58 protein-coding genes (1 of these 58 cut by a window edge) are annotated in these 57,073 nt (G+C 52.3%); 10 read left to right on the top strand and 48 right to left on the bottom strand.

The genetic code is table 11. The features are described 5' to 3' along the window. Both EVJ22_RS07110 and EVJ22_RS07105 read left to right on the top strand, forming a co-directional pair. On the top strand, positions 1 to 120 hold the final stretch of the coding sequence (locus EVJ22_RS07110; protein ID WP_131443666.1) for a glycoside hydrolase family 65 protein. 2,220 nt of this gene lie to the left of the window's left edge; only the last 120 of its 2,340 coding nucleotides appear in the window; the start codon falls outside the window, past its left edge; its stop codon occupies positions 118 to 120. Then, on the top strand, positions 117 to 1,394 hold the full coding sequence (locus EVJ22_RS07105; protein WP_131443568.1) for a glycoside hydrolase family 32 protein: 1,278 nt from the start codon (positions 117 to 119) through the stop codon (positions 1,392 to 1,394). The genes EVJ22_RS07110 and EVJ22_RS07105 overlap by 4 nt, the downstream gene beginning before the upstream one ends. Positions 1,395 to 1,424: 30 nt before the next feature. Here EVJ22_RS07105 and EVJ22_RS07100 read toward each other — a convergent pair whose 3' ends face one another. From EVJ22_RS07100 to EVJ22_RS07070, 7 genes are all read right to left on the bottom strand, one after another. Continuing rightward, positions 1,425 to 2,105 (bottom strand): glycerophosphodiester phosphodiesterase, encoded by a 681-nt coding sequence (locus EVJ22_RS07100; protein WP_131443567.1) that lies wholly within the window; start codon positions 2,103 to 2,105, stop codon positions 1,425 to 1,427. Position 2,106: 1 nt separating this feature from the next. Beyond that, the gene (locus tag EVJ22_RS07095; RefSeq protein ID WP_131439107.1) at positions 2,107 to 3,414 is read right to left on the bottom strand and encodes an ABC transporter substrate-binding protein; all 1,308 of its coding nucleotides are present in this window, start codon (positions 3,412 to 3,414) and stop codon (positions 2,107 to 2,109) included. Positions 3,415 to 3,429: 15 nt separating this feature from the next. Continuing rightward, positions 3,430 to 4,239, bottom strand: coding sequence for a carbohydrate ABC transporter permease (locus tag EVJ22_RS07090; RefSeq protein WP_131443566.1), 810 nt, complete (start codon positions 4,237 to 4,239; stop codon positions 3,430 to 3,432). After that, a complete protein-coding gene (locus tag EVJ22_RS07085; RefSeq protein WP_070328148.1) occupies positions 4,236 to 5,141 on the bottom strand; it encodes a carbohydrate ABC transporter permease in 906 nt (301 codons plus the stop codon). The genes EVJ22_RS07090 and EVJ22_RS07085 overlap by 4 nt, the downstream gene beginning before the upstream one ends. After that, entirely contained in the window at positions 5,138 to 6,229 is a 1,092-nt protein-coding gene (locus EVJ22_RS07080; RefSeq protein WP_131443565.1) for an ABC transporter ATP-binding protein, read from the bottom strand. Before EVJ22_RS07080 ends, EVJ22_RS07085 begins: the two co-directional genes overlap by 4 nt. Continuing rightward, positions 6,226 to 6,822 carry a glycerol-3-phosphate responsive antiterminator gene (locus tag EVJ22_RS07075; RefSeq protein ID WP_131443564.1) on the bottom strand — a complete coding sequence of 199 codons (597 nt, stop codon included), beginning with the start codon at positions 6,820 to 6,822 and terminating at the stop codon, positions 6,226 to 6,228. Before EVJ22_RS07075 ends, EVJ22_RS07080 begins: the two co-directional genes overlap by 4 nt. A gap of 193 nt (positions 6,823 to 7,015) precedes the next feature. Beyond that, on the bottom strand, positions 7,016 to 8,497 hold the full coding sequence (locus tag EVJ22_RS07070) for a cryptochrome/photolyase family protein (protein ID WP_131443563.1): 1,482 nt from the start codon (positions 8,495 to 8,497) through the stop codon (positions 7,016 to 7,018). A 76-nt stretch (positions 8,498 to 8,573) separates the two neighbouring features. Between EVJ22_RS07070 and EVJ22_RS07065 the strand changes: the two genes are divergently transcribed. Continuing rightward, entirely contained in the window at positions 8,574 to 9,203 is a 630-nt protein-coding gene (locus EVJ22_RS07065) for a class I SAM-dependent methyltransferase (RefSeq protein WP_131443562.1), read from the top strand. A gap of 81 nt (positions 9,204 to 9,284) precedes the next feature. Here EVJ22_RS07065 and arcC read toward each other — a convergent pair whose 3' ends face one another. The 13 genes from arcC to EVJ22_RS07000 form a co-directional block, all read right to left on the bottom strand. Beyond that, positions 9,285 to 10,247: a carbamate kinase gene (gene arcC, locus EVJ22_RS07060; RefSeq protein ID WP_071398327.1), complete on the bottom strand. Its 963-nt coding sequence runs from the start codon at positions 10,245 to 10,247 to the stop codon at positions 9,285 to 9,287. Beyond that, positions 10,244 to 11,044: an oxamate carbamoyltransferase subunit AllH family protein gene (locus EVJ22_RS07055; protein WP_131443561.1), complete on the bottom strand. Its 801-nt coding sequence runs from the start codon at positions 11,042 to 11,044 to the stop codon at positions 10,244 to 10,246. Before EVJ22_RS07055 ends, arcC begins: the two co-directional genes overlap by 4 nt. Further along, entirely contained in the window at positions 11,041 to 12,312 is a 1,272-nt protein-coding gene (locus EVJ22_RS07050; protein ID WP_233589639.1) for a YlbE family protein, read from the bottom strand. The genes EVJ22_RS07055 and EVJ22_RS07050 overlap by 4 nt, the downstream gene beginning before the upstream one ends. A gap of 12 nt (positions 12,313 to 12,324) precedes the next feature. After that, on the bottom strand, positions 12,325 to 14,016 hold the full coding sequence (gene fdrA / locus EVJ22_RS07045; protein ID WP_071398330.1) for an acyl-CoA synthetase FdrA: 1,692 nt from the start codon (positions 14,014 to 14,016) through the stop codon (positions 12,325 to 12,327). A 12-nt stretch (positions 14,017 to 14,028) separates the two neighbouring features. Further along, entirely contained in the window at positions 14,029 to 15,270 is a 1,242-nt protein-coding gene (locus EVJ22_RS07040) for an MFS transporter (protein ID WP_131443560.1), read from the bottom strand. Positions 15,271 to 15,395: 125 nt separating this feature from the next. Beyond that, a complete protein-coding gene (locus tag EVJ22_RS07035) occupies positions 15,396 to 16,079 on the bottom strand; it encodes a response regulator transcription factor (protein WP_071398332.1) in 684 nt (227 codons plus the stop codon). 3 nt (positions 16,080 to 16,082) lie between these two features. Further along, positions 16,083 to 18,572, bottom strand: a complete 2,490-nt coding sequence (locus EVJ22_RS07030) for a sensor histidine kinase (protein WP_158625506.1) — start codon at positions 18,570 to 18,572, stop codon at positions 16,083 to 16,085. 180 nt (positions 18,573 to 18,752) lie between these two features. Continuing rightward, positions 18,753 to 19,031: a membrane protein gene (locus tag EVJ22_RS07025; RefSeq protein WP_016507806.1), complete on the bottom strand. Its 279-nt coding sequence runs from the start codon at positions 19,029 to 19,031 to the stop codon at positions 18,753 to 18,755. 57 nt (positions 19,032 to 19,088) lie between these two features. Beyond that, positions 19,089 to 20,138, bottom strand: coding sequence for a C45 family autoproteolytic acyltransferase/hydrolase (locus EVJ22_RS07020; protein ID WP_071398334.1), 1,050 nt, complete (start codon positions 20,136 to 20,138; stop codon positions 19,089 to 19,091). 63 nt (positions 20,139 to 20,201) lie between these two features. Next, positions 20,202 to 21,941, bottom strand: coding sequence for a methyl-accepting chemotaxis protein (locus EVJ22_RS07015; RefSeq protein ID WP_071398335.1), 1,740 nt, complete (start codon positions 21,939 to 21,941; stop codon positions 20,202 to 20,204). Positions 21,942 to 22,035: 94 nt separating this feature from the next. After that, positions 22,036 to 22,488: a hypothetical protein gene (locus EVJ22_RS07010; protein ID WP_071398336.1), complete on the bottom strand. Its 453-nt coding sequence runs from the start codon at positions 22,486 to 22,488 to the stop codon at positions 22,036 to 22,038. An 11-nt stretch (positions 22,489 to 22,499) separates the two neighbouring features. Continuing rightward, entirely contained in the window at positions 22,500 to 22,922 is a 423-nt protein-coding gene (gene fabZ / locus EVJ22_RS07005; RefSeq protein WP_070328162.1) for a 3-hydroxyacyl-ACP dehydratase FabZ, read from the bottom strand. Between the two features lie 13 nt (positions 22,923 to 22,935). Next, complete coding sequence (locus EVJ22_RS07000) at positions 22,936 to 23,187, bottom strand: DNA-directed RNA polymerase subunit beta (RefSeq protein ID WP_070328163.1); 252 nt, start codon at positions 23,185 to 23,187, stop codon at positions 22,936 to 22,938. A 205-nt stretch (positions 23,188 to 23,392) separates the two neighbouring features. Here EVJ22_RS07000 and mscL point away from each other — a divergent pair, with 205 nt between their 5' ends. After that, positions 23,393 to 23,773 (top strand): large-conductance mechanosensitive channel protein MscL, encoded by a 381-nt coding sequence (gene mscL / locus EVJ22_RS06995; protein WP_131443558.1) that lies wholly within the window; start codon positions 23,393 to 23,395, stop codon positions 23,771 to 23,773. Between the two features lie 17 nt (positions 23,774 to 23,790). On the opposite strand, the gene EVJ22_RS06990 is transcribed toward mscL, so the two are convergent. The 3 genes from EVJ22_RS06990 to EVJ22_RS06980 form a co-directional block, all read right to left on the bottom strand. Continuing rightward, positions 23,791 to 24,894, bottom strand: coding sequence for a glycerate kinase family protein (locus EVJ22_RS06990; protein WP_233589638.1), 1,104 nt, complete (start codon positions 24,892 to 24,894; stop codon positions 23,791 to 23,793). A gap of 64 nt (positions 24,895 to 24,958) precedes the next feature. Continuing rightward, entirely contained in the window at positions 24,959 to 25,744 is a 786-nt protein-coding gene (locus EVJ22_RS06985) for a flagellar hook-basal body protein (RefSeq protein ID WP_070328166.1), read from the bottom strand. An 11-nt stretch (positions 25,745 to 25,755) separates the two neighbouring features. Continuing rightward, positions 25,756 to 26,529, bottom strand: coding sequence for a flagellar hook-basal body protein (locus EVJ22_RS06980; protein ID WP_070328167.1), 774 nt, complete (start codon positions 26,527 to 26,529; stop codon positions 25,756 to 25,758). A 189-nt stretch (positions 26,530 to 26,718) separates the two neighbouring features. Between EVJ22_RS06980 and EVJ22_RS06975 the strand changes: the two genes are divergently transcribed. Both EVJ22_RS06975 and EVJ22_RS06970 read left to right on the top strand, forming a co-directional pair. Next, positions 26,719 to 26,979 carry an AbrB/MazE/SpoVT family DNA-binding domain-containing protein gene (locus tag EVJ22_RS06975; protein WP_071398339.1) on the top strand — a complete coding sequence of 87 codons (261 nt, stop codon included), beginning with the start codon at positions 26,719 to 26,721 and terminating at the stop codon, positions 26,977 to 26,979. Between the two features lie 34 nt (positions 26,980 to 27,013). Continuing rightward, a complete protein-coding gene (locus EVJ22_RS06970; protein WP_084812972.1) occupies positions 27,014 to 27,379 on the top strand; it encodes a type II toxin-antitoxin system PemK/MazF family toxin in 366 nt (121 codons plus the stop codon). Positions 27,380 to 27,436: 57 nt separating this feature from the next. Here the strand turns inward: EVJ22_RS06970 and EVJ22_RS06965 are convergent, their stop codons facing one another. After that, a complete protein-coding gene (locus EVJ22_RS06965; protein WP_131443557.1) occupies positions 27,437 to 29,368 on the bottom strand; it encodes a sensor histidine kinase in 1,932 nt (643 codons plus the stop codon). Positions 29,369 to 29,557: 189 nt separating this feature from the next. On the opposite strand from EVJ22_RS06965, the gene EVJ22_RS06960 reads away from it, so the two are divergent. Next, positions 29,558 to 31,366 carry a sensor histidine kinase gene (locus EVJ22_RS06960; RefSeq protein ID WP_131443556.1) on the top strand — a complete coding sequence of 603 codons (1,809 nt, stop codon included), beginning with the start codon at positions 29,558 to 29,560 and terminating at the stop codon, positions 31,364 to 31,366. Continuing rightward, on the top strand, positions 31,347 to 32,111 hold the full coding sequence (locus tag EVJ22_RS06955; protein ID WP_071398342.1) for a response regulator: 765 nt from the start codon (positions 31,347 to 31,349) through the stop codon (positions 32,109 to 32,111). Before EVJ22_RS06960 ends, EVJ22_RS06955 begins: the two co-directional genes overlap by 20 nt. Before the next feature lie 31 nt (positions 32,112 to 32,142). Here EVJ22_RS06955 and EVJ22_RS06950 read toward each other — a convergent pair whose 3' ends face one another. From EVJ22_RS06950 to EVJ22_RS06875, 16 genes are all read right to left on the bottom strand, one after another. Further along, positions 32,143 to 32,904, bottom strand: a complete 762-nt coding sequence (locus EVJ22_RS06950) for an SDR family oxidoreductase (protein WP_131443555.1) — start codon at positions 32,902 to 32,904, stop codon at positions 32,143 to 32,145. Between the two features lie 4 nt (positions 32,905 to 32,908). Beyond that, on the bottom strand, positions 32,909 to 33,340 hold the full coding sequence (locus tag EVJ22_RS06945; protein ID WP_071398346.1) for a DUF4275 family protein: 432 nt from the start codon (positions 33,338 to 33,340) through the stop codon (positions 32,909 to 32,911). Between the two features lie 169 nt (positions 33,341 to 33,509). After that, positions 33,510 to 34,496, bottom strand: a complete 987-nt coding sequence (gene mreB, locus EVJ22_RS06940; RefSeq protein WP_071398347.1) for a rod shape-determining protein MreB — start codon at positions 34,494 to 34,496, stop codon at positions 33,510 to 33,512. A gap of 75 nt (positions 34,497 to 34,571) precedes the next feature. Next, positions 34,572 to 35,873: a UDP-N-acetylglucosamine 1-carboxyvinyltransferase gene (gene murA / locus EVJ22_RS06935; protein WP_071398348.1), complete on the bottom strand. Its 1,302-nt coding sequence runs from the start codon at positions 35,871 to 35,873 to the stop codon at positions 34,572 to 34,574. A gap of 212 nt (positions 35,874 to 36,085) precedes the next feature. Further along, positions 36,086 to 36,331 (bottom strand): DUF1146 family protein, encoded by a 246-nt coding sequence (locus EVJ22_RS06930; protein ID WP_071398349.1) that lies wholly within the window; start codon positions 36,329 to 36,331, stop codon positions 36,086 to 36,088. 205 nt (positions 36,332 to 36,536) lie between these two features. Continuing rightward, positions 36,537 to 37,727: an EAL and HDOD domain-containing protein gene (locus tag EVJ22_RS06925; RefSeq protein ID WP_233589637.1), complete on the bottom strand. Its 1,191-nt coding sequence runs from the start codon at positions 37,725 to 37,727 to the stop codon at positions 36,537 to 36,539. Positions 37,728 to 37,914: 187 nt separating this feature from the next. Then, a complete protein-coding gene (locus EVJ22_RS06920; RefSeq protein ID WP_071398351.1) occupies positions 37,915 to 38,325 on the bottom strand; it encodes a F0F1 ATP synthase subunit epsilon in 411 nt (136 codons plus the stop codon). 28 nt (positions 38,326 to 38,353) lie between these two features. Then, positions 38,354 to 39,772 carry a F0F1 ATP synthase subunit beta gene (gene atpD, locus EVJ22_RS06915; protein WP_071398352.1) on the bottom strand — a complete coding sequence of 473 codons (1,419 nt, stop codon included), beginning with the start codon at positions 39,770 to 39,772 and terminating at the stop codon, positions 38,354 to 38,356. 34 nt (positions 39,773 to 39,806) lie between these two features. Further along, positions 39,807 to 40,664, bottom strand: coding sequence for an ATP synthase F1 subunit gamma (gene atpG, locus EVJ22_RS06910; protein ID WP_071398353.1), 858 nt, complete (start codon positions 40,662 to 40,664; stop codon positions 39,807 to 39,809). A 36-nt stretch (positions 40,665 to 40,700) separates the two neighbouring features. Next, positions 40,701 to 42,209, bottom strand: coding sequence for a F0F1 ATP synthase subunit alpha (gene atpA / locus EVJ22_RS06905; RefSeq protein WP_016510234.1), 1,509 nt, complete (start codon positions 42,207 to 42,209; stop codon positions 40,701 to 40,703). 18 nt (positions 42,210 to 42,227) lie between these two features. Then, complete coding sequence (locus EVJ22_RS06900) at positions 42,228 to 42,761, bottom strand: F0F1 ATP synthase subunit delta (RefSeq protein ID WP_070328178.1); 534 nt, start codon at positions 42,759 to 42,761, stop codon at positions 42,228 to 42,230. Next, on the bottom strand, positions 42,761 to 43,288 hold the full coding sequence (gene atpF / locus EVJ22_RS06895) for a F0F1 ATP synthase subunit B (RefSeq protein WP_016510248.1): 528 nt from the start codon (positions 43,286 to 43,288) through the stop codon (positions 42,761 to 42,763). The genes EVJ22_RS06900 and atpF overlap by 1 nt, the downstream gene beginning before the upstream one ends. Before the next feature lie 71 nt (positions 43,289 to 43,359). Then, a complete protein-coding gene (atpE, locus tag EVJ22_RS06890; RefSeq protein ID WP_035386543.1) occupies positions 43,360 to 43,572 on the bottom strand; it encodes a F0F1 ATP synthase subunit C in 213 nt (70 codons plus the stop codon). 81 nt (positions 43,573 to 43,653) lie between these two features. Next, on the bottom strand, positions 43,654 to 44,391 hold the full coding sequence (atpB, locus tag EVJ22_RS06885; RefSeq protein WP_016510243.1) for a F0F1 ATP synthase subunit A: 738 nt from the start codon (positions 44,389 to 44,391) through the stop codon (positions 43,654 to 43,656). Further along, a complete protein-coding gene (locus tag EVJ22_RS06880; RefSeq protein WP_070328179.1) occupies positions 44,391 to 44,819 on the bottom strand; it encodes an ATP synthase subunit I in 429 nt (142 codons plus the stop codon). Before EVJ22_RS06880 ends, atpB begins: the two co-directional genes overlap by 1 nt. After that, positions 44,816 to 45,043 (bottom strand): hypothetical protein, encoded by a 228-nt coding sequence (locus tag EVJ22_RS06875; protein ID WP_071398354.1) that lies wholly within the window; start codon positions 45,041 to 45,043, stop codon positions 44,816 to 44,818. The genes EVJ22_RS06880 and EVJ22_RS06875 overlap by 4 nt, the downstream gene beginning before the upstream one ends. 755 nt (positions 45,044 to 45,798) lie before the next feature. On the opposite strand from EVJ22_RS06875, the gene EVJ22_RS06870 reads away from it, so the two are divergent. Both EVJ22_RS06870 and EVJ22_RS06865 read left to right on the top strand, forming a co-directional pair. After that, entirely contained in the window at positions 45,799 to 46,923 is a 1,125-nt protein-coding gene (locus EVJ22_RS06870) for an ABC transporter ATP-binding protein (protein WP_070328182.1), read from the top strand. Next, entirely contained in the window at positions 46,920 to 48,506 is a 1,587-nt protein-coding gene (locus EVJ22_RS06865; RefSeq protein WP_071398355.1) for an ABC transporter permease/substrate-binding protein, read from the top strand. The genes EVJ22_RS06870 and EVJ22_RS06865 overlap by 4 nt, the downstream gene beginning before the upstream one ends. Before the next feature lie 92 nt (positions 48,507 to 48,598). On the opposite strand, the gene EVJ22_RS06860 is transcribed toward EVJ22_RS06865, so the two are convergent. From EVJ22_RS06860 to EVJ22_RS06825, 8 genes are all read right to left on the bottom strand, one after another. Beyond that, positions 48,599 to 49,750 (bottom strand): GGDEF domain-containing protein, encoded by a 1,152-nt coding sequence (locus EVJ22_RS06860; RefSeq protein WP_233589636.1) that lies wholly within the window; start codon positions 49,748 to 49,750, stop codon positions 48,599 to 48,601. Positions 49,751 to 49,899: 149 nt separating this feature from the next. Continuing rightward, positions 49,900 to 50,529, bottom strand: a complete 630-nt coding sequence (upp, locus tag EVJ22_RS06855) for a uracil phosphoribosyltransferase (protein ID WP_035386536.1) — start codon at positions 50,527 to 50,529, stop codon at positions 49,900 to 49,902. Positions 50,530 to 50,671: 142 nt separating this feature from the next. Beyond that, entirely contained in the window at positions 50,672 to 52,024 is a 1,353-nt protein-coding gene (locus EVJ22_RS06850) for a glycoside hydrolase family 191 protein (protein WP_158625505.1), read from the bottom strand. A 332-nt stretch (positions 52,025 to 52,356) separates the two neighbouring features. Continuing rightward, positions 52,357 to 53,598, bottom strand: a complete 1,242-nt coding sequence (locus EVJ22_RS06845; RefSeq protein ID WP_071398358.1) for a hypothetical protein — start codon at positions 53,596 to 53,598, stop codon at positions 52,357 to 52,359. A gap of 154 nt (positions 53,599 to 53,752) precedes the next feature. Continuing rightward, complete coding sequence (locus EVJ22_RS06840; protein ID WP_233589635.1) at positions 53,753 to 54,460, bottom strand: hypothetical protein; 708 nt, start codon at positions 54,458 to 54,460, stop codon at positions 53,753 to 53,755. 116 nt (positions 54,461 to 54,576) lie between these two features. After that, positions 54,577 to 55,815: a sensor histidine kinase gene (locus EVJ22_RS06835; RefSeq protein WP_131443552.1), complete on the bottom strand. Its 1,239-nt coding sequence runs from the start codon at positions 55,813 to 55,815 to the stop codon at positions 54,577 to 54,579. 2 nt (positions 55,816 to 55,817) lie between these two features. Next, positions 55,818 to 56,495, bottom strand: a complete 678-nt coding sequence (locus tag EVJ22_RS06830; RefSeq protein ID WP_071398361.1) for a response regulator transcription factor — start codon at positions 56,493 to 56,495, stop codon at positions 55,818 to 55,820. A 72-nt stretch (positions 56,496 to 56,567) separates the two neighbouring features. Continuing rightward, the gene (locus EVJ22_RS06825) at positions 56,568 to 56,837 is read right to left on the bottom strand and encodes a hypothetical protein (protein WP_071398362.1); all 270 of its coding nucleotides are present in this window, start codon (positions 56,835 to 56,837) and stop codon (positions 56,568 to 56,570) included. Positions 56,838 to 57,073 lie beyond the last annotated feature (236 nt).

Raw genomic sequence — 57,073 nt, 5'->3', positions numbered from 1 at the left:
ACGCAAGAAAAAGTGACGATCACTCGACGTCAACCAACAGATGATGCCGTCACAATCGAAGTGTATGGCGAAGAACGTTTAATCGTAGACGCTTTCACGAGCGAAGTGCTGTCGGTATGACGTTTCGTCCCCACTATCACTTCGCCCCGCCGTTCGGTTGGATGAACGACCCGAATGGACTGTGCCAGTATAATGGTGTCTATCATCTGTTCTATCAGTACCATCCGTTCGGGGTAGACTGGGACGATATGCACTGGGGACATGCCACGTCGACCGACCTCATTCGTTGGGAGCACAAACCAATCGCCCTTCGTCCCGGTCTAGACTATGACCAGGACGGGGTCTTCTCAGGGAGCGCCCTCGTGAAAGACGGCGTACTTCACTTGTATTATACCGGCAACGTGTGGCTTGATGAGAAACGCGAGGCGCTCAGGCAAGTTCAATGCCTCGCCACGTCAGCAGATGGCAACACGTTCAAAAAGCATTTAGACAATCCAATCATCTCCGGCGAACCCGCACGGGGTAACGCTCACGTCCGCGACCCGAAAGTATGGGAACAAGACGGGCGCTACTACATGGTACTCGGTACGCGTGACGCGACAGACGGAAAAGTCGTCCTCTATGACTCGGACGATGCCATTCATTGGTCTGAGCGCGGCGTTATCGCTGGGGAGACGGGCGAACACGGTTGGATGTGGGAATGTCCCGACCTGTTTCACCTTGACGGTCACGACGTCTTGCTCCTTTCACCCCAAGGGATGGAGCAAGACGGTGATCGATATCATAACTTGCATCAGTGCGGATACTTCGTCGGTCACCTCGACTTGAACGCCCCGCTCTTCACACATGGCACTTTTACCGAGCTCGATTATGGCCACGATTTCTACGCCGCCCAAACGTTCCTTGACGAACGAGGACGACGTATTTTGATCGCGTGGAATGCCATGTGGGAACGTGATTGGCCGGAACAAGCCGAAGGATGGACGAATCAGATGACAATCCCGCGCGAGTTATCGCTTCGAAATGGACGACTGTACATGACTCCAATCGAAGAAATGGCATCGCTTCGGCAGACGAGCCAGCGCTTAGCTGGACCGAAATTTGAAGGAGACGCGTTCGAACTTTCTTTTGACACAGAAGCCGACTTTCAATTCGCCTGTTTCGGGGAGACCGCTACCTTCTCGAAATCTGGTAATACACTCGAATTGACACGCGGACATGAGGTACGTCGCCTACAAGCGAGCGGTCGTACATTCCGCATCTTCGTCGACGCTTCTTCAATCGAAGTGTTCGTCAATGACGGTGAGTTCGTCTTCTCAAGTCGGGTCTATCCGAGCGAGAAGCGCACGCATCAATTGACGGGAGACGTGACTGCGACGCTCCATCGCTACTAAAACAACCCGAGACTCATGTCTCGGGCTGTTTCAGTTTACATAGAACCTTTCGACCTCGTCCGTCATGATGGCGTCGACACCAGTCATGTCCGGCAGCTCGCTCGGGTCGTTGATCGTGTAGAGCCGAATCAAACGATTCTGTTCCCGAAGCGTCGTCCAGTCTCTCGTCCCGATAAACTCCGGTTGAGCATGGACAGCCTCGGCCCCAATCCGCTCGACGAAATCGACCAGTTTTGGATGTCCCTCCCCGGTCAAAACGGCGATCCTCGCTTCTCGGGCGATATCTCGTAACCGGATGAGCGTATCCGGATTGAATGACGAGAAGACGACACGTTGCTCGAGCTTGAACTCGGTGACAGCGAGCCATGTGAGATATTCAATCCCGTCATAATCGAATCGATCCGTCTTCAGTTCGATATTGAGCGTGACATCGGACGATTCAACCAATAAGAGTACTTCTTCGAGCGTCGGGATTCGTTCCCCGCTCTCGGTGCGGAGTAAACGAAGTTGGCGGAGCGTCATATCTTTGACGTATCCACTCCCGTCCGTCGTCCGGTCGACCGTCTCGTCATGGATGACGACGAGACGACCATCGCTTGTCAATTGGACGTCGAGCTCGATCCCGTCGGCGAAAGGTAACGCCGCTCGAAACGCCGACAACGTATTTTCTGGATACTTGGCGCTATAGCCGCGATGCGCGTAAATCAACATGTCACTGCCCCAAGGTGGAAGTCGTCTCGTCAGCTGCTCGCTTCAACGCCTCCTCGACCGATACGCCTTGGTACAGGCTCTCCATCGCGTTGACGACGCTCTGACGGGATTGCGGGAACGTCGAGATGAGCGCGCCTTGTGTTGCCGGCGAAGCTTTCGTCTCACTCAATTGATCGACCGTCACTTTCAGTTGCGGATACTCGGCCCACATCTCTTTGACGATCGGTTCGTTATACGCTTCTGGGTTGATGGCGAAGTACCCCGTCTCGACGTGCCACTTGGCCTGTGCTTCTTTTGAGGCCGCGTACTTCATGAACTCCCATGCGCCTTGTTTCGTCTCGTCGGCGATGCCGTCACCCATCCAGAGCGAGGCGCCACCGATGATGACACCTTCCCGCTCGGCTTCGTTCGGGACCGGCAAGTATGACGCCCCGACCTCGAAGTCAGCGTTGTCCGCGACGGTGCGAATGCCGGCTGACGAGTCGAGATACATCGCGACTTTCCCTGATTGGAAGGCGGCACGCATATCGTCCCAGTTTTGGCCGACGTTCATGAACGTCTTCTCGTCGTACATGTCTTTGATCAAATTGAAGGCGTTCTGTCCTTCTTCTCCGTCAAATACCGCTTTTGTCGGCGCTCCGCTGCGCCCGTTATCGTTGTCGACATATAACCCGCCTTGTGCGGCGACGAGCTGTTCGAAGAACCAGCCGTAGTTGAGCATCGTGAAGCCGGTCTGCCCGTCGGTCGTGAGCGCCTTCGCCGCTTGCTTCAATTCGTCGTATGTCCGCGGCGCCTTCTCTGGGTCGAGTCCCGCTTTTTCAAACGCGTCCTTGTTGTAGATCAGTACCGGTGTCGACGAGTTGAACGGCATCGAGTACTGCTTGCCGTCGACTTGGTAATAACTCAAGATGTTCTCTTCCCAGACATTCGTGTCGAAGTCCTCTTTGTCGATGAACTCTTGGACCGGCGTGATTTTGTTCGTGTCGATCATATATTTCGTTCCGACCTCGAACGTCTGCATGATGGCCGGCGCGTCCGGTGACCCTGCGACGGCGTTGAACTTCGTGAGCGCTTCTTCATACGTACCTTGGAACACCGGTTTTACTTCATACTCCTCCTGCGACTCGTTGAAGGCGTCGACTTGGTTGTTGAGCGCGGTCTCTAAGTCCCCGCTCATCGCGTGCCAAAATACGACTTCCGTCTTCCCGTCCTCCGTCGCCGAAGCGGCCGGCTCCGCCTCCTCGCTACCACATGCCCCGAGCAACAATACCGAACTGGCCAACCCTGCGAATAATGCTTTCTTTTTCATCCTATATTCCCCCTTTTATTTAATCGCGCCTTGCGTCAAACCTTCTTGCAACTGTTTTTGTCCAGCGAATAACAGCATCAGCGTCGGGATGATGATCATGATGACCGCCGCCATGACGACACCCCAATCCGAGGCGACCTCATTTGACTGCATCTGTTTAATCCCGATCTGTACCGTGCGCGCCTGCTCCGTGTTCGTGACGAGGAGCGGCCATAAGTACATGTTCCACGTCGTCAAAAAACTGTAGACGGACAACGTGACGAGCGGCGTCTTCGAGACCGGTAAGACGATATTCCAAAAGAAACGGAAGCGGCTGACCCCGGCGATTTGTGACGCCTCATACATCTCGTGCGGGATTGTCTTGAACTGTTGCCGAAGCAGGAACGTCCCGAACGCGAGCGCGAAGAATGGGACCGACAGCCCCCATACCGAGTTCAACCAACCGAGTGACTGGATAGTCAAGAAGTTCGGCACCATCGTCGCTTCCCACGGCACCATCATCGTCGCGAGGAAGAGCATGAAGATAATCCCTTTCCCCTTGAAGTCGATGAAGACGAATGCGAACGCGGCAAGGCTCGACAAGGCGACTTGTCCGACCATGACGAGGAGTGCGACGACGAGGCTGTTCCACAAGTACGTCAACAGCGGCAGGCGCTCGAACGCGGCGACATAGTTGTCGAACGTCACGTCGCGCGGGATGAGGTTCCCTTTCAGCACTTCACTTCCGTCCATCAAACTGATCGAGAACGCGTAGGCGATTGGGAACAACATGACGAGCGTACTCAAGACGAGGAGCGTATACGTGACTGCTTTCCGAAGCGTCATTGGTAATGCACCTTCCTTTCGACGAGCTTGAACTGGAGCCACGTCAAGAGCAGCACCGTGACGAACAAGAGCACCGCCTGGGCGCTCGCCCCACCGACGTTATAGTTGATGAACGCGTCCTTGTAGATGGCGTAGACGATGACGTTCGTCGAATTCGTCGGACCGCCTTTCGTCAGTAGATCAATCTGTCCGAACGTCTGGAACGCGTTGATGAGCGAAATGATACCGACGAAGAAGAGCGTCGGTGACAGCATCGGAATCGTGATTGACCGAAGCTGCGTCCCGTAACTCGTCCCAGCGATGTCCGCGCTCTCGTACAGCGTCCGGTCGATATTTTGCAGTCCCCCGAGAATGATCAAAAATGTGAAACCGATGTTCATCCAGACGGTCGCGAGCGATACGGACAGGAGTGCATACTGCGGGTCAAGTAGCCACTGTACCCCACTCGCCCCGACCGCTTCTAAGAAACGGTTGAAGATGCCGATCGACGGATTGTACATAAACATCCAAATGACCGATGATGCCGCGACGCTCATCCCCATCGTCGCCGAGAACGCCGTCCGGAAGAAACCGATACCGCGTAGTTTCTCATTAGCGAGCAGCGCTAACCCTAGCGCGATGATGATTGTGAGCGGAACGGTCAACAGAACGAAGCCGACCGTCGCTTGGATGCTTTGCCAAAACGAGGCGCTCGTGAACAGTTTCGCGTAGTGCTCACCCCCGACGAAGCTTAGCGGCGTCCCCTGCGTATCGGTCCGAAAAAAGCTCAAGTAGATCGTCCGGAACAACGGATAGACGAGGAAGATGCCAAACAGCGCAATCGAGGGCGATAAATATAAGATCCCGGCCGCTGCGTCCGAGAGGCGTGCCCGGACTCTCTGTTTCGGCAACGCGACCGTCATTGGAACACCTCCAGCGCCTCGAACAGTTTCGGTTGCCGTGGCTCGATGCGATCGCCGGCCGTATCAAACAGCGACATTTGTTTCGGATCGACGTAACAAGCGATCTTCTCCCCGATCGAGAGCGGCCACTGTCCAAGCCATTTGGCGAGCCATTCGGTCCCACCCATATCGAACGCAAGAATCGTTTCGGTGCCGAGCACCTCGATGTTCTTCAGTTCGGCATAAAACGTCACCGTCTCACCGGCCGGTGTGATTTGTTCCGGCCGAATACCGAGCGTTGCCACATCGTGTTTCGTCACCGTATTCGGATGGAACAGACGTCCATCCGCGGCAATCCAGCCTTTCTCCGCCCGTTTTACCTCGGTCAAGTTCATCGGAGGCGAGCCGATGAACGAGGCGACGAACGTATTCGCCGGTTTGTTGTACAAATCGAGCGGCTTGCCGACTTGCTGAACTTCCCCGTCGTTCAATAACATCATCCGATCGGCCATCGTCATCGCCTCGACTTGGTCGTGCGTCACGTAAATCATCGTCAAATTCAGCTTGCGTTGCAGTTGGCGGATCTCCGAACGCATCTTGGCCCGGAGCTTGGCGTCAAGGTTCGAGAGCGGCTCGTCCATGAGGCAGATTGGCGCCTCGGTGACGATAGCCCGGGCCAGTGCGACCCGTTGCCGCTGACCACCTGATAATTGGCGGGGCTTACGCTTCAAATAGTCGGTCAGACCGAGTGTCTCGGCCGCCGCATCGCACCGTTCGCGCTGCTCGAGCTTCGTGAGCCCTTTCGTATGTAGTCCGAACGTAATATTTTTCTCGACCGTCATATGCGGATAGAGCGCATAGTTTTGGAATACCATCGACAGTTGCCGCTCGCTTGGCTTCAGCTCGTTCGCAGCGACGCCGTCAATCCGGAGCGTTCCGCTCGTGATCGACTCGAGACCGGCGATCATCCGGAGCATCGTGCTCTTGCCGCAACCCGACGGTCCGACGAGCGCGAAAAATTCGCCCGGCTCAATCGTGACATCGATGCCGCGGATGACCTCGGTGTCCCCGTATGATTTTTTGAGGTCTTGCAGTTGGATCGACTTCATGCCATTTCCTCCTTCGTCGCGTGTGACGCCCATAGCCGCTCGTCCCCTGTCGAGACGGCGAACGCCCCATGTGACAACGCTTGGTGAACTTCGATCGGTTTGCGGATCATCCCGCCCGTCACGATTGGGAGTGAGACGCTACCGGCGACATGTTCGATTACGCTCGGGATGAGACCGGGCATGAGTTCGAGTGCGTCCGGCTGTTGATTGTTCGCCATCTTGATGCCTGATGTGACGGCGTCCGAATCGACGAGGAACAGGCGTTGCACCGTCATCAGGCCAGCCCGTTTGGCGTGTTGGATGACGGACGCTTTCGTCGTAACGATACCGTCGGCGCCGACCCGTTTCGCCAAATAATCGATGCCTTCCCGGTCGAGACTAATGCCGTTGATTCGTTCCGCGTGCAGGAACACGGTCCGGTTCTCCCGCTTTAAATGGGTTACATAACGGTCGAGCGTGCTGAGCGTGCCCATCATAAGGAACGTCGTCGTGACGTCCGATTGCAGGAACTTCTCGAGCTGTTTTGGCGACTTGATCGATGCGATCATCTTCTCTCGTCCAATCGTGCGAATTGTTGGATTCACTTGAATCATCCTCTCTTAAGAAAAAAGGACCAACAGAAACATGACGTCACGGACGTATGGGCTTCTGTTGGTCTCTCGAATGTTCTACCGAATGCTATTCACTTTGGATTGAGGGGTCTCACAAGTCATATCGTACCGAACGATTGTAAAGTGTCCGTGAACGCTCTGCAAAATTTCATTAAGGAAACGTAAAAAAACCGATTCACGGGGAATCGGTCAATGTCTGTCGCGCCTTCGCCAAGATGTCGGCTTTGACGTCGTCGTCACGCCCTTGCCAGTTGCGGACCATCATCTTCATACGTTGGTTGTTCGAGAAGCGTTCCTCGTGCTTGTCGATGAAGTTCCAGTACAGGGCGTTGAACGGACAGGCGTCAGCCTCGGTCGTCTGTTTCGGGTTATACTTACAGCCTTTGCAATAGTCGCTCATCCGGTCGATGTATCTGCCTGAGGCGATGTAGGGCTTCGTCGCAAGACGTCCCCCATCAGCGTGGAGCGCCATGCCGAGCACGTTCGGCAACACGACCCAGTCGTAGGCATCGATATACATCTCGTTGAACCAGTCGCTCGTCTGTTGTGGTGAGATCTCGAACAGCGTCGCATAGTTACCGAGCACCATCAGCCGCTGGATGTGATGGTTGTGCGCCCGCTCGACGACCGGCTTCAGACTCTCGTGCATACAGTTCAGGTCCGTTTCCGCGTCCCAAAACAAACCCGGTAAGTCACGCTCGTGGTTGAACGTGTTCACGTCTCGATAGTCGGGCATCAACGCCACATAGACGGCGCGCATATATTCCCGCCAACCGAGGATTTGGCGGACGAACCCTTCGACTGAAGCGAGGGGTGCGTCGGTCGCGCAGGCCGCTTTGACGACCTCATGCGGTGTCAGCAGTCCGACATTGATTGCCGCCGACAACAGACTGTGCGACATCTCCGGGTTTTTGGTCAACATCGCGTCCTGATACGGGCCGAACGTCTCGAGCCGCTCGTCGACGAAACGCTTGAGTGCTCGTCTTGCCTCGTCCCGCGTCACCGGCCAAGCGAACGGTTCGATTTGTCCGGGGTGGTCGGAAAACGTCGTCTCGACTTTTCGGATCACATCTGTCGTGATGGCGTCAGGTCGGAAGTGGATGGCCGGTGGGAACGTGAGCCCGGATTTTGGCGGCTGGCGATTGTCCGCGTCGAACGACCACTTGCCGCCTTTTGCCTTCCCGTCTTCGAGCAACACGTCAAACCGTTTGCGCATATGACGGTAGAACCGGTCCATACGCCACGGCTCGCTGCCGAGCGTGTCGACGGCCTCCTCTTTTGTTAAATAAAACAGGGGCACGTCCGTGTGTTCGATGAGCGTGTGTTTCTTCCCGAACTGTTTCAGCTTCCGCTCCATCGGTTCATCGGTGACGGCCGTGTAGTGAATCGCATCGGGATTAAAGCGGCTGAAGTGGTCGTCCCACGCGTCTTGGAACGAGTCGGCCTCGTGGTAGTCGACGGTGAAGCCGCGCTCGCGTAACTCCTCGGCGAAATGCCGCATCGCCGAGAAGATGAGGACGAGCTTTTGTTTATGATACTTCCGCCACATCGCCCGTGACGTCGCCTCGATCATGACGATGACGTCATCGGCTTTGACATGTTCGAGCATCTCGAGGTCGTGTGATAACTGATTGCCGAAGATCCAAAATGAGCGCACGGATTCATCCCCTCTCTGATTTTTTGATTGTGCTACACTCAATTTACATCTGCTTCATTTAGAAAGGAATGGTTCGATGCGCCCGAAACGTCTGCAAACATGGATCGACAGCCAATACGAGAACCCGCGCAGTATCGTCGGGACGTACATCGGCGAGAAGATGGTTCGCCAACACCGGGTCGAAGTCGACTGGACGATTGAACAGTTGGCGGTTCAGCCGGGCGACCGCATCCTCGACCTCGGTTGTGGAGCCGGTGACGCGATCGCGCAAATGCTTCGTAGCTTTGATGAGGTGCACGTGACCGGGCTCGACCGTTCCCCGACCATCGTCCGCTCAGCCTCAAAACGAAATCGAGCGGCCTTGCAAGCAGGGCGAGCCGAGGTCGTCGAAGGCGACCTCGAGACACTCCCGTTTCCGGAAGGGAGTTTCAATCACGTCTTCAGCATCCATACGCTCTACTTTTGGAAAGACTTGACGAAGACGCTCTCCGAGATTGAACGTGTCCTCAAACCAGGCGGCTCGTTCGTCATCACGTACTGTGACGGGAAAGGCGACGTGACCTGGGACGGGATCACGACGCTCGTCCGGGAACAGCTCATCCCTTCCGCCAAGACGCTCGGTATGACAGACGTCTCTGACCAGCGCGGACCTGATTCTCGCGATTATCGTACGGTCGCGGTGAGTGGACGCAAAACGCAATCCTAATTGAGCAACCCCTCTCACAACAACAGCCCCTTTCTTTATTCGTTATAAAGAAAGGGGCTGTTCGTATATAGATGTAATCGGTCAATAGACAACATCCGCAGAAGCGATGTCGTACCGGATCCGCGTCCCTTCCGTTTCCGCAATCGCCCCTTTTAACGAAGCGACGTCTGTGATCACCGCTTCTCGATTCGAATCAGCTTCAACAAACTGGAGGGCCGCCTCTACTTTAGGCAACATACTACCGGCCATAAAATGATTCTCCTCAATCAACTGTTCAAGACGAGACGTCGAGACGGTCTCCAATTTCTCTTGGTTCGGTTGATTGAAGTGGATGTAGACGTTAGATACTCCCGTGATGATCATCAAATGCGTTGCTTCAATCGACCGGGCCAGCTGCGCGGCGGCAAAGTCCTTGTCGATAACAGCTTCCACGCCTCGAAGCGTGTATTGCTCACGGACGACAGGGACGCCGCCCCCACCTGCAGCGATGACGAGATGGCCTGCATCAAGCAAGTCTTGAATGACCGGTGCCTCAACGATACGGATCGGCTTCGGACTGGCGACGACTTTTCGATATCCGCGTCCCGCATCCTCGACCATCACATCGCCTTTCATACGCATCTCGACCGCTTCCTTCTCAGTATAAAACGGGCCAATCGGCTTTGTCGGATGATCGAATGCAGGGTCTGATAAGGCGACTTCCGATTGCGTGATCATCGCGACGACTTGTCGCTCCATGCCTCGACGGGCGAGTTCGTTCTTCAATAGCTGTTGGAACCAATACCCGATCATGCCTTGCGACATCGCTCCGCACGTCCCTAAATCCATCGCCGGTGTCTTCTCCGAATTCGCCATTTGTTGTTGAATCAAAATCGCACCGATTTGGGGGCCGTTCCCATGACTGAGCACGACTTCATGTCCTGCCTCGACCAAGTCGGCGATGTGACGCGCCGTTTCCATGATGGCGTGTCGTTGTGCTTCTGCCGTCCCATCGTCCGTTAAAATCGCATTCCCTCCGAGAGCAATGACAATTCGTTTTTTCATCTGTCTAATTCCTCCATTTCTTGTTTCAATGCCAAATATATTCCGAGCGCAGTATCCTGTCCTGATGAACTCCCAAACGTGATGAGACGTTCCCATTCAACCTCACAATTTGAGAACGATTCGGTCAACAGCACTGTAATCAGCCTTTTTAATTCGCTCGTATATTCTCCCCGCAGTGCCGCCTCATAAAAAGCGACAGAACTTCGTGTCGTTCGATATTTAGCTGTCATCACGTAATCGTTCTGCCATTTCATCGGCCGTCCCAATACCTCACATACGGCCATATAGCCAATTAAGACGTCATCGCCGCTCGGCGTCAGTCCTTTGCCGTAGCCGATCAGACGTTTCCCTTCTGCTTGACCGATGTTCGTCAAATATTCGTACAGCGGTTCTCGTCTCTCTTCATAGGCGTAACTCCAGTCGTGACCGAGTTCGCGCAATCGTGCCTCCATCTGCCTGAGGTTTAAGGCCAATTCATATCGCTTTGGCTCGACACGTTCCATGTTCATTTTCAACACCTGGTCTGGATAGATCGTTATCCCGCTCGGCACGTGGTGAATCGTCGCACCGATGCCCGCCAATAGACAATCTCCTACTCTCCACTCCAATCGATCGACCGTCTTCACATGAATTCCAAAAGGCGTATGTCCGTTCTTCGTCGTACCGATGTAAATCAAGTGTCCCCCCATTCGCAGGTTATAACCGTTTCGAAAGACGGCCTCGACTTGTAACGCTTGGGGGAATTCTTGAAGGAGAGAGGCAGCATACGTACTGTACGCCGCCCCGATTTGTCTCATGCGTGTTGCACCAGTCCTAATTTTTCAGCGTATGCTTCGAGCGCCTTCTCGAAGCAGGCCAGTGGAGCACGAACCGTTCCCGCACCGACTTGGCCGATACCCGGCTCCCGGTGCGCGATTCCTGTATTGATGATCGGTGTGATCCCGGTCTCGACGACTTTCCGGATATCAATACCGACGCAGGCACCTTGGAAATCCCATGATGGAATACTCAAGTTCGGGTTATGTCGATCGCAAATTTCGTTCATCTCTTCACTGATTGCGAGCGCTTCGCTCGATCCTGCCCGTCCGAGGAACCGCGTAACACCTGGCGCAGCGACCATCGCCATTCCACCGACGCCATACGTTTCCGCAATCGCACTGTCACCGATGTCCGGGTTCGCATCGTCTTGGCTGTAGCCTGTGAAGAACAAGCCTTCCGGCATGTTGACGGGTGCCGTGAACCATTCGTCCCCCATACCGCTGATTCGAATTCCAAAATCTTTCCCATTTCGGGTCATAGCCGTCACGATCGTGCCCGCTTCGTGCCGTCGAGCCTCGTCTAGGATTGCTTTCCCCGTCGCCATCATGACGTTTAAAAAGAACTGATCGGTATCGGCCAAGAACTGCAAGACGTCACGTCGTTCCGTTTCATCGACGTCCGCCAACATAAGATAAGGTGCCAATTCTTTTAGCAACAACACCGAGGCCGCGATATTTCGTTGGTGGAACTCATCCCCCATCGTGATGGCTTTCGAGATGATGACGTTCAGGTTGATCCCGTCTCCTGCTTGTTTCAACGTTTGTGAGAGGACCGGCCCCAGGACGTCTTTCATCCAGTGGAGGCGTGCGATGACTTCTGCATCGTTGGCACCAAACCGCATCACTTTTCCGATTCCTTCGTTCATCGTGCAGTACGCTTCCGCACTTCCGTTTCGGTTTTCGACAACGAGGACCGGCATATGTCCAGACGTGATCCCGCCCATCGGTCCGACCGCTTTCACATGATGACACGGGATGAACGTCACGTCTCCGCGCTCGAGCATCGCTTCCGCCTCTTCATAATCGTCGGTCCACTGCTCAAAGATGATCGCCCCTATGGCCGCTCCTTTCATCGGCCCCGTCATGTCTTGGTACGCGATCGGTGGGCCAGCATGGAGAAGTACTTTTTCTTTCAATTCTGGAATGACCGTGTGGGCTGGGACGACGTCCGTCAAAAACGGTTGTCCTCCGATAATCGTTTGAATCACCTTGTCATTTGCTTCTTGAATCATCGCTCCGATACTCATTTTATTTCCTCCTCAAGACATGAGCGCTAACAAGCGCTGAAGATGTGGTTTTCCGCCGGCTGTCGGTTGCCAGTTGTACTGAACGCTGTGACCGCCTTCGCTAATTACGGCGTCTGCGAACGAACGAAGTCCTAAGTTGACGACTTTAGGTGCGCGCAGCAACTGCTGGATTGCTTCTGACGACTCAATTTTATGTGTACTCGGTTCTACAGATGGAACTGTTTTCTGTTTGAACTGTGGAACTTCTTTTCCAATCATTCGAAGTGCATATTCGACAGCTGCCACGTTACTCTCAGCGACGAGGATACCAGCTGCTTCAAAGAGTTGCTTTTGGGCACTGTAACGCTGTGGATCCTGCTCGGTACCACAAACGTTGACAATCACCTCTACGTTCGGACGAGTTGCCTGTAATTTTGTTAACGTCGGGAGCAGTGCACCGGCCATGTTCTCATGCGAACCATATCCGAGGACGTTATCCAACAGGAGCACGATTGACTCATCTGTATCACAATAGCGATTGATGAAGTCGATTCGTGTCGACGGATCAATCATTGGGTGTGGCTTCCCTTGCGTGTAGACGTCATCCCCTAAATCGATGACGACGTTCCCGTCATAGTCAAACGAGAAGCCGTCCCGATGCTCACGATCTGCCTCCACACCGAATGAGAGGCCCATCAAATCAGCCGTCTCCGCGGCCAACGTTCCGCCTGAGAACAGGCCGATGATTCGTGACGCCCCATTCGAGGTGACTTCGGTCCGATTCCGTTCCTGCGTCGATTTTCCAAGCGCAAGCAATGCCGCTTCTTCCGATGTGTCTGCATAGACGACGTGGTTGACAGGCGCGAGTCCGTGGTCCCCGACGAAGAAGGCCACGACCGGTTTGTTGACTTGTTGAAGCAGCTGCTCAATCTCTTCGCGCACTTCTTTCGCAGGTGGTTTTGAGATAACAACGATCGTGTCCGTTGTCACGTCCTCCGCAAGTGCCCGAATGCCGGCTTTCATCGAGATTCCGCCGATTTCGGTCGACAAGTCACGTCCGCCCGTTCCGATTGCATGGGAGACCCCGCCACCGAGACGATCAATCAACGTTGCCACTTCTTGAATTCCTGTCCCTGAGGCTCCGACGATTCCGACACGCCCCTCCCGGACCACGTTGGTGAAGGCGAGCGGAATACCTGCGAGTGATGCGGTACCGCAGTCAGGACCCATGACTAGCAGTCCTTTGTCATCGGCGAGCTGTTTCAGTTCACGTTCCACTTCGACAGGGACATTGTCACTAAAGATATGAACGTTCAAGCCTTGGTTCAGTGCTTTTCGTGTCTCGTATTCGACGTATTGTCCAGGAATCGACAACAGCGCCAAGTTCGCTCCCGGCAGTTCTTCGAGCGCCGCTTTCCACGACCGGACTTCTGTCTTATCCGCACCTGCTTGTTTCGTTTGGTTGTTCAGGAAATCATGGATTGCTTTCAAAAGTGGTTCGGTCTGATCGGTTTCCGCATCGACGACGATACACATGTCTTGTGGCGTCGCCGCCTCTAACTCTTCTGTATAGAATCCTGTACTTTTAAAGATGTCGAGGTTGGCCGGTGTCCCCATCATGATTGAGACTTTATTGATGCCTTCGAGACTCGAGACGTGGTTCGATAACACCATCAACGTGACGGAGTCTTGATACGTGTTCGCTTGAATGATTGTTGTCAACATACGTTTCTCTCCTTATGCTTCCGCCGGTTTGACGGTTTCTTTTGTGAATAACATGGCGATCATTCCGATGACGAGTAAGACGGCCGCCAAGTAAAAGCCGGTTTGCATCGATCCCGATTGATCGACTAAATATCCAGTAAGATAAGGTGCCAGAATCGACGACGTCATCCCGACAAAGTTATAGACACCGAAGACGGTTCCGTACACTTTTTTCGGAGCGTTGTTCGCCACGAATGAGAGCAGGACCGGGTCAAGCGCTAACTTTCCAGTCAATCCATACAGGATGAGCGCCGCGAAGAGCAGTGGCGTGCTCTCAACGAAGACGACCGCCAAGATGGAGGCGATGGACAATGGGACGAGAACGAATACGAGTGGTTTTTTCTTGCCCATCTTGTCTGACAGATAACCGATCAATAGTGCCCCCGGAATAGACGCCCATGGGACGAGTGACGAGATGAAGCCGACATCACTGCCTTGGAAGCCACGCTCTACTTGTAAGTATTGCGGGAGCCAAGTGAGAATCATGAAGAATCCATAAAGTGAGCAGAACACCATGATAAATGTCGCGAGCAAGTTACGATTTTTGAACAGGCTCATGATTGAGAAATCTGATTTTCCGACCGTGTTCGCGACACGTTCTGGTCGCTTCTCTTTGACGACGTACCAAATCAAAATCCCTGTTAAAATCGTCGGGATCGTCATGAAGTAAAATGGCGTTCGCCAGCTCATGCCGAGCTCGAGCGTCAAATAACTCGATGAGATATAGCCGAGTGAGATACCAAGCGCCATACCACTGTTGATGATGGCAGTCCCGATCGTTAGAAACTGCTTCGGAATCGCCTCAGACGACAACGCGTATTGAGGACCGTAATACGTTCCTTCTCCGAGTCCTGTGATCGCTCGGGCGATCATGAATAAGAGAAATGTCGAAGCTAATCCGGTGATCCCGGTGAATAGTCCGAACAAAATAAATCCAGGAACTAAAATTCGTTTGCGTCCAAACTTATCACCAAGTGAGCCCGAAGGAATTTGGGCGATGGCATAAGTGAGGAAGAATACACTGTTAACCAATCCGAGCTGGGCGTTGTTCAACCCGAACTCTTGGGCCAGGTTCGGCATGACCGGGTTCAAAATTGTTCGGTCGGCGTACATAAACATCCAACCTAAGAAAAATACCGCGATGACTTTCCACCAATACGGGATTCGTTCCTTCTTCGCTTCAAACGAAGGTTGAGACACTGGGGATGTACTCATGGGGTTACTTCCTTTCTGTATTTTGGTATCGCTTACAACCCCACTTTACGTGTCAGCCCATAAGAAACGCATAAACAGAACAGGTCTTGCCGTAACAATTCCATAAAAAAAGCACCCTAAGGCGCTTAAGAGAGTAACGCGTATCCGATACCGGGATACGTTTTTAGTTGATCGGCAGCCTCTAGAGCCCCGGCTGCTTTAAATTTCTTTCGGATGCGTCCAATCGTGACACGCAAATACTCGACTTCCCCGCCATATTCCGGTCCCCAAACAGCTTGAAGTAGCTCACGATGTTGGACTACCTGATCTAAATGCTTTACGAGTTCTGACAGGAGCGAGAACTCATTTTGGGTCAATTTGACTTCTTGCCCTTGATGAAACACTCGGTTGCGCAGACGATCGATTTCCAAACCTTTTATCTCGACCGTATTCTCTAGCGCCTCACTCACCTTCGTCCGTCTCAATACGGCTTTCACCCGGGCGAACAGCTCGTCAAGCGCAAATGGTTTTGTTAAATAATCATCCGCTCCTAAATTTAGTCCATCTACCTTATCTTTTGCCTGACTCCGAGCAGTCAACAAAATGACCGGAACGTCCGAGACTGTCCGGAGACGGCGTAACACTTCAAATCCGTCCATATTAGGCATCATAATATCGAGCAGTACTAAATCGACCTGACGGCGATCGACATCCTCCAAAAAAGAGGAACCGTCTGGATAGTCATAGACCGAGTACCCGAGCGACGATAAATTGGCCGCCACGAATCGAGCAATTTTCTTCTCATCCTCTACAATCGCAATCGTCTGCATGCTTCAATCTTCTCCTTTCGGTAGTTCAAGAAAGAATCGAGTCCCCCGCCCGAGTTCACTCTCAGCCCAAATCTTTCCGCCATGGGCTTCAATGATGCCTTGGCATATCGCCAATCCGAGCCCGGTTCCTCCTTTTCGCCGTGTCGACTTCATTTCGACTTGATAAAACCGGTCGAAAATCCGTTCCAAATGATCATGGCGAATGCCAATCCCTTGATCTTCAATGACGAGCGTCCAATCCGTATCTGATTCATAAGATTGGATGTGAATGGTTGGTGGGCCGTCACTATAACGAACCGAATTGGTCAACAAGTTGACGAGCACTTGACGGAATCGATGAAAATCGACTTCGACGACGGGCGGACCTTGCCAGTCATAAGTCGTATGCGCATCAATTTGTAGCTCATGAATGATTCTTTCCACGTAAGGCTTCAAGAGAACCGCCTCAATCTCGACCGGAAAGTTGCCCGATTCAAGCTTCGTGATGTCGAGCCAATCATCGATCAGCTGACGAATCCGTTGAGAATCTTCTTGAATCCCTTGCAGCAATTCATGACGGAAAGGCGCTTCCCACGTCACGTCTTTTCGCATCAGTGTCTCGACACTGCCACGGATGTTTGTGAGCGGTGTTTTAAACTCGTGTGAGGCGAGCGAAATCAGATTGTCTTTTAACTGGTCAATCTCGACTTCACGCGTCACATTTCGGACGATATACCCTTGTCCAATCGAGTTAGCTGCATCGACTACAGAGAACGGCTGAATTTGAAAGATCTGCTCGTCCACTAATAACCGCAGGGGTTCTCTCTCCATCCTGTACTCGTCCATGAGCTTCTCCCAGTCTTCAGCCCGGCTCGATGAGTGGAAGTCGAAATAGACTTCCATAAAACGATTCACATATTCAATCTCACCGTCTTCATTCAATACGATGACACCTTCTGACATGCTGCTTAACGTCGCATGCCACAACGCATTTTGTTTCGTCGTTTCATCCACGAGGAGCTTATTGTCCAACAACATGGAGAAAGCATCCGCTAGCGTATGCAGAAAAATATCCTCCCGTTTCGAAATCGTCTGATTCATCGTTAATCCAACGAGTAACATCCCGCTGGCTTGCCCGCCATAGTAGAGCGCATTGACTTGGAAGCGATAGGCGTCTTGTTGCGTTTCGATGAATTCATATAAGCTTTCTTGAGATAAAATCGCGTCTTTTGATATGACCTGGTTCGGTAACGATACAAATAACGGATAAGGCAAGATTGCTGATACCTCGTGCAACGTACTCTGCACGAGCGCAATCGTGTCTGGCGCATGACGAAACGATGTCATAAATTGATTGAGTGCCTGTAACTCAAGATTGTTTTGTTCGAGTTCATGCGTCCGCAACTTAACTTTTTCTTCAAGCGCGTCGTTCAACTGCCTCAAGTTTTCTTGTCCGGACCGGACATCATCCGCCATCACGGCAAACTGTCTGGCCAATCCAATGATTTCTTTTGGGGCATGAATTGATTTTAAATGAGCCACTACATCCGGCGCCTCGGCACGCTCGACCATCAATTCAGTCTGATTGACAAAATCGGCGAGGGATTGATTCAGTTTTCGGGATAGGACCAATCCGAGCACGAGCATGATTGCCGCGACGATTAAAAACAGGATCGTATTTGGTAGTAACGTGTTGACTGTTGCAGCTAAAATACTGCCGACCGGACGCGCGATCCAAACCGTCCACTCATACTTCGGTACTTCCGCATAAGTAGCGAGCTGTGATTCTTTCTTTCCTTCATCATAAACACGCCATACGTTTCCCCACAGTAATGTCCCCGTCTCATTCGGATTCGTTGAAATCGTTTTCACTTTAGTCAACGGATATTCGTCCGGATGAAACACGATTTGATTCCGATCATCGACGACGACCGGATATTGCTGTTCGTTAAAATTGTTAGCAATGAGCGTTTCGCCAATCCCGTCCAAATTGAGTGCACCTAGCACATAACCTTCCATGTCCTCTCGTTCATTGAAAATCGGTGTCGCAATGACAATGAGCGGTTTTCGACTTCCGCCTCTTCCTTGAAACACATGTGACACGTAAGTCGTTTTACTCGATTGAATGCGTTCAAAGTAAAAGCGACTGCTAAAATCCAATCCAATATTCGAGACACCGTCCTCATTGTTCATCGGCGAAAATGAGGTCGTCTCCCCTTCCGAATCAGCAATATAGAGATTTTCGAAGCGTGGATTGTGTCGTTTAATATTGTCGAGCATCGCTTGCTCCCATTCTCCCGATCGAGCAGTCGCACGAGATAAACGGATATTGACCGCAGCCGTTTGAATGACTTGACGGCTTTGTTCGATATAATCGAACACAATCGATTGCATCTGTTTCGTCGCAACTTCTTGTTGAGTAAATTCATCTTTCACGTTTCGGACCGTGTCCGCCAAATAAATCACAAGTGAGAATAGGCCCGAAACGAGTATAAGTAATATGAAATCAAACAAAAGTCTTCCTCGAAATGTCTCTCGCATCACCCGAATCCGGTGTAGCATTTCCTATCACCACCTATAAAAAAAGAGTAGCACGGTTTATGCTTTTTTTAGATATTCCATCGGGTTTTTTATGTTTTTGTTATGGCGATGTCGTGACAAAAAGGTTGACCATAAATGGCCAACCCGTTTGTTTTATCCCCGGCTCCTCCGTGTCACAGCGACCCCACCGAAACCGCTGATGATGGCGATATAGAATCCTAAATCATAAAACCAGCCGGTGTTGTTCACTTCATAGACGCGATACGTGTCATTGAACAACCCTAAAATCAGTGACACCGGTGCGATCCAGCCGTGCCAGACGCCCCAAAAGAAGCCGGCCGGGTCCGTCGTGTAGGAGCCGTCACCCGGCACGCAGCCGCCGAGGACGACAACCAACCCGAGCATGATGGCCAATAATCCGATTCGTTTCATATAAATCCCTCCTCGTATTCCTATTCCCCGTTTCCATAAAAAAAGCACTGACCGAAGTCAGCGCCAAAGTTGGACCGTGTTCGCGAACTCGATATCGGTCGCGATCTCACCGTCGAGGGCGTGCAAGTTGAAATCCTCCCCGTCGAGCCACGTCTGAAAATCAAAGATGACCGGGTCGCGGTCGCCACCGAGGGCGAACCACGTCTCGAGCGTCTCCGGGAAATAGGCGGCCGTATGGATCGTCCCGGCCCAACTTTTATACAGCTCGGAGAAGACACCTTTATCCGAGTCGTTCATGAGCCGGAACGCGCTCTCGGCGTCTTGGACGATGTGTTGATACATTTTGATCTCCATCATCCGTCGCGTCGAGTCGTCGAGATGGTAACGATTCTCGTGCTGCAACAGCTCGAAGTGGTTCGTGCAAATGTTCGACTCGCGGACGCGGATATCGCGCGGGGTCGCTTCGATGACACGTGTCTTTGACGATTTATCGTGGACGACGTACGTGAACGAGCCACGGTGCGGGATGTCTTTCAACAGATCGACCGCTTCTTCGACCGTCGCGCACGTCTCGAGGATCATCCGTCCGATCATCTGACAGACGAAGCCGTCGCCGGGGCGGCGCCGGTTGATGAAGTTGTAGCCCATGGCAAGCCCGCGCTCGTTCATCCCGTCCATCCTCCCGGTGACGCGCGAGACGGGTCCGATGACGGCGTAGCCCTCGTCCGGTTGGAACACGTTGTAACGCCCGTCATACGTCATCGGATGATAGTCGTAGTTGCGGACGAGGAAGTTGTCCCCTGTCAAAATCGAGCAACCGCTGATCGGATTATTGACCCGGAAATGACCGAAGTGAAGGAGCGTATCGCCGAGCGTCAGTTCGAGCTCGTCCTGCAGGCCGAGCAGTTCTTCCCAAATCCGTGGGGCGAACCGGTCGAACGCTTGTTTCGCCTCGCGGTCGTCGATCTCAAACCGGGGGACGCGCAGCTTCCACTGATCGGTCCGGTTCTCGAGCAGCTTACTTCGCTTGATATATTCACCTTGAAAGCGGCCAAAGTCATAATGACTGCCGCGGAATTGTGTAAGTTCGCTTGAGACACGTTGCATGAAAAAACCTCCCTTGCGCCCATTATAGCGGACGCGCGGGAGGGATGTCTGACTTGAAACTGTTCATAGCTTGAACTGACGGCTCATTTGTTGCATGTCTTCCGCGGTGAGCGACAAGTCTTTGACGAGACGGTTCATCGTCTCGCTCGTCGCCGACATCTGTTCGGTCGAGGCGGCCACTTCCTCGTTACCGGCCGTGCTCTCTTCCGAGATTGACGCAATGTCTGAAAGACCTCGCTTGATGTCTTCTTGGTTCATCTTGACGCGACCGAGCTGTCCTTGCATCGACCCGGTCAACCGCTGCATCTCGCGGACACTCATCTCAATCTCATTGAACGCCTGCTTCGTCGCCTCGAGCGTCCGTCTGCCGTCTTCGGCGGCGTGCATACTGTCAGTGAACGTCTCGCCGAGCGCGATCGAGTTCCGTTTGACGCTGCCGACGATCTCTGAGATCTCGCTGACCGACTGGGCGACGCTATTCGACAGACCGCGAATTTCGGAGGCGACGACGGCGAACCCTTTCCCGTGCTCCCCGGCACGGGCCGCCTCGATGGCCGCGTTCAAGGCGAGCAAGTTCGTCTGTTGCGAAATCTGTCGGATGATCGTGACGAGCTCCGTCACTTCGTCCGCCTGTTGCTCAAAGTCTTTCACTTGGCCTTGCGATTCATTCACTTGCGTATGGATGTTCGTCATCTTCCCGACAGCGTCTTCCATGAGCTGCAGCCCTTCGGCCGTCGCCCGACTGACGACTTCCGCTTGAGTGCTCACGCCGTGCCCGTCCGTCGCCGTCTGTTCGACAAGTCCTGAGAACTCGTTCATATGTCCGTACAGCTTCATCGTGAGCACGCTCTGATTCTCGACCCCCCCAGCGATTTCTTCCATTGTGAACGCAATCTGTCGCGAGGCGTCGTTCACTTCCTCTGAGATGCTCGCGACGTTGCCACTCTCATCCCGGACCGTCTGTGCTGACGTCTGTAGGTTTGAGATCAACCCTTTCAACATCTTCGTCATTTGGTCCATCGAGGCAGTGAGGCGCTTGATTTCATCATTCGCACGCAGTTGAATGTTGTTTATCTCAACCGACGCCGTCGCCAAGTCGCCGCCGGCGATATGCGTCGCGACGCGTTCAAGGTCACGGAGCGGACGCAATTTCCAACCGAGGTAACGCCAGATGATGACCGAGGCGAGACCGAGCAAGATGACGAGCCCGATGAGTACCGGAAGCAGACTTTCGCGTAATACGTCAGTCGTGACCGCCGCAACATCGTCCGCGCTTTTGTCGATGCCGATGACACCGATGACTTCATTCCCCTGCTTGATCGGGACGAGTACCGTCATATAGTTCCCAAACTCTGGGTCTTCGATGATCGGTGTCGTGCCGGTTCCACCTTCAAACGCCGGCTGTGCGTCTTCGAGCGAAGTTGCAGTCACCGGTGTCCCAATCTCGACCGCGTCCGTAGCACTCATTCCATCTACGATGATTTGTAGCTCCTCACCGTCCAATGCGAGCGTGTAGACGTACATCGCCCCGATTTGTGTGCGATACGTATCGAGCTGTTCCCGAAACTGCTCGAATCGCTCATTCTTCTCCGGATTTTGTAAAAACGCCGCATACGCGTCCTCATCTATCGCCTCGCTGATCCGAGCAGCGTCTTCTAGCAAGACGGCCTGCATCGAACTAAGCACTGTATGTTTCGTACTCACGTATTGAGTGACCCCGAATATGACGATGAGTAGCGTCACAAAAGCGAGCATCGCCACAAGAATCCGGTTTTGCAGTGACTGTGGTTTGGTTTGTCTCATAAGTTCCCCTCCTAGTTCCTTACTGTGTATATCGGAGGAAACTAAAAAAGAGTAAACAAAAAACGGACGATTTTCGACAAAATCATCCGTTTTTTTATTCATTTGTCGAATTCACAGCTTCGAGCGGCATCGAGACTTCCGCCTCACCTTCTTCTCCGATATGGAACAACGGGAGCGTCTCCGGCACGAACAATTCAGGGTTCATGTCGGCTTGATAGACGTACGTCCGCACGTCACCTTCACGCTCGGCGACGAGTTCACCGAATGGGATCGGTACGCGCGTGCCATCGACTTCGTAGCTGATCACCGTCGTCGGGTCGAGCCGACGGTCTTCGAGCATTCGGATCGTGAACAGCATCGTCGAGCTGTTCGTCCGCTCGAGCGACACGGCAATCGATTCAGACTGTCCGGCCCGCTTGTCGATCATCGCATCGCCCGCCGTCTGTTCGAAGACGACGTTCTCTTCTGTCGCTTCTTCTGTCTTCATCTGTTGGCATCCGACAATTGTCGCTAATCCAAGCATCAAGGCAATCACTAATACACGCATCTCGTTTCCCCTCACTTCAAGGCGAAAGTCAGTTCTGCAACACACGCCACTTCTCCGTCGACCGTCGCTACGGCACGTCCTTTACCAATCGGACCACGCACCTTCAAGATCTCGACCTCGAGGCGCAACTGGTCGCCCGGGACGACTTGACGTTTGAAGCGACAGTTGTCGATGCCTGCGAAGAACGCGAGCTTACCTCGGTTCGACTCTTGTTTGAGCATCGCGAACGCACCGACTTGGGCTAGTGCTTCGACGATCAAAACGCCCGGCATGACGTTATAGTCTGGGAAATGTCCGTTGAAGAATTCTTCGTTCGCCGTCACATTTTTTAAACCGACGGCCCGTTCGCCTTCTTCGACCTCAAGAATCCGGTCGATGAGCAAGAACGGGTACCGATGCGGGATCACTTCTTTAATCTGTTCAATCGTGTACATGGTTCCACCACCCTTATGATGTTAGCCAGAAATCGGTGATATGGCGCCACGTGTCGATGTTGAACACGTCTCTCCACTCGCCTCCGCCAATCACGCTGTACCCGATAATGGCACCGATCGCGAGCATCGCGGCGGCCAAGATCAAGACAACGATGATGCGTAACAAGATCGGGAAACGGCGGTTGTTCGACAAGCGCTTTCGCTCCGTCCGCTCTTTAGGCTCTTTTTCTTCCGAGCCCTTCTGTTCTTCGTTCGTCACGTCCATTCATCCTTTCAGCTGATCTGATTATAACATATTAGTACCAGGTATTAAAATTGTTTCATAAGTTCTTTATAAGTGTAACGTATCTAGAAATGTCGAACAAGCGCCCCGTCCTCTGGCAGTCGAGCGTCCGTGCGAAAAAAGATACGGCTTGCCCTAAATAATATGCTAACGTGAGGGTATTCATTGTAAAAGGAGGATTCATTTCATGTGGAAAGAATTCAAGGACTTCGCCATCAAAGGTAATATGATCAACCTTGCTGTCGCCTTCATCCTCGGGGCCGCCTTCACGGCGATCGTCACGTCGCTCGTCAACGATATTTTCATGCCGTTCCTCGGTATCCTCATTGGCGGCATCGATTTCTCGACGCTCGCCGTCACCGTGCTCGGCGTCAGCGTCACATACGGCAACTTTCTGCAAGAGATCGTCAAGTTTTTCCTGATCGCTTTCGCCTTATTCATGATGGTCAAAGGGATCAATCGCCTGAAGCGCGAGCAAGCGATCGAAGAGACGCCAGAGCCAGAGTTGTCGCGCGAAGAACAGTTGCTCTCAGAGATTCGCGATCTGCTTAAAAACCGTCCGCTATGAGTCATTCGTCTGAACCGTCACGGTTTAGACGTTTTTTCAATTAGTCGAAACGCTCGGCTGACCGCGTTCGTCAAGAGCGGTGCCGCTTCCATCATCGCCGTCTCAAGCGTCATGACCCGGGAAATGAGCGGGAAAATGGCTTCAATCCCGACTTCCGGGAGTGCCGTCATGTCGGTCTGGCCGGTGAAGACGAGTGTCGGGACACCATGTTCGTGCGCAAAACGAGCCAAACCATACGGGGCTTTCCCATGAAGCGATTGTTCATCGAAGCGACCTTCTCCCGTGATCAACCAATCGGCCCCATGCAGCTGCGCGTCAAACGATGACCAACGCATCACTTCCTCGATGCCATTCACGTACGTCGCCCCGAGTTGGTACATTGCAAAACCGATTCCTCCAGCTGCTCCCGCCCCGGCGATCGCCGTATCGGCGTGATCGAAACAAGCAGCGTAAGCGCTCATCAAGTCGTCATAGTGGCCGACGTCACTTGGTGCCAGACCTTTTTGTGGACCGAACACGGTCGCCGCGCCCGCATGTCCGAGGAGCGGGTTCATCACGTCCGAGGCGATTCGCCACGTGACGTGCTTCGCCTCCGGCATCAGACCGGACCAGTCAACGTGCTTCACGCGCTCGAGTCCGTGCGGGAACGGTTCGAGCACTCGTCCGGACTCATCGAGGAAACGGACGCCTAGCGCTTCGAGCACGCCCTTGCCACCATCAACGGTCGCACTGCCGCCGAGACCAATCGTGATGCGTCTCGCTCCGCGTTCGATCGCTTGTCTGAGTTGCATCCCCGTCCCGTAAGAACTGTACCGCCACGGGTCGAACCGATCGACGAGCATCAATCCGGACGCTTCCGCCACTTCGACGACCGCTTCTCGTGTTGCTTCATGCCATCCGTAGCGCGCCTGACGGACCCGTCCGTCGAGCGCAGTCACTTCCTGTTCGACCGCATTCGCTTCCGGATGTGTCGCTAGCCAGGCGTCGAGAAACCCTTCGCCCCCGTCCGATACGGGGATCTCGACGACGTCATGTCCCACAAGCGCCCGTCGCACCGCCCGATTCGCTTCCTGACTCGTCAACGATCCTTTGAACGAATCCATCACCACAATAATTCTCATACCGTTCCCTCCTTCATCTCAATTATAAAAGAAAAACCGCTCCTCAGAAGAGAAGCGGTCAATGTTATGGGCGAAGTGACGTCACGAGCCCCATCATCTGGTCGCTCATTGACAGCGCCCGGGAGTTCATCTGGTAAGCACGCTGTGTGATCGTCATATCGGTCATCTCTTTCATCAAGTCGACGTTCGATGATTCGAGCGTCCCCTCTAATAAGAGATTCCCGACTGGACGGTCGACTTCGATATCAAGATCAGCCGAATAGACGTTGTTCCCAAGCGGACGAAGTTCCGACGTGTTGCGTACCTCGACGATGTCGAGGCGACCGAACTCTTCTTCGACGCCGTTCACGCTGGCGACGAGGACCCCGTCTTGACGGACGCGATGATTCGTCGCTTCGTTCGGCGTGACGATGCGGTTGCCATCTGCACCGAGAAGTGCGTTGCCGTTCACGTCAGAAAGTGTCGTCCCGTCATTGCCGACCGAGAGCTGCATGTTACCGCTCCGGGTCACACCGATCCCGTCTTCCGTCTCGACGACGAAAAACTGGCGGCTTGCCTGCAAGAAGACGTCAAGACCTCGGTCCGTCTTCTTGATTTGACCGATGTTGAACTGTTGGGAGATGTCACCGACGTGACCGCCGACACCGATGCGGATCCCGTTCGGTGTATCGCGGCCGACTTCAAGTTCGGCCCGAGGCTGATTGTCATACGCTTGCGAAAGGAGCGAGGCGAAGTGACCTTGCTGGCGTTTAAAGCCGACCGTGTCGACGTTCGCGATGTTGTGGCCGGTCACATCGAGCTGGCGTTGAAGCTGGGCTAGTGACGAGACCGAGTTATAAATGGACTGCATGGGTTTCCTCCTTATCGAATCCGAGCGATTTCGATGGCCCGCTCGGCACTCTTGTCATACGCCTGGACGACTTTTTGGTTTGCCTCGAACTGACGGTACGTCACCATGAGGTCAGCCATCGTCCGGTCAAGGTCAACGTTTGCTTCTTCGATATAGCCTTGTTGGAACTGGACGTTCGCAGCGGGATTTGCTCCCCCGTTGACGCGATAGTCGTTCCCGACTTGTTCGAGCGTGGCCAAATCATCGATTTGAACCGCCCCGAGCGTCGCAACGTCTTGACCGAGCGACGTGATTTGACCGTCGCCTGACAATTCGAAGTCACTAGACGGCAACTGGATACGTTCACCCGTATCAGACAAGATGTACCCACCGTCCGCCGAGCGGAGGAACCGCTCATCGTCGACCGAGAAGCGGCCATTCGTCGTATAGAGCGCCTCCCCGTTCTGTTCGACCGCGAACATGGCGGCGCCTGTAAAGTCAGCCGGAACTTTCAAATATACGTCGGTCGGGCTATCCGTCGCCGTGACGCTTCCAGCAGAGAAGCGTGGCATCGTTTCCTGCAAATACACGCCGGTCGAGAGCGTGCCGACCTCGCCTTGGACACGCGAACGGTCGTTACCAGGATGGCTCACCTCGGCGAGCAATAGTTCAGGGAACGACCGGACGACACCGTTTGATGCCTTGAATCCCGGAGTCCGAACGTTTCCAAGGTTGTTGCTTAATATCTCTTGTTGCCGCTGAAGCGCGTTCATCGCGCCCGCCGCCGTATAAAGTCCACGTAACATGTTCGTCTTCCCTTCATCCTTAAAGTTTCTACTTCTTATATCGTACCAAAGGAAGGAATCATTCACCCTTTTTCAAAAAAAAGACAAAAAATAATGAACAATGCTGCTCATCATTCAATGTAGTAAATAATATTTATTATGTTATGATTAAAATACAATTATACGCATTTCTAAAGGAGGAAGAATGTGATGTCTCGTCGTCATACGAAAGAACGATCCGAAGTCGTAGTTAGAAGAGTAGGAGGTTCGAAAGGTGTGACACTGCCAAAAGCTATGTCTACCGATATTGGGGACAAGTATTATATTCAGCAGCATCACGACGGCACCATCATCCTTACCCCATTCGAAAAACCAAGAATACTGAAAAATGTATTTGCCGATATCGATGAGGACACATATGCGGACATGAACGAAGTCATTCTTGGAGAAGTCGGTCAAGAAGCAGAATAACAATCCTATTTACTTTTGAAGGGAACCCATTAACATGTCGTCACCATCAGTCAAACATGATCGTCCACTCGTCGGTCAAATTGGTTATCTTGATTTCGATCCTAGCGCCGGCTCAGAAATTCAAAAACGGAGGCCTGCTTTAGTCATCAGTCAAAATGACTTCAATCAAACGGGATTTTGTATCGTCTGTCCAATCACCCATACCGAAAAGCCATTATTTGTCCGCATACCAGACGACTTGCCAGTCAGCGGTTATATCAATGTAGTCCAAGCAAAATCGATTGACTGGAAGGCAAGACGGTGGAAAGCAGCGACCGACTGTCCACCAGAAGTCGTTGAGCAAGTTCAAGAAATCGTAGCCGTTGCCATATTAGGAGAGTGTTCAATTACTCGAGTATGAGTTCAATGTACACAAAAAAGCGAGTCCGCTTCAACCACGAAGCAGGCTCGCTTTTTATCATTCAACAATCGGCAGTTCGACGATGATCGTCGTCCCTTGCTCTGGTTTAGAACGGACTGAAATCGTCCCGCCGTGGGATTCGATGATCTCTTTACAGATGGCGAGCCCAAGGCCGGTGCCTCCAATGTTGCGGCTCTGTTCATTCTGTACACGGTAAAACTTTTCAAATAGTCGCTCGGCGTCTTCTGCTGTCACCCCGATGCCCTCGTCTTCGATGGCGACTCGGATGACGTCCCCTTCACATGATACGTTGACGGCAATATTCCCGCCGTCGGGTGAATACTTGATGGCGTTGTTCAAGATGTTCGAGAACACTTGGCGTAGTTGGGCCGGGTCCCCCGAGACACGTATCTCCTCGTCACACTCGAAATGGAACGCGTGCAGCTCGGTCGATCCCGCATGAACCTCAAGGACGTCCGAGAGGAGATTGAACAAACTTTCGACTTTAAAGGCTTGCTGGATTTTTCCCGCTTCCATCTTTTGAACGTCAAGCAGGTCGCTGACGAGCCGTTCGAGCCGTCTCGTCTCGCTGCTGATCATTCCTAGGTAACGCTTGCGTTTCAGTTCATCGACGTGACGGTGCTCGAGGAGCTCCGTGAAGCCGAGGATGGATGTCAAAGGCGTCCGCAGCTCGTGAGATACGGTCGCGACCAATTCGGTTTTCAAGCGATCGACCTCGATCTCTTTCGTCACGTCGCGCAACACAAAGATCACACCAACACGTTCGTCCTGCAGTTCGATCGGTTCGGCGTACATCCGTATGATACGTATTCCACCTTGCATCGAGTACGTAAACGTCTCATCGAATATTCCTTCATGCTTCGCTCGATTTGTGAACCGGTTGAGACCTTCCTGATCGTCGATTTGATCCATGAACGGCCGGTAAAACGCTTCGATTGGATAAAGACTTTGGCGGTCATCAAACGGGATCGGTTGTTCGTACAGATCAAATAACGCCGCATTGGCGAACCGCTGCTCGGTTCCCGTCTCGACGAACACGATCGCGTCCCGCATCGTGTGCACGATGCGAGCCGTCTTCTCTCGTTCCCGCTCCAATTCATCGTGCTGTTGGATGAGCGAGTTCGACATCACGTTGAACGACCTTGAAAGCTGACCCACTTCATTTTGAATCGGGTCGACCGGGACGAGCCGCGCATGCGGATCGACCGCCAAACGTTCGCTGTTCGTGATGAGCGCCTGAAGCTGTTTCGTCAACCGGACAACGTACGGTTGAAGCCCGATAAAGAGTGCAAACAGCGCACCGAGTAAGATGATGAGCCAACTCCATTGGGCTTTGGCGAGCTGTTCAGATAACGATTCGCGCAGTCCGGTCTCTTGAAAGTCAAGTTCAGACCGATAATCGGTGAACACCGTTTCCATGTCGACGATGCTCGCGCTCATATCGGCCGCGTTAGTCGGCTTCAATTTGAATCGTGTCTGGTCCGAACTCGCGTTTTGCGGCATGAGTTGGCCGACGGTCGCCATCTGCAAGAATGGCTCATCGACCTCCCCGCTCGCCTTGGCAATCACGTAACGCTCGAGTCCCGGCATGACCCGGGACGTATAGATTGCGAACAGGAGACGGGCGTCAGTCGCGAACGTCACTTCCTCTGCGCTCGCGGCGCTTTGTTCGAACCACGTCGTCTGTTCGTCGATCCGGACTTGTGCCGCTCGTGCTTCGTCTAACAGTGACGCCTCGCCGAGCAGGACGTGCCCGCGCATCTCATACTGCATCGATTGCCACGTCTCGAACAAGTCAGTCGCGCGCGCACGTTGTTCACTGATTCGTTCGAGTTCAACCGTCGTTTCACCGATTGCCTGTTGCGTATAAAAGTAAGTCCCGAGCGAGGTGACGATAATTAAAGCGATGAGAACGTAGAACACCGTGAGGACTTGCCGGCTAATCCGTTGTGCGATCCAGCGTTTCATATATGGCCTTCTTTCTGTATCAGTTATATTTTATTTATTTATGTTCGCTATTCACATAAGCTAGATTCGTGTATTATAATTAGATGTTAGTCACTATTTTTCTAAAAAATGTAGTTTTTTTCCTGACCTAGTAACAGTATAGCGATAACTTCTCACAAGAAACTCACAAATAGCGAAGGGAACATGCTGATGACCCCTAAATATATCGGGCTGACGCTGTTGATCCTCCTCCTGGCATTGACAGGTGGACTCACGTTCACACGTGGGCAATCGATTGACAGTACAGCTACCGTCACCCAAGGAACTGCCGATTTGAGCGCTTCCGAAGTGACCGACACGATCATACGTCTTGACGGGACGTGGCGTTTTCAATCAAGCTTGCTCGACCAAGTCGACCGTCAGACGTATCGCAACGTCCCGCACGTGACCCCACATCAAGTGGCAACGTACGAAGTCGACGTCTCTCTCCCGCCTGGCCAGTACGCGTTACGCGTCCCGAGAAACCACCCGCACATCCGTCTCGCAATCGATAGTGAAGCGGTGTCTCCCGTCTATTCGTCGACACCCGATTCACGGAACGCCTATCTCGTCTTACTCGATACGCATACGCCCGATTTTCGCTTGACGATGCAAGTGACTGGATCGGACGAACACCCGACCGGCATCCAAGACAGTCTGCTCATCGGTCCGACGAGCAGTATCATGGCCCTCCAAAATAAATTTTTCACCTACGATTTTATTATTATTTTGATTTCACTTTTAATCTTTTCATTCTATGCGATCGTTTTTATGTTCCACCGAAAAGAGTCGCTCTATCTGTACGGTGCCGCCTTCTTTTTCTTGATCGGCTTGTCGCTGTTGACACGTGATCAAATGATCGTATTCGAATTCATCCCGGCCATGACTTATGTCGTCGCCCATAAGTTCAGTATGATCACAGGACTCCTTAGCCTGACCATGCTGATCGGATTCGCACTCCGGCTCGAGCAAGTCCCGTTCAGCCGTTTCCTCTCCATCGCATCTTACCCACTTTACGCGTTCAGCTTGATCGCACTCATCATTCCGTATAGTGTACACGCGACGTTTGATTATGTTGCCTGGATTTATGTACTCGTAATCGCCTTTTTCTGGACAGGACTCAATATCAATTGGCTGTTCGAACGAAAAGACGATGGGTATCCGTTTGAATTTCTAATCTTTACGCTCGCGTTGGTCATCGGCTATATCGGCCAGCTCATCAACGTGTTCATCACGCATCCGAACCAAGTATTGTATTCGAGCGTCCTATCGCTCATCTACTTTTTACTCATGTTCATGTTGCTGCCGGTTCATTTATCGACCGACAAAAAGCAAAAGCGAGAAGTGCAAACGTTGGCCACACAAAGCGAGATCTCATTCTTCAACTCTCAAATCAAGCCGCATTTTTTGTATAACACGTTCGGGAACGTGATCGCACTCTGCTACACGGCACCGACCGAAGCCGCACGACTCCTTGGCCATTTGAGCACATACGTCCGCTTCATCTTCGAGAACGGACGCACGGAGACAGATATCTCACTCCGCCAAGAACTCGCGGTGATCGATTCTTATTTGATGATCGAGCAGACGCGGTTCGACGGCGCTTTCACCATCATCAAAGAGATTGACGAGACCGTTCTCGACGCCCTCATCCCTCCACTCTTGATCCAACCGCTCGTTGAGAACGCGGTCCAACATGGTTTGATGAAACAAGACGGCGTCAAACGGCTCATGTTATCCGTCCAAGACGCCGGTGATATGATTGATATTCGCATCTCGGATAACGGGGTCGGTTTTGACCCGAAGGCAGTGCTTCACGAAGTGAGCGGTATCGGTATTCCGAACGTCAAGAGCCGAATCGGTTACCTTCCTGACGCCACGTTTAAATTGAATTCTGAACACGGGGTCGGCACGAACGTGCATATTCGGCTTCCAAAACGAGAGAGGATGACAGTAACACATGCGGACGATCCTGATTGAAGACGAGCCCCATATTTTGAGGATGATGGAACGATTCATCCAAGCAGAACCGAATTTGAAATGGCTAGGCTCGTTCAACGACCCCGTCCAGGCACTCGAATTTTTAACGACGCAAGAAGTCGATCTCGTCTTTCTTGACATCGAAATGCCAAAGATGAACGGACTCGACCTCGCTAAGCGCCTCCCTGAGACGACACAAGTCGTTTTCACGACGGCACACAGCCAATACGCGGTCGAGGCGTTCGGGTTACAGGCGACCCACTATCTGCTAAAACCGATTACCGAAGAAATGATTCACGACCTCGTCCCGCGCGTCTCGAAACGGTATACAGAAACACTTCAGCCCAAGCATCATCGGACGTGTACGATCCAATGTTTCAACAATTTTTCCGTCAAGACGCACGAAGGTGACCTCGTCAAATGGCCGACCCAAAAGACCGAAGAGCTGTTCGCCTACTTGATTTACCATCGCGACAAGGTCGTCAATAAATGGCTCATCGCCGAGACGCTCTATCCCGATATCGATGATCCGCAGCGGGCACTCCATAACGTCTATAACCTCATCTATCGCTTAAAGAAGACGCTTGCAGATTTCGACTTGAACATCACGGTCCAAACGATCAACAATGGCTATTCGCTTCATTTAGAGGACGTTTGTTCGTGTGATTACCACGACTGGTTGAATACCGGTCAGACGGAAGCAAATACTCGCCTGTTCGTCGACAAAGATTACAAGTGGCACTAAAAAACTTCTTCCCGCCCGGGGAAGAAGTTTTTTATCGTCCGATGAATCCGCCATCGACATGCAGATGCTGTCCATTTACCCACATGCCGTCACGTCCCATGAGAAATGAGACGTAGCGAGCCGTATCTTCCGGTGTGCCGACCCGACCGTGCGGGAACAGCGGCACGAGTTCGTCGCGAAACGCGGCATCGATCCAACCCGAGTCGGTCGGACCCGGGTCGAACGCGTTGACCGAGATACCGTACTGCCCGACCCCGTTCGCAAGTGCCGGCGTGATGGCGATAAGCGCCCCTTTCGACGCGATGTAGGCGAGGTTCGATGCATCCGCCCCACCCGACACTAAAAACAAGATGCGTCCGTCCGTATGTCCCGCTCTCCGATACCGTTCGACGAATTCGAACGTCAAACCGAGCGTCCCTTCGTTATTGACTTGATAGTGGCGCCTTAGCGTCTCTGTCGTGAACGTGTCGACGCTCACGTGTCGCTCATACGTCGCGTTGTTGATGAGACGGCTCGGTACGCCGAGCGCTCGTTCGACACGGTCGAGAAGACCCGCTTCGTCCCCTGAAGCCAAATCGTACGCCTCATGCGCGACACGGGCCCCTAACCGCTCTAATTCGTCGACAAAGCGTTCGATGAAGGCCTGGTCTTCCCCGACTCCTTCCGTCCCGTCAAACGGGCTCCAGTGCGTCAAATACAGATCATGACCTGCCGCCGCAAGCTGTCGGGCGATGGCCGCACCGATTCCTTGGCCGCGGCTGACGCCGGTGATGAGCGTAAGTGGTCGTGTCATTCAGTCATCCCCGTTTCACTGTTGATTTGATTAGAAAATATGGTCCCCAGTCTGCTTCGTGCGGGATGACGTATGTCCATGTATAGGTTGGGTCGACGATATACACGTCCGCGTAGTCCCCTGCCGCGACCGTCAAATCTTTTCGCACGAACGTTTGCGCTTGACTCAACTCGAGCTCGAGCACATCGTTGGAGTGTTCAAAAAACAAGAGGCACTTCCATTTCGCGGTATGGTGTAAGGCGACATCTGCCTCTTTTCCAACGAGACAGCCATCTATCTCTTCGACGAGATACTCCCAAAGATACGGTCGGTATTGACTCCGCTCTTCAATCGATACGAAACAATTCTTCCATTTTTCTCGTGCTTGTTCCCCTCGATTTTCGTACTCTGTGACCACAACTCCCTTAGAGGTCAGTCGCTCAATCAATGGATTCATCTTCGTTTCCCCCCGGTCTCCTCTTCAGTTTATCCATTTTAAGGACAAGAGACCAACTTCTCCTGCAAATCGAAGCGATGCCGTCAGTAAAAAAAGAGAGGTACGACGCCCTTAAAAGACGTCGTACCTCTCTATTTCTAGATTTTGCAATTTGAACTGAGTCGTTCGCTTATTTCAAACGGTCTAAGTTCTCAAGCATGATGCCTGTACCGTGCGCGACGCTAAGCGTCGGCTCGTCGGCGATCATGACTGGCAAACCGACTCGTTCAGCAACGAGCTGGTCGATGCCGTGAAGGAGAGATCCGCCGCCTGTCATGATGATGCCGCGGTCGATGATGTCAGCCGCAAGTTCTGGCGGCGTCTGTTCGAGGACGCGCTTCGTCGCTTCGACGATCTCGTTCGCCGACTCGGCCATCGCTTCACGGAGTTCTTCTGACGTGATCGTTACTGTACGCGGAAGCCCACGCACCATGTCTCGGCCTCGGATATCCATCGTCTCGTTGCGCCCACCCGGGAATACGGTCGCGATCTCTTTTTTGATCTGTTCGGCCGTACGCTCACCGATGATGAGCTTGTGCTTGTCTTTGATGGCACGGAGAATGTCCGTATCGAACCGGTCTCCGGCAATCTTGATCGTTTCACCGCAGACGATGTCGCCCATCGAGAGGATGGCGACGTCGGTCGTCCCGCCCCCGATATCGACGATCATATGTCCAGCCGGCTTCCAGATGTCCATGCCCGAACCGACAGCAGCTGCTTTTGGTTCGACTTCGAGGAAGACTTCTTTGGCGCCAGCTTTCTCAGCGGCCTCACGAATCGCTTTCGCCTCGACCGGTGTCACGTTGGCCGGTGTACAGATCAGCATCCGGATGCCACCGAAGAAGCCACGGACTTGAATCTTCTCGACGAAGTGGCGAAGCATCGCTTCTGTCGTCGCGAAGTCGGCGATGACCCCGTCACGGAGTGGACGGATGGCAACGATGTCGCCAGGTGTACGCCCGACCATCTGATACGCTTCCGAACCAACGGCGAGTACTTTCCCTGTCGAACGCTTGATGGCCACGACGGAAGGCTCGTCGAGGACGATGCCTCGGCCTTTCACGTGGATGACGACGTTTGCTGTTCCTAAATCAATCCCGATATCTTTTGAAAACATGGTGTGTAGGTTCCTCCGTTCGTTACTTCATTGAAAAGAGCGAGAAGAATCTCCTCGCTCCTATGAGTCTATTAATTAGTTGTTGACCAGTTCTTCAGCGATTTCGACAGTTCCTTCAATTCGCTCGATGTCGGCACCGAGTGCTTTAAGTTTCTTGTGGAAATCGACGTATCCGCGGTCGATATGGTATAAGTCACCGACACGAGTCTCCTCGTCGGCGATGAGTCCTGCGAGGACGAGCGCTGCCCCGGCACGAAGGTCTGTCGAAACGACTTCGGCACCTTGGAGGCGGACGCCACCTTTAATGATTGCTGAACGACCTTCAATCTTAATGTCTGCGTTCATGCGACGGAATTCTTCGACATGCATGAAGCGGTTTTCAAACACTGTCTCCGTAATAACTGACGTGCCACCCGCTTTTAAGACGAGGGCCATCATTTGTGCTTGCATATCTGTCGGGAAGCCAGGGTGTGGCATCGTCTTCAAGTCGATTGGTTTCAATACTTCTGGTCCAATGACACGCATACCTTCCGTTGTCTCTTCGAACTTGACGCCCATCTCTTCCATCTTCGAGATAAGTGGACGTAGATGTTCGCGCTCAGCTCCGATGACTTCAATGTCACTGGCTGTGATCGCAGCAGCGACGAGGAACGTGCCGGCTTCGATACGGTCCGGGATGATCGAATGCTCAGCACCATGCAACTTGTCGACGCCTTCGATGCGGATCGTTTCCGTTCCAGCACCGCGGACGTGAGCGCCCATACCGTTCAAGAAGTTCGCGAGGTCGACGATTTCCGGTTCTTTCGCAACGTTCTCGATAACAGTCGTTCCTTCAGCGAGAACCGCCGCCATCATGATGTTTTCTGTCGCCCCGACCGATGGGAAGTCAAGATAGATCTTCGCACCTTGCAAGCGACCTTCAACTGATGCTTCGACGAAACCGTTGCCGATCACTGTCTTCGCGCCCATTGCTTCAAATCCTTTTAAATGGAGGTCGATCGGACGTGATCCAATCGAACATCCGCCTGGCATTGCGACACGCGCATGCCCAAGACGAGCAAGGAGAGGACCCATGACAAGGATCGAGGCACGCATTTTGCGAACGTACTCAAGCGGCGCCTCGTCTTTGATTGTGCCCGAGGCATCGACAGTGACTTCGTTGTTTGCTTCATCGAACGCGACCTCTGCACCGAGGTGGCGAAGCACTTTATTAATCGTGTAAACATCAGCAAGACGTGGCACGTTTTGAAGTACCGATTTTCCTTCGCCTGCTAACAGAGTGGCAACCAATGTTTTCAGTACGGCGTTTTTAGCTCCTTCAACACGCACAATACCTGACAATTTACGTCCTCCACGGACTACAATCAAATCCTTCATATCTCTCTTTGTCCTCCAACTTCGTTGTTTTTTTATTTTATGCGTCGATATCCGTTTCCGGATGTGGTTATGTCGATTACTATGATGTTTTTTTAACGTGACGCCTCATCAGAAAAAAATAAAAATAAAATCATAATCTGTCCTGATGATTGGTCGTCATGTCAGACGAGTTTATCCTACATGATATACATATAGGAGTCGTTACAACAGGATTACAGTTTGTTAATGATTTGGAAAATCGACTGTAATGGTACGAGCGCCTGAGCTAATCGGATATACTCCAAAAAGAACTGGGCGATCAGAGAACCGAAGACGACGGCCACGAGGACACGCAAGACAGCGGCTTGCGGACTTCTCACTTGGTTGAGCACGCGCTCCCATTTAACTGGCATGAGTGCCCACCAGGCGACGTAAATCGCTACGACATAGATGACGAGCGATAAGACGGTGTTTAACATCCTCGATTCCCCTCTTTTCGAAATTTTGTACCATTTTTAATCATAGCACGTTGCGACAGAGAAAAAAAGACTTAGCATGATGATGATCAATCGAATCGTCTCATCCTATCAGCTCACTCTCTTTGAATAAACCGCATACAAAAAGGGACGTCATCGGCGCATAGCCTTTACTACAGTAATTGACGTCCCACCAAATTTTCAAACATTATTCCTTTTTTTCGTCCTGTGCGAGCGCCCAGCGGATCGATTCGATATAGTAACGAGACCAATCTAGCGCCGTCTCGTCGACTGGCACGGTTAACTGCTCATACGCCTTCACCGACTCGAGCAATTCACGCAACTTGTTCGGCTTACCGAGAAGTGCCTCTTTGACAATCGGTTCGACTGGGAGCTCGGCAATCAGCGTTTGCATCGTCTCGTCCAAAATGACGTCGAGTGAAGAGAAAATCCCGGTGATGAACGCATCAAACGGAGCTACTCCCGGAATTGTCTCATCGGCAATCAACTCCATCATCTTCCCACGGATAACGCTTTGCTTGATCAATTCTTTCGATTCAGACGTCTGCATCTCCCGAAGCAACATCAAATACGACCAACGCCGCATCTCGTCAAGTCCGATGCGGGCAACGGCTTGTTCGATCGATTGAATCGTCGTACGGCCCTTTTGATAGACTGTGTTCACCGACCGGAGCATCTTGTAGGACAGATCGACACTTCGTTCGATTTGTCCGGCGATGCGGCGGAAATTCGGTTCTGGTTTATCGAGCTCTTTCAGCACCTCGACGAGCGTATTACGGAGCGGATGGACTTCCGCCCCATGAACGACTGTCGGGCGACTGAAAAAATAACCTTGGAACATTTTATAGCCAAGCTCTTTCGCGATATCATATTCAAGCTTCGTCTCTATCTTTTCCGCAAGAAATTCGATCCGGTGTCCGAGCGCATCGATCAAGCGTTTCTGTTGGTCGACCGGTGTCGCCTGATAATCGATTTTAATAATATCCGCGAGCCCGATCAACGGCCGGTATTTCTCTTCAAAGACGAAATCGTCTAAGGCAATCGTATAACCTTTCCGCCGAAGTGATCGCAGGGCGGCAAGTACTTTCTCGGTCGGTTCGACGTGTTCAAGCACTTCGATGACGAGAGATTGCCGCGGCAATAATGAGGGCACTTCCCCTTCGATCAAGTTCTGTGGAAAATTGATGAACGCCCGCGTCCCTTCGGTCAATTCCCGAAAATTAAAGACGAGGTAGGCGTTATGGATCACGTCGGCGGTCGCAAGCGCATCGTCGACGTGTTCGAACATATTTTTCTCGCTGCGGCGATACAACAGTTCGTAGCCGCAGACACGTAGTTTCTGGTCAAAGATCGGTTGACGCGCAACGTAAACTTTCATCCCTTTAGCTCCTTTACTATAGTTCCCACCTATATTATCGGACGACCCGATCTTTGGTTCCACTATTTGAATACGAAAAACCTGATTCTTTTGACCTACATTTAATGAAGGAAGCTGGTTCAATCGTCTGATTCAAAATGGAGGAACAAAAAAATCCTCTCTCACGAAACGCGAGAGAGGATGCTCGTCATTCTTTAATGTCGCGAATGCTCAAACGGTTGACCGCTTTCTTGAGCGCTAACTCCGCACGTCGGAATTCAGTATCCGAAATCTTCGAATCTTGAAGGCGACGTTCGGCGCGGAATTTCGCCGCAGAGGCGCGGTCGTAGTCGATCTTATCCGCCATTTCGGCCGTTTCAGCTAAGATCGTCACCATATCGGGACGAACTTCCATGAAACCGCCGCTGAGTGCGATCAGCGTGCGTCCACCATCTTCGTGGCGCAGTTTAAGGACCGAGACGTCGAGTGGCGTCACCATCGGGATGTGTTTCGGCAAGATACCGAGTTCACCTGTCACCGATTTGGCGATGACCATTCGTGCCTCGCCCTCGTAAGCTGCACCATCCGGGGTGACGACGTTGACGTGAAGAGTATTCATCGTCTAGTTTCCCCCTTCCGTGTAGGTCTTAGACCAACGTCTTCGCTTTTTCGATGACGTCTTCGATTGGACCAACGAGACGGAATGCGTCTTCTGGAAGATCATCGTGTTTACCATCGAGGATCTCTTTAAAGCCACGGACTGTCTCTTTAACTGGTACGTACGAACCTTGTTGGCCAGTGAACTGCTCAGCCACGTGGAAGTTTTGTGACAAGAAGAACTGAATCCGACGGGCACGGTGAACCGTGAGCTTATCGTCTTCAGACAACTCGTCCATACCGAGGATCGCGATGATATCTTGAAGCTCTTTGTAACGCTGAAGCGTCTGCTGGACGTTACGCGCGATTTCATAGTGCTCAGGTCCGACGATGTCAGGCGAGAGGGCACGTGAAGTCGATGCGAGTGGGTCAACGGCTGGGTAGATCCCCATCTCCGAGAGACGACGCTCAAGGTTGGTCGTTGCATCAAGGTGGGCGAACGTTGTCGCTGGAGCCGGGTCAGTATAGTCATCGGCTGGTACGTAAACCGCTTGGATCGATGTGACCGATCCTTTAGCTGTCGACGTGATCCGCTCTTGAAGCATACCCATTTCCGTCGCGAGTGTCGGCTGGTAACCTACGGCAGATGGCATCCGACCGAGAAGGGCCGATACTTCAGAACCTGCCTGTGTGAAACGGAAGATGTTATCGACGAAGAGAAGAACGTCTTGTCCTTGCTCATCGCGGAAGTATTCTGCCATCGTGAGACCTGTCAAGGCAACGCGTAGACGCGCGCCCGGCGGCTCGTTCATCTGACCGAATACCATCGCCGTCTGCTTGATAACGCCTGATTCCGTCATCTCGTGGAACAAGTCATTTCCTTCACGCGTACGCTCGCCGACTCCTGCGAATACAGAAATCCCGCTGTGCTCTTGCGCGATGTTGTTGATGAGTTCCTGGATGAGGACAGTTTTACCTACACCGGCACCACCGAAGAGGCCGATTTTACCACCTTTGATGTACGGTGCGAGAAGGTCGACGACTTTGATCCCTGTTTCCAAGATCTCAACATTTGTCGACAATTCATCAAACGTAGGTGCGAGACGGTGAATCGGTGCCCGACGTACAGTCGGTGAAACTTCTTTATCGTCGATTGGGTTACCGAGTACGTTGAAGACACGACCGAGCGTCTCTTCTCCGACTGGTACTGAAATCGGTGAACCTAAGTCAAGTACTTCCATGCCGCGGCGAACGCCGTCCGTTGAGTCCATCGCAATCGTACGGACCGTGTCATCCCCAAGGTGAATCGCCACCTCGAGCGTCAAGTCGACACTGACATCTTGCGCCGTCTCTGCCACGTACGTGACTTTGAGGGCGTTGTAGATGTTCGGTAAGTGGTTCTCGAACTTAACGTCGATAACTGGGCCCATGACTGCGACTACGCGGCCTTTTGTGCCGTATTCGTTCATCGTGTTAGCCTCCTACAATCTAGAGGGCGTGCGCTTATTCAAGCGCAGCCGCACCTCCGACAATCTCTGTGATTTCTTGTGTGATCGCCGCTTGGCGCGCGCGGTTGAACTTGAGCTTGAGTCCGCGGATGAGATCATCCGCATTGTCTGTCGCGTTCGCCATCGCCGTCATTCGAGCCGCGTGCTCCGATACTTTCGCATCGAGAAGCGCGCCGTAGATGAGCCCTTCCGCGTAACGCGGGAGGAGCGCTGCTAAGATCGTTTCTTCTTCTGGTTCGTATTCATACATCACATTAGATGCGGTCTGTTCGATATTCCCAAGCGGAAGCAATCGATCCATCTTCACTTCTTGGCTGATGACAGAGATGAACGAGTTGAAGCAGAGCTTCAATTCATCGATCTCGCCTTCACTGAACGCGCCGACCGTCTGTTTGACGATCTCCGCGACTTCAACGAATGTTGGCTGGTCGTTAAGTCCTGTCATCGCACTGTACACCGGAATGTTACGTGTCTTGAAGAACTGAACGCCGACCTTCCCGATCACGTACAGACGGTACTCGTCTGTCGAATCGTGTTTGGCTTTCAACTCGCGGTACACGTCGCGAAGGACGCTGGCGTTGTATCCACCAGCAAGTCCGCGGTCCGACGTGATGACGATGTAGCCGGTCCGTTTGACGGGACGGACTTGAAGCATCGGGTGTGTTGCGCCTGAAGTACCGCCGGCAATCGACGAGATGACTTCTTGCAACTTGGTCATGTACGGCTTGAAGTTCGCGTTGCTCCCTTGAGCGCGGTTCAACTTCGAGGCCGACACCATGTTCATCGCTTTCGTGATTTGCTTCGTGCTTTGGGTCGAGGTGATCCGCATCTGGATCTCACGTAATGATGCCATTTCGATTCACCACCTTAATAGACGCTCGTCACCGGATTAAACCGATGGCGAGAATGTCTTTTTGAATTCCGCAATTGCATCGACCATCGCCTCGTCAGCAGGAAGGTTTCCTGTTTGACGGATTTCACGGCAGAGGTCCGCACGGTTTTGGTCGAGCCATGCGTTCATGTCTTTTTCGAAACGACGGATGTCTTCGACTGGGACGTCATCGAGATGACCTTTCGTGAGAGCGTAGATGATGAACACTTGCTTGTCGACCGAGAGCGGTGCGTTCAATTCTTGCTTCAAGACTTCAACCGTCCGTTGTCCACGGTTCAACTTCGCTTGTGTCGCTTTGTCGAGGTCTGACCCGAACTGGGCGAACGCCTCGAGCTCACGGTATGACGCGAGGTCAAGACGGAGCGTACCGGCAACTTTCTTCATCGCTTTCACTTGAGCCGCACCACCTACACGCGATACCGAGAGACCGGCGTTGATCGCGGGACGTACCCCTGAGAAGAAGAGGTCTGACTGAAGGAAGATTTGACCGTCTGTGATCGAGATAACGTTCGTCGGGATGTAAGCCGAGATATCCGACGCTTGTGTCTCGATGAACGGAAGAGCTGTCAGCGAGCCGCCACCGAGTTCGTCGTTCAACTTCGCCGCACGCTCAAGAAGGCGTGAGTGGAGGTAGAAGACGTCACCTGGGTAGGCTTCGCGACCTGGAGGACGACGGAGAAGAAGCGAGAGCTCACGATAAGCTGCCGCTTGTTTCGAGAGATCATCATACACGACGAGGACGTGTTGTCCGCGGTCCATGAAGTACTCACCCATCGATACCCCTGCAAACGGCGCGAGGTAAAGAAGTGGGGCAGGCTGTGAAGCCGAAGCCGAAACGATGATTGTGTAATCGAGGGCACCATTTTTACGGAGCGTCTCAACTACGCCACGGACAGTTGATTCTTTCTGACCGATTGCGACGTAGATACAAACCATGTTTTCTTCTTTTTGGTTGATGATCGCATCGATTGCGACCGATGTCTTACCAGTTTGACGGTCACCGATGATGAGCTCACGCTGACCGCGACCGATTGGTACGAGGGCGTCAATCGCCTTGATCCCAGTTTGGAGCGGTTCGTGAACTGACTTACGGGCCATAACGCCGTAAGCTTTACGTTCGATCGGGTTGTATGTGTCCGTCACGATCGGTCCAAGACCGTCGATTGGTTGTCCGAGCGGGTTGACGACGCGTCCGAGGAGCGCATCACCGACTGGTACTTCCATGATGCGGCCCGTACGTTTAACCGAGTCGCCTTCTTTGATACCTTTGTAGTCGCCGAGGATGATAATCCCGACGTTGCCTTCTTCTAAGTTTTGCGCCAAGCCCATTATGCCGTTTGAGAACTCTACGAGTTCTCCTGCCATAACGTTATCGAGTCCGAATGCACGAGCGATACCGTCACCTACTTGAATGACTGTACCTGTCTCACTAACTTCGATTTCAGAACCGTACGAAGCAATTCGCTCTTTTAGCAGGGCGCTGATTTCTTCAGCTTTGATCGTCATTGAATTCACCCCTATTTCTTACGCATTCAACAATTCACGCTCAAGGCGTGTTAGTTTAGTTTCGATTGTGTCATCATACGTCGTGTAACCGATCTGGACGCGAAGTCCACCGATAACTTGTTCATCGACGACGTTCTTCAATTGAAGCGTCTTGTTCATCTTCTGACCGAAGACGAGTTCGACTTCTTTCAACTCTGCTGCCGACAACGGGTAAGCACTTGTGACGAACCCTTCTGCGATGCCACGGAAGTCGTTGATGTAATCTAAGACATAACGCGGCAGCCCGCGAACTTCGCTCGCACGGTCGTTCTCGACCATGACGAGAAGTGTGTTAAGCACGATTTCTGTCATATCACCAAAGCTGTGTGTTAAAAGCTGTGCAAGCTCGCTGTCGCTGACTGCAGGATTCGTTAAGAGATCCGTCAGTTCAGGCGTCGCGTGGAGCACTTCATCGAGCAGACGCACTTCCGCTTCGACTTGGTCGAGCGTGCCTTGCTCCCGCGCTAAGTCGAAGAGCGCTTTGGCATAGCGTTTTGCTAACGATATGTTCATCAGTTAGCGCCTTTCGCTTTAGACAGGAAGTCTGTGACGAGGGCACGTTGTTTCACTTCGTCGCCTTTAAGGTCTGACTGAAGGACGTGGCGTGCTGCCGAGAGCGCCTGTGTGACGACTTCGGTTTGAAGCGACTGTTTCGCGAGCTCGCGCTCACGCTCGATCGCTTTTCCAGCCTCGATCTTGATTTTTTCGGCTTCCAAACGCGCCTGCTCCACCAAGCGTGCTTGTTCGGCTTCAGCTTGACGACGACTTGAGTCAAGCATCTCTTTTGATTCTGTACGTGCGGCGCTTAAAGCGTCACGTTGTTCGACGACATATGTCTCCGCGTCTTTGCGGCTCTTTTCAGCAAGCTCGATTTCGTTCGCTACATACTCTTCACGCTGTCTCATCATTCCAAGGAGTGGTCCCCAAGCAAATTTCTTCAACAGGGCCAAGAGTACGAGGAATGTGAAAAGTGTAAAGATCATATCCAGGATGCGGAGGCCTTCGCCACCAGCACCAGCTGCAATCATCATCGTATCCATGCATACCCTCCTCTTGACTAAATAAGTGAGGGAGACTTGCTCCCTCGTTTGTTGTTCTCGTTAACTCGTAATCAAGAGTTGAGGAGAAGGAAACCGACAGCCACACCGATGATCGGGAGGGCCTCAACCAAACCGATACCGATGAACATTGTTTGACGAAGTTCGTTTTTAAGTTCTGGCTGACGTGCTTGTCCTTGTACTGTTCCGTATACGATGAGACCGTTACCGATACCAGCCGCGAGTGCTCCGAGACCGATAACGATTGCTGTTGCGAGAAGATTCATTTGTTCCATTGTGTATGTTCCTCCTAAAAGTAAGTAAATAGTTTTTTTGTTCAACGCTTTGGCGAGGCCAGCTTATCCGAATCAATGCTCGGCTGAAGCTTTATGCCCGATGTACACCATTGCAAGCGTCAGGAAAATGTAGGATTGGATAACCCCGATAAAGATTGAGAAACCTTGCCATAAAATCATCGGCAGGATTGCGAACACAGCACCAAGCGGGTTAAGTGCCCCTTGTGCGGTAATTGCGAGTCCCAAGATGATGGTAATCATGATTTCACCGGCAAAGATGTTACCGTAAAGACGCAGACCGAGCGTCAAGGTGTTCGCGAACTCCTCGATAAGCTTGATCGGCAATAAGAACCAGACCGGCTTCACGAATTCCGCCGAATAGTGCTTGAAACCGTGTAGCTTCACGCCGTAATAGTGTGACATTGCAACGACGAGTGTCGACAACGCCAATGTGACGTAAGGATCGGCCGTCGGTGAGTTGAACCATAGATAGTGACCGGAAATGACGTTGAACGGCAGACCCATCAAGTTCGAAATCAGAATGAACAAAATCAACGTCATCCCAAACCCGATAAAGCGGCCTCCTGTTTTCCAGTCCATCGCACTCGAGATGATCCCGCGTACGAATTCCGCGAAGAATTCCATCAAGTTCTGCTTACCTGTCGGCTTCATGGCCAAGCGTCGTGTTCCCCAAACGGCGAACGCAAAGACGAGCAATGATGCGATTAGCACCGTAATGACGTTCGTCCAGCTCCCATATAACGTATAGTCTCCAAGTTGTAGAGAATATGTGGGAAACTCATGACCCATTAGTATTCACCTCTTTTCCTGCTGAGCTGGGCAAGTGTGAACTCGCCAAATTGTATGATGTGGCCGGCGATTAGACCAGTTACCACCGCAATCAGCGATACTCGATCCTCGTAGAAGAGACCGACTATCACGGCTAACGCACCGACTGCCATTCTTGAAACAGTCCCGTGCGATTTCGGGCGTCGCCCATGTTCGATCACGTCAAACATTCGAATGACGCTGCGATTCTGCATATGTAGAATGATCAGACTGGCGACCCCACCCAGGAACAAGCCGAGAAATACCGGTTTGTACACAGGGACGATGAGCGCTCCGACGAGGAGAATGGCGAACCATCCGACAAACCACTTCGTATAGCGTTTCATCAACTCTTGTTGTGCTTTTCTGTCTGCTTGCACTTGTTGTAGTTCCGTTTGTTCTAGCTTCATTCGTCCTCTCCTGTCATTAAACTTCGAAGGGTGAGTACGAGCGCGGTGATCCCGATAAACATTCCGAGAAACACCGACACATTCCAACCAAACGTGCCCCAAAATTCACGTCTCGCCCCGTATTGGCCGACGAGATAACCGATGACGATCGGTCCAGCGAGCGCGGTCGAGATTTGCGAGGCAAGTGAGGCGTAGGATAGGTAACGATTGTCTTTTTTCGTCATCCTAGTCCCCCTTTCTAACTGGCAGCCAGCACTTCATCGTCTTCGATTCACACTCGCGTGACCATCAAAAGTCACACAAGTTCAGAGTACTGGAAATAGCATAAGAAGTCAATTGATTTCACAATTATAAAAGCGCTTTAAACCGAGTCGTATCAAGGCTTTTACGCACTTCACAAACTAAATTAAAATCACTAAATTTTAAATAAGTGTGAAGGAACGGTGAAATAAAAATGTTGACTTTATAATATTTCACAAACCGAATCAGATGAGGAATAGTTCAGTTATACATCCGCGTATTGGAAAATACAACGTAAACCGCCCCACGTTCACAAAAGGTTTTAAAACGGACGCCGATTTCGTATTGAAATCGTTTTCATTATCCTGTACCAGTATACCGATTATCTTTTTGCTGTGTCGAGCGATTCTGATAAATTTGTAGTGATGAATCTCACATCATCATTTCTCAGCATGAATCGGCTGAAAACCCAACGCTATCAAGCCGGAACCGATGCCAATCTTTGTGGGGAGTCTGGAATTAAGATGTAAGCGCCATCTATATTTGTGTCTATTTTGTGACTTCAAAACCGATAATCGCGTCTCACTTGCCATGACTGGCTCTTCGCACTGTTAAATAGCAAGTAATAATCCCCCCTTTTACAACCCGTTAAACACTTTTTCCGAAAATAATGTTTACAATCCTTCGACAACGGGAAAATAAGGTTATGTGAAAATAATTTTTGAAAAGAGTTGAGTCAATGATTGAGTTTAAAAATGTAGAAAAGACCTTCAAAAGTACGACTGTACTGAAGGAAATGAACTTGACGATTAACAAAGGCGAACTCGTCGTCTTTATCGGTCCTTCCGGCTGCGGTAAGACGACGTCGCTTAAAATGATCAACCGTTTGATCGAACCGACATCTGGGACGATTATTGTCAACGGTCAAGACACACGTAAGATGGATCCGATTGAACTCAGACGCCAAATGGGCTATGTCATTCAACAGACTGGCCTCTTCCCTCATATGACGATCCGCGAGAATATCCAATTGATCGCCGGTCTCGAAGGACACGCCGAACAGGATATGGACGCCCGGACCGAGCACTTGCTCCGCATGGTCGGCCTCGACCCGGATCAATTCATCGATCGCTATCCGAGCGAACTGAGCGGCGGTCAACAGCAGCGCATCGGCTTCGCCCGCGCCCTCATGAACGACCCGGAAGTCATCCTGATGGACGAGCCGTTCAGCGCCCTCGACCCTGTGACGCGGAACGATCTCCAAGAAGAGCTGTTCAACCTGCAAGAAGAAGTCAAGAAAACGATTGTATTCGTCACCCACGATATGGATGAGGCGATCAAGCTGGCTGATCGTATTTGTATCATGCGTGACGGGGAAATCGTTCAGTTCGATACGCCGGAACAGATTCTCCGTAATCCGCAGGACGAGTACGTCGAAGCGTTCATCGGCAAAAATCGAATTTGGAACAGCCCTGAATACATTAAAGCGAAAGATATCATGATCACGGACCCTGTCTCGATCAGCGGCAAACGCACGGTGTTGCAGGCGATTGAAATCATGCGTTCACGCAAAGTCGACAGTCTCCTGATCACGGACCGCGATCGCGTCCTTCAAGGACTCATCAAATTGAAAGACGTCCACGGGATCCAAGATAAGACGAGACGACTCGAGGAAGTCATGAACGTGAACTACGCTTTCGTCTCGAGCGAGGACTCGCTCCTCGATATTTTAGACGTCATGAACACGAGCGACCAAGGCTATCTGCCGGTCGTGACCGGACCTATCCTTAACGGACTCATCACACGCAGCAGTTTGCTTTCCGTCCTCAGTGAGCAATTCATGCAAGAGGAGGAAACAATATGAATACGATTCAATCTTTTTTCAATTACGTCGCGGGCAACACCGACCAAATCGGTACGCTCTTGCTTGAACACTTGCAACTGACCGTCTTCGCCGTCTCGCTCGCAGTGCTGATCGGTGTCCCGCTCGGTATTTTGATTCTCCGGATGCCACGCCTCGCCAAACCGATCCTCGGTCTGACGAGCGTCGTTCAGGCTGTGCCAAGTCTTGCCTTGCTCGGTTTCCTCATCCCGTTCATCGGGATCGGATCGACACCGGCCATCATCATGGTCGTCCTGTATTCACTGCTTCCGATCGTGAAGAACACGTACACGGGTCTGTCGAGCATTCCAGGTGACACGCTTGAATCCGCTAAAGGGATCGGCCTCACCGACCGCCAAATTTTAAGCAAGATCCAATTGCCGCTCGCCTTGCCGATCATCATGGCCGGGATTCGCATATCAGCCGTTACAGCTGTCGGTCTCATGACGATTTCAGCGTTCGTCGGAGCAGGCGGCCTCGGTTACCTCGTCTTCGCCGGTATCCAGACAGTCGACAACAACCAGATCTTAGCAGGTGCGATTCCGGCCGGTCTACTCGCACTCTTGATCGACTTCATCGTCAGCCGTATCGAGTATAAAGTCGCTCCGAACGGGATCGTCCTCGCCGACGGACGGATGAAGAAGAAAAAATACCGTCCCGCTAGAAAAGTGGCGAAACCGCTCATCGTGATCGCGACAGCGTTCGCCTTGCTCCTCGCCGGTTCGATCTACGCCTTCACCCGTGAAGACGATACGATTGTCATCGGCTCGAAGAACTATACGGAGCAAGCGATCCTCGGGAACATGGTTGCCGATTTGATCGAAGACAAGACCGATCTCGAGGTGAAGCGTCAACTTAACCTCGGCGGTACGCAAGTCGCGTTCAGCGCACTCCGGACCGGTGAAATCGATGCCTATGTCGAGTACACAGGAACACTCTTCGTCGACGTCTTGAAGCAAGAAGTCGATAACGACCCCGACGCTGTCTACGAACAAGTCCGGTCGCAAATGCAAGAGCGGTTTGATATCCGGACACTCGATCCGATCGGATTTAACAATACGTTCGCCATCGCCGTCAAACAAGAAGACGCCGACAAGTATAACTTGAAGACCGTCTCTGACCTCGCCGCGGTAAGTGACGAGCTCGTCTTCGGCCCGACAATCGAATTCTCGAACCGGGAAGACGGCTATCTCGGCTTGAAAGAAGTGTATCCGTTCAACTTCGCAGACGTGAAACCGGTCGATGGCGGCCTTCGTTACACGGCGCTCATGAACGGTGAAAGCCAGGCAATCGATGGTTTCTCAACCGATGGCCTGTTAAAGCGGTTCGAACTCGTCGTCCTTGAAGACGATCAACAGTTCTTCCCGCCTTATTACGCCGTCCCGATCGTCAATGAAGAGACGCTCACCGAGCATCCCGAGCTCGCCGACGTGTTGAACTTGCTCAACGGCAAAATCACGGACGAAATCATGCAAGAGTTGAACTACCTCGCCGACGTCGAAAAACAACGTCCCGAGAAAGTGGCTCACGACTTCCTCGTCTCTGAAGGTTTGATCGAACAGTAAGACAAACGAATCCCGCCCCTCGAAAAGGGCGGGATTTTGTCTGTCCGTTTGTTGACCACGTTGATCGTTTTCGGCGTCTCGAATCGAATGGCCTACATCGCTTTCCCCATCGAGACGCGGTTGCGCCCGCTTTGCTTCGCCTGATAGAGCGCTCGGTCAGCCGCTTCGATCAAATCAGACTTCTCGACGTCCAGACCGGGGATGTGTTCTGCGACACCGATGCTGACACTCACTTTGCGGAGCGGCTGATACGCTTCATGTAAAATGTTCAGCTTAAGAACCGCTTGGCGAATCCGTTCAGCGACTTCTTTTGACTGACGGACATGGTGCGGCCGAAGTAACACTGCGAACTCCTCGCCGCCGTAGCGTGCGACCATGCCATCTTCCCCGACCGCTTTATCAACGGCGTGCGCGACCCGTTCGAGACAGGCATCCCCCGCCAAATGACCGTACGTATCGTTATACAGTTTGAACGCATCGATGTCGAGCAGGAGGAGCGCGACATCCGTACTTGATTCTTCCGTATCATCCCAAAGTCGCTCGAGCTTTTCATCGAAGGCACGACGATTCCAAACGCCGGTCAAAGCGTCATGAAGCGATCGATGGATCAGCGCTTGCTTGCTGCGCTCGAGCCGGAACGTGTGCACGAATGCGAGCAACAAGAGGATGGCGATCGCGACGACGATGACGATCACCCACGTCGCCGAATTCGAGGCACTGACACTTCGCTGTGACGCCTCTTGAATAATTTTGTCGATGTCCTCCCGGATGTCGGCGTCAACGTCTCGAAATTGATTGATGTAATCAATCCCGCTATAGCGCCGCGCGTTCGCTTCCACAATTTTGCCTGCATCGACGAGGGCAAGCTGTGACTCATAAAACATCTCCATCTCATTGATGAGCGGAAGCGCCTCTCCTTGAATGATTTCCTGCATAACCGGATGGCGATGGTCAAGCTCGTGGATGACTTGAATCGTCTCCGCAAGAGCATGCTTCGTTTCATTATATTGTCGGAGCGACAACATATCTTGATTATATGTATAGCCACGGACCGATAACTCTTGATCGAGCAGGAGCGCGAACAGTTCAGACGCCGCGTTCGCGATCGGGATCGCCTCTTCGACGATACGCTCGTTCTGCCGTTCGATGTTTTGGAAGGCGCTGTAGCTCCATAGACTTGTCAAAAACAGCGCTAATAACGCAATCAACAGGTAGGCTTGCAAAAGTGACAGTTTTGGCCTCATGGTCGTTCTCTTCCTCATTTCAGCAGATGACATTCGCTTCTGTCTTCACTATCGGTTGTTGCTTCGGTTTTCTCAACTGTTATGGATTGGTTTTGACAGATTGAGTGCACAAAAAAGGAGGATCCGACTGGAGCCTCCTTTCGTTTTGCTTATTTCGTTCCGAACAAACGGTCACCTGCGTCACCGAGTCCTGGCACGATGTAGCCATGTTCGTTCAACTTCTCGTCGAGTGCGGCGAGATAGATTTCAACGTCTGGGTGCTCGGCTTGAACGCGTTCGACGCCTTCTGGCGCTGCGCAGAGACAAGCCAGCTTGATCGACTTCGCGCCGTGTTTCTTAAGGGCTGCGATCGCATCAGCTGCAGATCCGCCGGTCGCAAGCATCGGGTCGACGACGATGAAGTCACGCTCGGTAATATCTGTCGGCAACTTGAGATAGTATTCGTGTGGCTCGAGCGTCTCCGGGTCACGGTAAAGACCGATGTGACCGACTTTGACGTTCGGCATCATTTTGAGGAAGCCATCCACCATCCCGAGGCCTGCCCGTAAAATTGGGACGATTCCCAATTTCTTGCCGGCAATCATCTTTTGTGTCGATACCGAGACCGGTGTCTCAATCTCCACATCAGTAAGCGGAAGGTCGCGTGTAATTTCATATGCCATAAGTGAAGAAACCTCTTCTACGAGTTCGCGGAACTGCTTCGTCCCCGTCTCTACTTTGCGCATAATCGTCATCTTGTGCTGAATCAATGGGTGATCATAAACGTGTACTTTTCCCATGTTGCTTCACTCCTCTCTAAATCTCTCTCGAGCATTGTACCCCAACTTCTCTTAGAAAGGTAGGGTCAACTTCCGTTTTTGAAGAGGTCAGACGAAACCCCAAGGGCCAGTTTGACACCTTGGGGTTGATCTACCTTCTAGATTAGAATTTGAAGAAATTCAAAAAGCCGGCTGTCTTGTGCTTTGCTTTTGCACACATGTTGCCTTTGGCTTTTTCATGCTTCACGAACTTGGCATGCTTAGCAGCATGTTTTTTCGCGTGCTTCTTCGCTTTCTTTTTGTCTTTTTTCAGTTCTTTTTCTGTTTTCTGCTTCGACTCAGCTTGCTTCGAGTCTTTTTGCTCGACTGGCTTCGTTGTCGTGCTCGTCGATGCAGCAGGCTTCGTCGGCGCTGTTGTCGGTTTTGGTGCAGTCGACGTTTCCGTCGCTGGTTTTGTTGCTACAGGCTTTGGCGCAGTCGACGTTTCCGTCGCTGGCTTCGTTGCTACCGATTTTGGCGCAGTTGGTGTTTCCGTCGCTGGCTTTGTTGCTACCGGTTTTGGCGCAGTCGGTGCTTCCGTCGCTGGCTTCGCCGCTACCGGTTTTGGCGCAGTCGACGTTTCCGTCACTGGCTTCGCCGCTACCGGCTTTGTTGCTGTTGACGTCTCTGTCGTTGGTGCTACCACGACAGGTGCCGGAGTCGGTGCCGTGTCTTTCGTCCGTGTCACAAGACCTGCGTTCCAGTTCACATAAGCGTCTGCTTCGTGGAAGTGGATAAACTTCGAGTCAGCGGCAAGTTTGTGGCTCTCCGCACTTTGACGCGTCGAGATCGTGAGCGTTTTGACCGAATGTTTCGTGTCGACTGCTTGAAGTTTTTTGATCATGTTTTGTGACCAGGCGTCGCTTTTGATCGTGTCGGCGTTGAAGCTCTCCCACATGATGCCGTCGACGTAAGGTGCTGTCGACGTTTCGAGTGTGTCAAAGCCCCAGTTTTGGACCATAGCGATGTTGCCGTAACGGGCACGCGCTTCTTTCAAGAAGTTGACGAGACCGTCACGTTGCTGCTTGAGTACGGTCGGGTTGTTCAAATGTTCGTTGTCGATATCGCCGACCGTATCCATGAACACGCCATCGATCCCTTTAGCGATGACTTGGTTTTGGATTTCCGTGAGCAAGAGCCCTTGGAAGTGCGGTGAAGCGATGTTCGTCAAGTAAGAATCCCATTCCGAGTAGTGGACACGTTGTCCGTTACGCGTGAAGAAATCACCTGACTGAAGTTTTGACATGAGACCGGTGTTCCACGTCGCGACTTCCATGACACTAATATAACCGAGTACTTTCGTACCGCGTGACTTGATCTGTTCAACTTGAGCTTTTGTATAATGAAGCGGCTCGATGATGACGAGATCATAGTTTTGCATATCTTTGATGATTGTTTCGTTCGGATGACCATAATACACTTGATAGTTCTTCACACCGTCGAGTGGGTTCATCGTTTGCGCCCCCGTTTTTGACATGTTCAGACTAACAATCAACAACACTACCGTTAGAGACATAATAAACTTTTTCAATTTCAATACCTATTCCTCTCCTGATGACTGACAAAACTTGGTGACGGACAATGATGGTTGAATTGAGATGTGTCTCTCCGTTCCCCCTTTTCTTCATAATTTGATGACGAGAAGGTTAGTGCTGTGTGTTTTATAGATGTATCGGATTCATGTATGTAATATTGAACCTTCGCAAAAAAAATTATAGGATAGTTTCCCAGCAAAATATAGTGTCAATTTGACGACAAAAAAACCGCTTTATGACATAGTCTTGTCATAAAGCGGGTATTATACTTAGTTCAGCTATTATATCGAATCGATCGATTCAACAATTCCTCGAGCCGCATCAGGTCGATTGCGTACGTTTGTTTCGTCGTCAGGTCGATGAGGTAGACCCGCTGATCCCCAGGCTCGACCCAAACCTCGAAATGTTGCTCTTGTAAGTGTTCATACAAGGAGAGCGTCCCGTGTTGGACGGCTGCTTCTGACTTGTCTCCGCCTGCCACATGCGTCAGGAGTTCGAACAGCGCTTGCGTATTTGGTCCATCCAGATGTGACGTCTTTCCCTTCGTCTCGTACGTGGCGAGCTTCGTCTTCACCGAACGAGCGGACGAGCTCATCAGCTTCGTGGTCATCGGCCGTCTGACACTGCCCCACACTTCGATGACCGCATCATATCGTTTAGACAATGTGAGCGATGTGACGTCGCTTACGTCTCCAATCGGCTGTTCAGCAAGCACGACTCGTTTCAACAGTTGGCGTTTTGAATGATCGAGCGTGAACACATCAGTTGTCGAATCGGTGTATACATACTTTCCGGTGAAGGCGCTTGGAAGAACGGTCCGTTCCCATGACGATTCCGTACCCATCTGTAGCGCGACCCTGCCATCCGCTAACTTCGTGAGGAAGGCGTATCCGTCATTCTTTCCGCTCTTGAATACGAACAGCCCCGGTTCAATCGTCCGGTCGAGCGTCCGGCCGTTCCGCATCACCTCATACGTCACGTACAACGAACCGCTGTCCGGCGTCTGGTAGCGGAATGTCGATCCCGGGACGATCGTTTCATGCGCTTGATTCACCCGGAACAAGTTGACGATTTTTGCGACATCGGGTTCCGGATAAAACGAGACCTCCTCTCCGACGTCAGTCTCGACTAGTTCACTCGAGACGAGCGATTCGAATTCGTTGACGGGGTCAATCCGGAACGTCCGCTCGATTTGTTCGTGGCTGTTCGCACAAGACAAATAACGGTCGTCACCGCTCACCCAATACTTAATCGTCTGGCTACCGAGCTCTGCATACAGCGGATGATGGAACGTCACTTCAGCCACCTCGCCCCGGCGTGACGGGAGCCGTTCCGTCGTTTGTTGTCGACAATAGGCCAGCAGTCGCTTCTCTGTTTCCGGTAAAATGTGTTCCTGCTCATCCTGATTCGTCACGTACGCTTCAAGCGGACGTAACGCGAGGGCGTTCATCTCTTCTTTCGAACCACAACCGCTGAGGCAACAGAGGGCGAGCAGGGCAGTCCAACTCAGTCTCATCACTCGTCTCCCCTCTCCCTACATCGTCGTTATATGTATTATGTTATGTTGGCATAAATTCCCTCCCCATCATATCATAAGATACGAATCGATTATGTTTGCAGAAATATTACGAATCAAAAACGGGTGCCTTCAGCGGGCACCCGTTCATTCATCAATTGTCGTCATCTTGGTCGTCATCTTGGTCGTCATCTTGATCGTCATCACTATCATCGCTAGCGTCATCGCGATCATCTGCGCTGTCACGGTCATCATCACGTTCGATCTCTTTGACTTGCTCTTGCATGTTCAATTCAAGTTTGACGCGATCACCGGCTGTTGGCATCTCATCATCGATTTCATAGCGAGCGGCGAGTGGGTACGTCACTTGCTTCCCGTCACGCTCAATGACGACGTCTCGATCTGAGAGGCTGACGAAACTACCGTAAATGTCGAAGTCGTCGCTCTCCCGGTCGACTTCTTTCACTTCATTGTTTTGATTGAACTCGAGTTTGACACGGTCACCGGCTTTCGGGGTGTCGTCATCGATCTCATGGCGTGCCGCAAGTGGGTACGTCGATTCTTTTCCGCTAAAGCTGATCGTCACGTCCTGATCTGACAAGCTGACGAGCGTCCCGTATAGTTCATAGTCGTCATCGTCGACCGAGCGGACGGGCAAGTCACTTGAAGATGCGTTCGATTCGGAAGTAGCGGCAGCTTCCTTCGCAGCGTCGTCTTTCGCGTCCTCGGTTCCACTAGTGGCACTATCGATGGCGCGTGGGATGATGACCGTATCCGTCTTGTCGTTCGCGACATACAATCCGATTCCTGCGACAGCGAGTACGGCCAGGCCTACCCCTAAAATCCACCCAAGTAATTTCATGATGTTTCCTCCTCGTTCCATGTGCTGTTCCTTCTCTACACCTTCATCATAGAACGTTGACGTTAGAGCACCACGAGGATTTCATTAGAAAATGATGAGTGACTGAGAAACTTTCCTCATTTGGTGACGAAGAATACGCTCCCGTCCGGCGCGTTCGCGTAACTCCCAACCTTCCAACCGTTCAAATCGGCGACTTCTTTGGCGATGGCAAGCCCGAGACCGCTACCGCTCCGGTCGCGCGCTTCATCAAGCCGATAGAACCGGTCGAATAAACGTGAGCGTGCCTCTTCGGTCATTGCCGTCCCATGGTCACGCACCTCAATCCGAGTTGGGGTCATCGTCACGCTCGTGTCGGTCGCGTACTTCAAGCTGTTATCGATGAAGATGACAATCAATCGTTGCAACGAGTCACGATGTCCAGCCCAGCTTCCTTCCGCCTCGATCGGGACGTGTTTTCCGTGCGACCGTTCGAACCGTTCTTCAAGTTGGAGCGCGAGATCGCTCAAATCGATCTGTTCGACTTCGATGTCCCCTAAAGCGGCGAAGCGGCTCAGTTCAAGCATCGGTTCAATCAAGTCCTCCCGCATCTGTCTCGACTCGGTCAAAATATGATCGATCGCCTCGTCGCGCACGACGGGGTCATGTTGACCCCAACGTCTGAGCAACTTGGCGTACCCTTCAATGACGGTGAGCGGGGTTTTGAGTTCATGTGAAACATCCGCTACGAAACGGCGTTGTTGCTCCATCGACCCTTCGACACGGGCAATCATCTGATTGAATCCGGTCGCGAGCGTTGACACCTCATCTTGATTCGGGCCAACGTCAATCGTCTCGAGCGTCCCTGACTCGGTAATTCGAGCCATCGTCGACTCGAGCCGCCGAAGCGGATTGAGTCCTTGGCGCACAATCCATAAACTTCCGACGAACGTCATCGCCACCGCGATCAAGAAAATGACGAGGAAAATCGTCGCGAGCGTCTGTAACGTCTCGCTTACCGCCGCGTCTTGAAAGGCAAAGCCGAGACCGTTCGACGTGGCAATGACGAACCAGTCATCAATCAGTGCCGGCTCCCCAAAATTGACGGGAAAGCTCAAACCCTCTGCCGCCCGTCCGCCAATGATGCCCCAATCGCCATTGCTCTGTCGCTCGAGGACGACACTGTCCTCATGCAGTGACAGCACGGCCTGACGGTTCCGCTCATCCTCTTCGAGCAGACTGAGCGCTTGACGGAGCACGTCATAGCGAGCGTCGACGATTTGCTGGCGCGAGACGAGCCATGCGACCCCGAACGACGTGATGAGTAAAAACAACATGAACCCGGCCATCGCGAGGGCGATCTTCGTCCGTAATTTCATACTCACTCACCACGCTTCAGCATATAGCCGACGCCCCGTACCGTCTGAATCCAAGAACCTCCGAGTTTCTTCCGTAAGTAACGCACGTATACGTCGACGACGTTCGTGTCCCCATAATAGTCGAAACCCCAGACGTGCTCGACGAGTTGGTCGCGCGTGAGCACGCGTTCCGGATGCTCGAGCAAATAGACGATCAAATCGAATTCACGACGGGTCAACTCGACTTTCTGTCCCTCGCACGTCACCTCATGCCGGTTGACGTCGACCGTGAGTCCCTCGTAGGACAAAACACGTTCAGTCGCATCGACATGGACGTGCTGGCGCATCCGCAAAAATGCACGGATCCGGGCAAGCAGTTCCTCCATCTCGAACGGTTTTGTGATGTAATCATCCGCCCCAAGGTCGAGCCCGCTCACTTTATCGTACCGGTCGCCCCGCGCTGTCACCATCAAGACCGGGAGCAACGGTTGTTCTTCCTTCACCCGACGGACGACCTCGAGCCCGCTCATTTGCGGAAGCATCACGTCTAAAAGCATCAAGTCGACCCCCCCCGCGAGCGCTCGTTCAAGCCCGCTGCGTCCGTCGTGGGTTACCTCGACTTGATAGCCGGCGTGCATCAGTTCAAGTTCAAGCAGTCTGGCAATTTTGGCATCGTCTTCTACGACGAGGATTGTCGGCATAAAGTTCATCCTTTCTTGAAAAAAAGCGCCGAGCAGTCCGCCCGACGCATCCTTATTCTGTTCCCGGATTCATCAGTCGAAAAACGGACGAATCGCTTCTGGAATCGCCTGTTCGACGCGCAGCTCGATCGAGTCGCTGAAGCGTTCAAACGAGGATTCGATTCCCCCCGCTTGGAACGACACGTCAGTTCCAAATTGAACGATTTGATCAAGCCAGGCGTTCCCGGTCAGCGTGAAAATCAAAAATCCTGCCACTCCGGCTGCCATCAACGTTAGTGCGAGCGCCCCGATGATAGCGCCTTTCATGAATCGGGTGAATTTACCTGTTGTACTGCGTTGCATGTGCCTCTCCCCCTACTTCTTTTTCTTTACTGTACGGGAGCGGGTTGAGAAACGTTGGTGAATCAGATTAGAATTCGATGAGAAAAAGGTTGCGGCATGGCCGCAACCTCAGCTTGTTGACTAACATCAATAGAATCGCTCGTCCTTCCGGCGCCCACGCTTTCCGCAGGCAATCCCGGAGCCGCATCGCGACTTATGTCGCTGCTGGGTCTCCGTTGGATTGCTTTCCTGCAGGA

The sequence above is a fragment of the Exiguobacterium sp. SH0S7 genome (genome assembly GCF_004337195.1).
GTDB classification, from domain to species: Bacteria; Bacillota; Bacilli; order Exiguobacteriales; family Exiguobacteriaceae; genus Exiguobacterium; species Exiguobacterium aurantiacum_A.
This window is presented reverse-complemented; position numbering and strand designations above follow the sequence as displayed.

Bases quoted from the DNA above. Each gene is read 5' to 3' on its own strand.
- EVJ22_RS06990 (WP_233589638.1), bottom strand. From the start codon at position 24,894: ATGAGAATTATTGTGGTGATGGATTCGTTCAAAGGATCGTTGACGAGT.
- EVJ22_RS06945 (WP_071398346.1), bottom strand. From the start codon at position 33,340: ATGAATCCATTGATTGAGCGACTGACCTCTAAGGGAGTTGTGGTCACA.
- EVJ22_RS06880 (WP_070328179.1), bottom strand. From the start codon at position 44,819: ATGAAGCTAGAACAAACGGAACTACAACAAGTGCAAGCAGACAGAAAA.
- EVJ22_RS07080 (WP_131443565.1), bottom strand. From the start codon at position 6,229: ATGAAGTCGATCCAACTGCAAGACCTCAAAAAATCATACGGGGACACC.
- EVJ22_RS06925 (WP_233589637.1), bottom strand. From the start codon at position 37,727: ATGAAAGTTTACGTTGCGCGTCAACCGATCTTTGACCAGAAACTACGT.
- EVJ22_RS06920 (WP_071398351.1), bottom strand. From the start codon at position 38,325: ATGAATACTCTTCACGTCAACGTCGTCACCCCGGATGGTGCAGCTTAC.
- atpE (WP_035386543.1), bottom strand. From the start codon at position 43,572: ATGAATCTTCTCGCAACAGCAATCGTTATCGGTCTCGGAGCACTCGCG.
- upp (WP_035386536.1), bottom strand. From the start codon at position 50,529: ATGGGAAAAGTACACGTTTATGATCACCCATTGATTCAGCACAAGATG.
- EVJ22_RS07010 (WP_071398336.1), bottom strand. From the start codon at position 22,488: ATGCGTGTATTAGTGATTGCCTTGATGCTTGGATTAGCGACAATTGTC.
- EVJ22_RS07035 (WP_071398332.1), bottom strand. From the start codon at position 16,079: ATGCAGACGATTGCGATTGTAGAGGATGAGAAGAAAATTGCTCGATTC.
- EVJ22_RS07075 (WP_131443564.1), bottom strand. From the start codon at position 6,822: ATGATTCAAGTGAATCCAACAATTCGCACGATTGGACGAGAGAAGATG.
- EVJ22_RS07095 (WP_131439107.1), bottom strand. From the start codon at position 3,414: ATGAAAAAGAAAGCATTATTCGCAGGGTTGGCCAGTTCGGTATTGTTG.
- EVJ22_RS06850 (WP_158625505.1), bottom strand. From the start codon at position 52,024: ATGTCAAAAACGGGGGCGCAAACGATGAACCCACTCGACGGTGTGAAG.
- EVJ22_RS07040 (WP_131443560.1), bottom strand. From the start codon at position 15,270: ATGAGTACATCCCCAGTGTCTCAACCTTCGTTTGAAGCGAAGAAGGAA.
- arcC (WP_071398327.1), bottom strand. From the start codon at position 10,247: ATGAAAAAACGAATTGTCATTGCTCTCGGAGGGAATGCGATTTTAACG.
- EVJ22_RS07020 (WP_071398334.1), bottom strand. From the start codon at position 20,138: ATGCAACGTGTCTCAAGCGAACTTACACAATTCCGCGGCAGTCATTAT.
- EVJ22_RS07105 (WP_131443568.1), top strand. From the start codon at position 117: ATGACGTTTCGTCCCCACTATCACTTCGCCCCGCCGTTCGGTTGGATG.
- EVJ22_RS07025 (WP_016507806.1), bottom strand. From the start codon at position 19,031: ATGAAACGAATCGGATTATTGGCCATCATGCTCGGGTTGGTTGTCGTC.
- EVJ22_RS06960 (WP_131443556.1), top strand. From the start codon at position 29,558: ATGACCCCTAAATATATCGGGCTGACGCTGTTGATCCTCCTCCTGGCA.
- EVJ22_RS06970 (WP_084812972.1), top strand. From the start codon at position 27,014: ATGTCGTCACCATCAGTCAAACATGATCGTCCACTCGTCGGTCAAATT.
- fabZ (WP_070328162.1), bottom strand. From the start codon at position 22,922: ATGTACACGATTGAACAGATTAAAGAAGTGATCCCGCATCGGTACCCG.
- EVJ22_RS06835 (WP_131443552.1), bottom strand. From the start codon at position 55,815: ATGAAATTACGGACGAAGATCGCCCTCGCGATGGCCGGGTTCATGTTG.
- EVJ22_RS06830 (WP_071398361.1), bottom strand. From the start codon at position 56,495: ATGCCGACAATCCTCGTCGTAGAAGACGATGCCAAAATTGCCAGACTG.
- atpG (WP_071398353.1), bottom strand. From the start codon at position 40,664: ATGGCATCATTACGTGAGATCCAGATGCGGATCACCTCGACCCAAAGC.
- EVJ22_RS06975 (WP_071398339.1), top strand. From the start codon at position 26,719: ATGTCTCGTCGTCATACGAAAGAACGATCCGAAGTCGTAGTTAGAAGA.
- EVJ22_RS07085 (WP_070328148.1), bottom strand. From the start codon at position 5,141: ATGACGGTCGCGTTGCCGAAACAGAGAGTCCGGGCACGCCTCTCGGAC.
- EVJ22_RS06870 (WP_070328182.1), top strand. From the start codon at position 45,799: ATGATTGAGTTTAAAAATGTAGAAAAGACCTTCAAAAGTACGACTGTA.
- EVJ22_RS06950 (WP_131443555.1), bottom strand. From the start codon at position 32,904: ATGACACGACCACTTACGCTCATCACCGGCGTCAGCCGCGGCCAAGGA.
- EVJ22_RS06985 (WP_070328166.1), bottom strand. From the start codon at position 25,744: ATGCAGTCCATTTATAACTCGGTCTCGTCACTAGCCCAGCTTCAACGC.
- EVJ22_RS06930 (WP_071398349.1), bottom strand. From the start codon at position 36,331: ATGTTAAACACCGTCTTATCGCTCGTCATCTATGTCGTAGCGATTTAC.
- EVJ22_RS07065 (WP_131443562.1), top strand. From the start codon at position 8,574: ATGCGCCCGAAACGTCTGCAAACATGGATCGACAGCCAATACGAGAAC.
- EVJ22_RS07015 (WP_071398335.1), bottom strand. From the start codon at position 21,941: ATGAGACAAACCAAACCACAGTCACTGCAAAACCGGATTCTTGTGGCG.
- EVJ22_RS06900 (WP_070328178.1), bottom strand. From the start codon at position 42,761: ATGAACATATCGTTAGCAAAACGCTATGCCAAAGCGCTCTTCGACTTA.
- murA (WP_071398348.1), bottom strand. From the start codon at position 35,873: ATGAAGGATTTGATTGTAGTCCGTGGAGGACGTAAATTGTCAGGTATT.
- fdrA (WP_071398330.1), bottom strand. From the start codon at position 14,016: ATGTTGACAACAATCATTCAAGCGAACACGTATCAAGACTCCGTCACG.
- atpA (WP_016510234.1), bottom strand. From the start codon at position 42,209: ATGACGATCAAAGCTGAAGAAATCAGCGCCCTGCTAAAAGAGCGAATT.
- EVJ22_RS07090 (WP_131443566.1), bottom strand. From the start codon at position 4,239: ATGACGCTTCGGAAAGCAGTCACGTATACGCTCCTCGTCTTGAGTACG.
- EVJ22_RS06825 (WP_071398362.1), bottom strand. From the start codon at position 56,837: ATGCAACGCAGTACAACAGGTAAATTCACCCGATTCATGAAAGGCGCT.
- EVJ22_RS06845 (WP_071398358.1), bottom strand. From the start codon at position 53,598: ATGAGACTGAGTTGGACTGCCCTGCTCGCCCTCTGTTGCCTCAGCGGT.
- atpF (WP_016510248.1), bottom strand. From the start codon at position 43,288: ATGGATACGATGATGATTGCAGCTGGTGCTGGTGGCGAAGGCCTCCGC.
- EVJ22_RS06980 (WP_070328167.1), bottom strand. From the start codon at position 26,529: ATGTTACGTGGACTTTATACGGCGGCGGGCGCGATGAACGCGCTTCAG.
- EVJ22_RS07050 (WP_233589639.1), bottom strand. From the start codon at position 12,312: ATGAGTATCGGAGCGATGATTCAAGAAGCAAATGACAAGGTGATTCAA.
- EVJ22_RS07000 (WP_070328163.1), bottom strand. From the start codon at position 23,187: ATGGACGTGACGAACGAAGAACAGAAGGGCTCGGAAGAAAAAGAGCCT.
- EVJ22_RS06840 (WP_233589635.1), bottom strand. From the start codon at position 54,460: ATGAAATTACTTGGGTGGATTTTAGGGGTAGGCCTGGCCGTACTCGCT.
- atpB (WP_016510243.1), bottom strand. From the start codon at position 44,391: ATGGGTCATGAGTTTCCCACATATTCTCTACAACTTGGAGACTATACG.
- mscL (WP_131443558.1), top strand. From the start codon at position 23,393: ATGTGGAAAGAATTCAAGGACTTCGCCATCAAAGGTAATATGATCAAC.
- EVJ22_RS06875 (WP_071398354.1), bottom strand. From the start codon at position 45,043: ATGACGAAAAAAGACAATCGTTACCTATCCTACGCCTCACTTGCCTCG.
- EVJ22_RS06955 (WP_071398342.1), top strand. From the start codon at position 31,347: ATGCGGACGATCCTGATTGAAGACGAGCCCCATATTTTGAGGATGATG.
- EVJ22_RS06965 (WP_131443557.1), bottom strand. From the start codon at position 29,368: ATGAAACGCTGGATCGCACAACGGATTAGCCGGCAAGTCCTCACGGTG.
- EVJ22_RS06865 (WP_071398355.1), top strand. From the start codon at position 46,920: ATGAATACGATTCAATCTTTTTTCAATTACGTCGCGGGCAACACCGAC.
- mreB (WP_071398347.1), bottom strand. From the start codon at position 34,496: ATGTTTTCAAAAGATATCGGGATTGATTTAGGAACAGCAAACGTCGTC.
- atpD (WP_071398352.1), bottom strand. From the start codon at position 39,772: ATGAACGAATACGGCACAAAAGGCCGCGTAGTCGCAGTCATGGGCCCA.
- EVJ22_RS07100 (WP_131443567.1), bottom strand. From the start codon at position 2,105: ATGTTGATTTACGCGCATCGCGGCTATAGCGCCAAGTATCCAGAAAAT.
- EVJ22_RS06860 (WP_233589636.1), bottom strand. From the start codon at position 49,750: ATGAGGCCAAAACTGTCACTTTTGCAAGCCTACCTGTTGATTGCGTTA.
- EVJ22_RS07055 (WP_131443561.1), bottom strand. From the start codon at position 11,044: ATGAGACAAATCGGGGCGGCGTACAGTACGTATGCTGCCTCTCTCCTT.